Here is a 57,671-nt window from a genome sequence, read left to right on the forward strand (position 1 = left end):
CCAATCGTACAAGCCCGGCGGCGTGTCTCCCTCTGTTATGGTGCCAGTCAGGGAACGATTGCAGGAAAATTTCAACGTCTTTTTCATGGCTTCAATGTATGGGAAAAATTTCTCCGGAATCGCAAACTCAACAAAAAGCCTGTGATAGAAATCTTTATGCTCCTGGAAAAAAGCCTCGGTACGGTTCAGCCATCTTTCATTTAACGGATGGCCGTATACCTCGAGTGATGGCGGAAAAAAATCGAGCAATCCGACATGATCGGGATGGTGGTGGGTCAAAACCACTTGTTCAATATCTTGCGGACTCAGCTTTAGCTCCTTCAACTGGCTTTTGAAGCTTTCCCAGGCCGCTTCTGTTTTTGGCCCGACATCAACAAGGGTCAACCGGTCCCCTTTAATTAAAAAAATGTTTACATCCCCTACCGCAAAAGGGGTAGGCAGCGCAAGCACGGCAATTCCGTTTTTCCATTCAATCATCCTTCAAACTCCTCAGGTCTTATTATACTCAAATAAAAATCTGTTTCTCTTTTATATACGAAACACAAAAAGAGCGCATACATGTTTGGTCGCCACATCTAGTTTAGCGCTCTTTTTGAAAATTGTCATTATTTTCGCATAATTATTTCTTAAATCAATAGAGTAATAATCACAACAAGCACGAATGAAACCGAGCCAGCCAGCTTGAGTGGATGACTGAATTTGTATTCGTGATAAGGTGCCACTCTATCTGAAATTGCCCCGAATAACATCACGCCTGCCAACATCAGTGACCCGCCCGTGAAAAAATTATTCATTGCATTGGCAAGCTTAGTAAGATGATTCATGAATACTACAAATAAGTAACCTAAAAATCCATGCAAAATGATTGATAAACAAATATCTTTTACTTTCATGCTGTTCCTCCCCCAGAGATAAACTGCCAATAATTTCATATTAACAAATTTAAAGAGAACAATATACAAAAAATTCAATCTTTTCGATCCGTTAGTTTCCTGACAACAAGAGGATTTTTAGCAAATCAGACATATCCCCCTTGACAAACAAGCTTGTTACGTTGCATAATCACTTATAAATTTATTATTTAAACGGGCAATGAATAAGGCCAGTAAATGGAAAACGGCAAAAGAGAGTGAAGCCCGCCGGCTGAAAGGCTTCACCGCCCTCTTGACCATTGAAACCTACCTTATGAGCTGTTAGGCAAAACCTAAACGCATTCCGGCGTTAGCGGAATTGAGTTGCACTTGTTCAAACGGTAAAATCCGTGTGGAACTGGTGAATGAAGGTGGTACCACGGAAGCTAGACCTTTCGTCCTTTTCGGATGAAAGGTCTTTTTGTATTTATATTTGCAAAAAGGAGGAGGCCGCAAATGAAAAAGCTTGTATTCATTGGAGCAGGCTCGATGGCTGAGGCGATGATTTCCGGCATTGTCGAAAAAGAGTTGCTGGAAAAAGAAAAAATTTGGGTCACAAATAGAAGCGATCAAAAAAAGCTGGCAAAGCTGCACCAGCGGTACGGCGTCAGTATATCCGGGAGCGGGGCGGAATTGTTTGACGGTGCCGATGCGGTCATATTAGCGGTGAAACCGAAGGATGCGGCCGTTGCCGTTTCAGCAATCAGGCCATTTTTAACGGCAAAAACGCTGATCATCTCCGTGCTTGCCGGAGTCTCGATAGAAAGCATTCAAAAGCTGGCAGGAAAAGAGCTGGCGGTGGTCCGGGCGATGCCGAACACGTCTGCGGCGATCGGAAAATCAGCAACGGCGCTTGCTGTCAACAGCCGGGTTTCCTTAAGACAGAAGAAAATGGCAGAAACAATCTTCAATACAATCGGTTTAACCGCGGCTGTTGCCGAAAACCAGCTTGATGCCGTCACCGGCCTTTCCGGCAGTGGTCCTGCTTACATTTATTATCTCGTGGAAGCGATGGAAAAAAGCGCGGCTGAAATCGGCCTTGAGAAAGGATTGGCGAAAGAGCTTATTATCCAGACCTTGCTGGGTGCTGCCGGGATGCTGGATAGCTCCAACAAGGCACCAAAACAGCTCAGGCAGGATGTTACAAGCCCGGGCGGAACAACCGAGGCCGGCATAAAAGTATTGGAAGCACATGGGGTTCAGGATGCTTTTATTTCGTGCATTAAAGAAGCAACCGCGCAGTCGAAAAAGCTTGGCAGCATGCTGAGCAGCGAGATCGATTCTGTCAAACAGCACGTTTAACTTATCGAAAATGGAGAAAAATAAAACACCAAATACCGGTTTAGCGTTTTTGCGGAAAAAACGCTTGAGCCGGTTTTTTTCATTTTGAAAACCAGACTGGTATAATATAGATATATTTACATAAGCGAAATAAGGGAGGCTTTACATATGGAACGAAAGTTATTTTCACCGTATACAGTTAAAGATGTAACCTTTAAAAATCGTATTGTGATGGCGCCAATGTGCATGTATTCATGTTTTAACGAAGATGGCCTCGTTACGAACTGGCATCGCACCCATTATGCAAGCCGGGCAGTTGGACAGGTAGGTTTGATTATTTTAGAAGCAACCGCTGTGACGGCGCAAGGAAGGATTAGCCCGCAAGATCTCGGGATATGGAGTGACGATCATATCGAAGGGCTGAAAGAGTTAACCGGCCTAATCAAGGAACATGGCGCAAAAGCCGGAATCCAGATTGCCCATGCCGGCCGGAAAGCTACGATCGATGGTGAAATTATTGCCCCTTCAGCGATCCCGTTTAATGAAAAGTCGAAAACGCCAAAAGAAATGACGAAGGGTGAAATTGCCGGGACCATTGAAGCCTTTAGGTTAGGAGCCGAACGAGCTAAAAAGGCCGGCTTTGATGTCATCGAAATTCACGGAGCCCACGGCTATTTAATCAATGAATTTTTGTCGCCGCTTTCCAATCAGCGCAATGATGAATATGGTGGCAGCGCTGAAAACCGCTACCGTTTCCTTCGCGAGGTCATTGACGCAGTCAAAACTGTCTGGGATGGCCCGTTGTTTGTGCGGGTTTCTGCCAGTGACTATCATGAAGAAGGATTAAATGTCGACGACTATGTAATGTTTAGCAAATGGATGAAGGAACAGGGCATTGATCTTATTGACGTCAGCTCCGGTGCACTTGTTCCCGCCTCGATCAAAGCATTCCCTGGCTATCAAGTGCCATTTGCGGATAAAATTAAACATGAAGCGGATATTCCAACCGGTGCCGTCGGCCTGATCACCACCGGAATTCAGGCAGAAGAAATTTTGCAGAACAACCGGGCTGATCTTATCATCCTGGCCCGCGCACTGCTCCGCGATCCGTATTGGCCAAGAACGGCGGCAAGAGAACTTGGCGTTGACATCGAAGCACCAAAGCAATATGAGCGCGGCTGGTCGTTATAATTTTTTCTGTTCTTTTTGCGATAGTGTTATAGTTTTTTAGCATCAATCAGTTTGCTTTTAATCAGCTGTTGGGTATAATAAAAATAGAAAGCAGCGTATATTAAAAAAGACCGCCGGTGCTGGTAACACCAAACGGTCTTGCAATAGGCGGTTCCCTTTAAGGGGGATCGGCTGTTAAGCGGAGTAATCCACCTGAGCCGTTAACTCAAGGGTGGATTATTTTTTTTGGTCGTGTGACAGGATCGCGACGATCAAGCCTGCAAAAGTTACTGCAAACATCAACGCTTCGAATACCGTCACCAGCACCACCCCCTTTCTGTTCGGGGATGAGTGCCGACCACCCTTGAGAAACCTATTCTATTGCTCTATTATTATATCATGCTCAGGCTTCTGACGCGTCCTAGTTTATGAGATACATCGTATCTAGCTCTGTTTCAATTATTTTGCCGATAAATTTTTTTACTGTATACTCTTTTGCTTCCCCGACTGCTTTAAAACATACTTATCCAGCAAAAGGTTTTCGGGTTCCATTGAAAAACCGCCGCCGCCCATTGCAATAATTTGTTTCATAGAAATCCCCCCTTCGATTATCATTTTCAGCATAACAATCCTACTGTTATTGCAGGCAGCCTTACAATTTCCTTCTTTAATCAGCCTCATTAGTGAAGCAGCACTTCACATAATATTATTCTCTAAGCAATTATACTTAAATTATGTTTCCCATATCCGAGTAACCACGTTATTTCCACCTGAAATACACACTTCAAACACATCCGGATTAGTCATCTCCAGCCAATGTGTAAAACCAAACCGATCGTCAAAATAGCGGAGCAGCAACGTTGATAAATTGCCATGGCTGACGAGCACGATATTTTCTGCCGGCGATGCGATCGCTTCTTCCAAAATCGAAGCAGCCCGCTTCATTCCTGATGCCTGCGATTCACCACCTTCAAAAACAAGTTCAAAATCGGCGAAGCTTTGCTTTACCTTATCGAGCCAATCCGGATAATATTCCGAGCTTAATACCCGCTCGCCAAGGCGGCTATCCTCGATAATTTCCAATCCTTTTAAATCGGACAGAGGCTTTATTGTCGCTATTGCCCTGATAAATGGGCTTGAATAGATTACATCAATTTGCTTATCTGCAAACAAGCAGGCCAGTGCAGCAGCCTGTCTGACTCCGATTTCGGTCAGGGGGGAATCAAACGGCTGTCCCTCAGCCTGCGCATGCCGGACAATGTAAATCGTCTTCATCAAAAACGCCCCCGCTTCATCGGGATTGATATTTCCATAAAATCAGCAGCAATCACGGTGTCTTTGAACAGCTCCTGCGCTTCCTGTTCGAGCTCTTTCCAGGCAGGACGGTCATATCTTGAGCTAATATGGGTGATGACCAGCTTGCTGGCATTTGCCTTTAAAGCAACCTGTGCAGCCTGATGGGTTGTCGAATGAAAGTAATCAAATGCCATCTGTTCTTCGTCCTTTGATAAAGTTGCTTCATGGACAAGCACGTCAGCTTCTCTGGCAAGCTCAACAGCGTTATTGCATACTCTCGTATCACCAAGGATCGCCACGATCCGGCCTTTCTTTGGCGGATCCAAAAACTCGGCCGCATGAATCACCGTTCCATCCTCAAGCACAACATCTTCACCGTTTTTTATTTTTTTATAAAGAGGGCCAGGTTTTAATCCAGCTTCAGCAAGCTTGTCGGCAAGCAGGGTGCCGGGCCGGTCCTTTTCAACAACGCGGTACCCGTAGGAAGGAATTCCATGGTCAAGCAACTGCGCTTCAACATAAAACTGGTCGTCCTCGAATACAATCCCTTCGTCGATTTCAACAATCTTTAGCGGGTATCTCAAATGCGAATGGCTGATTGACAAGCTCATCACGATATATTCTTTCAACCCTTTCGGCCCGTACAAAGTCACTTCCGATTCGCCGGCCTGAAAAGACCTGCTGGACAGTAGCCCGGGAAGCCCGTATATATGGTCACCGTGAAGGTGGGTGACAAAAATTTTTTCAATCCGTCGCGGTTTAATTGAAGTATGCAGAATTTGATGCTGGGTTGCTTCTCCACAATCAAACAGCCAGATCGATCCCCGCTCTTCCAATAGCTTCAAAGCTATTGACGTAACATTGCGCATCTTGGCCGGAACACCCGCTCCTGTGCCCAGAAAAAAAACATCCATCCGATCACTCCTTTCTAAACAGGCTGTTCTGAAACCCGTGGTTAACACGCCAATCCTGTAACAGTAAATTCGCCCGTGGCCATCCATAAATTTACTATACGCTATGCCTTCTGGTTCATCAACATTTCCCGCATGAGCTCTTAATCGTTTTTTGTTTATAACCGGGCAAGTCCGGGCAAAATAAACGCTTGCATAAGCAGATTCGTTGAAAAAATAACGGCCTTCATAATACTCTATAAGCTAACGTTAAAAAATCTTTAACGCGTGCACTTTTTCGAGTGGATAGCATCGCATGATTGGAATAGAATAACTATAGCACTAATAATTTGCTAAATAGTTGAGAAACCGATAAAATTTTATACTTGTATAGGTCACTTGTTTCAAAAATGAATATGTACATAAATTTTTCAGGTAAAGAGAGGTCCTTGAATCGTGAAACAGAACGAAAAACCAACTGCACTCATCATGATATTTGGTGCGACAGGAGATTTGGCAAAACGGAAATTATTCCCGTCTTTATATAATCTTTATAAAAAAGGCAAGCTGGAACGATTCGCCGTAATTGGCGTTGCAAGACGTCCTCTTACGAATGAAGATTTTCAAAAAAGCGTTGCGGACTCACTGCAGGCATCCAGCGACGGCACGGAAAATCTTGACGACTTCACGTCCCGCTTTTATTACCACTCCCACGACGTGACCGATTCAAGCTCCTACCAGGCATTAAATAATATGGCAGGAGAATTGGATCAGCATTATTCGCTCGAAGGAAACCGGATTTTTTATCTGGCAATGGCTCCTGAATTTTTCGGAACAATTGCCGAGCATTTAAAGCACGATGGGTTGACCGATGTTCCGGGCTTTAAGCGGCTTGTCATTGAAAAGCCGTTCGGGCATGATCTTGAATCCGCAAAAGAGCTGAACAACCGGATTCGTACTGCCTTTAATGAGGACGAAGTGTATCGGATCGATCATTATCTCGGCAAGGAAATGGTGCAAAATATTGAAGTGATTCGCTTTGCCAACGCGATTTTCGAACCGCTATGGAACAACCGTTTCATCTCCAACATTCAAGTAACTTCAAGCGAGACGCTCGGTGTCGAGGAACGGGGACGCTATTACGAAAAGAGCGGTGCACTGCGCGATATGGTTCAGAACCATATGCTGCAAATGGTTGCTTTGCTTGCGATGGAACCGCCGATCCGGTTAACGACAGATGAGATTCGCTCTGAAAAGGTCAAGGTTTTGCGGGCGTTGCGTCCTTTAGAAAGAGAAGAGGTCAACAACGCTTTTGTCCGCGGCCAGTATGGTGCAGGCCAAATCAATGGCACACCAGTCCCTGCTTACCGGCAGGAGCCGATGGTTGATGAGAACTCAAATACAGAAACATTCGTGGCCGGAAAACTGTTAATCGATAATTTCCGCTGGGCCGGCGTTCCAATCTACATTCGGACAGGAAAACGGATGAAAGCAAAATCAACGAAGATTGTCATTCAATTCCAGGATGTGCCGATGAATTTATATTATCATACGGAACAAACATTACATCCGAACCTGCTTGTTATTCACATCCAGCCGGAGGAAGGCATCACCATGCATTTAAATGCGAAAAAGTCAGGAAAGAACATGGAGGCGACCCAGGTTAAATTAAATTTCGCCAATAAGGACATTGACGGAATCAACACACCTGAAGCCTACGAAAAACTTCTTTATGATTGCATGCGCGGGGATGCAACAAACTTTACGCATTGGGATGAGGTTGCCCTGTCCTGGAATTTTGTTGATAAAATTTCCGAAGTATGGGAAAGCACAAAGGAAGAAAACTTCCCGAATTACGAATCTGGATCGATGGGTCCCGAAGCAGCAGACGAATTGCTTGCAAAAGATGGATTCTTCTGGTGGCCGGTTACGGATTTGGAAGTAGAAAATTGCTGACAAATACCCCCTGCAAAATATTGCAGGGGGCATTTTATATCCCGATTCCTCTCAATCCTTATGAAAACAAGCCCTTAATGCTTTCGATCAATTCTTTAAAGAAATTTGAAACTGATTGGAGAAAGCCTTCGTCACCAACTGCTTCATCTATCCTTTTTTGAATGTCACCCGTTAAATCCTCAAGCTGGTTGCGGACATTGTCAAAGTTAATATTCAAGTCGCGCATTCTATCAAACAGATCAATCAAAAGCTGCCTGTCTTCCGGACTTAAATTGATTTCAAGTGCCTTCAGCTTCTCATCAACAATTTGTTCAATTTCTTCTTTCGTTGCCGGATTTTGTTCGGCAATTTCCTTCTTGATCTCTGTCAGCAGCTCACTGACCTTGTCCTGGTCAAGTCCTTCCTTTTTGGCCAGGTCGGTAGCCAGATTTAATTCATCATTTGCAACCTCGGTGCGCTCCTGATCCAGTGGCGCACCCTCTCCCTGATCATAAGCTTTATAAATGCCGACCAGGGCAGAATGGCCGCTCACCTTTACCGGTGAAGCAACATCGACAACCGCATCCTCAATCCCCGCGGTTAACAGAGCATTTGAATACATTTCATCGGTTACTTCGGTAATGTTCTCCGGCGTCACCTGATTGATCACCAGGCCTTCCCCTGCATCTTTTCGCGTGATTTTAGCCGAAGAGTACATATTTGAATGGGGATCACCTTTTATATAATGGACAAGATCCTCACCGGTCACGGTGATTTCCTTCACTTTGCCCGGATCTGTCACTTCCAGCAACTCGCGGACTTTTTCTTTTTGTGCTTCTGATAAGGCTTCACCGTAAACGACAACCGGCAGCCCGAATTTTTCATTAATGCTCTCTTCTTCTTTCGCGCTGTCAGCAAAGGCAGTACCGTTTACAGTAAACACTACTGATAATACAGCAGCAATCGCAAACCATTTTAAAAATCGTTTCAACATGGATTGTTCTCCTTTTCTTTTTAAAAGAATTCTATTGTTATTGACTGTTTTTATCGGGGAAAAGTTTCATTTTTAATCAAAATGATCATTTCAGACCTATTATCCTTTCGCAACATTTCACAATAACCGTATACCCTGCTCCCGGCAATTGAAACCGCTGCTTGGCATTGGGCTTGTGTCAATACGTTACCAGCTGTCAGGTTTGGCATAAAATGATTATGTCTGGTGCTGCGGATAGAAAAAAACAGTGCTCCCCATATAGAGGTGCACTGTTTTTGTTTTATTCCATCCACTCAGTGTGAAAAATTCCTTCTTTGTCAATTCTCTGGTACGTATGGGCACCGAAGTAATCGCGTTGCGCTTGAAGCAGGTTCGCCGGGAGCGTCTCCGTGCGGTAGCTGTCGTAGTAGGAAAGGGCAGCTGCGAATGACGGTACCGGAATTCCGTTTTGCACGGCCGAGCCGATGATTTCACGCAATGCCTTTTGGTAGCTTTCAACAATTTCCTTAAAATATGGGTCAAGAAGCAGGTTTTTCAGACCTGGATCGCGGTCATACGCTTCTTTGATTTTTTGCAGGAATTGGGCACGAATAATACATCCGCCGCGGAAAATCATCGCGATATCACCGTACTGAAGGTCCCAGCCATATTCTTCGGAAGCGGCACGCATTTGCGCAAAACCTTGGGCGTAAGAACAGATTTTGCTCATGTACAGCGCTTTGCGGACTGATTCAATAAAGGCTTCTTTGTCGCCGCTAAAAGCTTGAACCTCTGGCCCGTTTAAAATTTTGCTTGCATGAACGCGTTCTTCCTTCATTGCCGAAATAAACCGGGCAAATACGGACTCAGTAATGATCGGAAGCGGCACTCCCAAATCAAGCGCGCTTTGGCTCGTCCATTTGCCTGTGCCTTTTTGGCCTGCCGTATCGAGAATCACATCAACGAGCGGTTTGCCTGTTTCTTCATCGACTTTTGTGAAGATGTCCGCGGTAATTTCGATTAAATAGCTGTCAAGTTCACCCTTATTCCAGTCGGCAAACACTTCATGCAGCTCGCGGGCATTTAAACCGAGCACATTTTTTAACAGGAAGTAGGATTCGGCGATTAATTGCATATCGCCATACTCGATTCCGTTGTGAACCATTTTGACGTAATGGCCGGCACCATCAGGACCAATATAGGTTGTACAAGGCTCGCCGTTTACTTTTGCAGAAATGTCTTCAAAGATCGGTGCGACGAGATCATACGCTTCCTTCTGGCCGCCAGGCATAATCGAAGGGCCCTTCAATGCACCTTCTTCGCCGCCGGAGACACCTGTTCCGATAAAATGGATGCCAAGCTCGCTCAGCTCTTTATTGCGGCGCTGTGTATCAGCGAAAAATGTATTTCCGCCATCGATGACAATATCGCCTTTTTCAAGGAGCGGCTTTAATTGCTCAATCGTTGCGTCGGTTGGTCCGCCCGCTTTCACCATCAGCAAAATTTTACGGGGAGTCTCAAGGGATTGAACGAATTCTTCCATTGAATATGTACCAACAATGTTTCTTCCCTTTGTTTCCTCGAGCATCTCGTCTGTTTTTTCACGGGAGCGGTTATAAACGGAGACTGTATAGCCCCTGCTCTCGATATTCATGGCGAGGTTTTTTCCCATTACCGCCAAACCGATGACACCGATTTGTTGTTTTGTCATATGAAAAACGTCCCTTCTACACCTAAATATGTATTGAATCACACATTAACTGCCAGTAACTGCAGTGTGCTTCATATAGAATAACCCACTTAACTTTAGCAAGTTTCAATTTGAGATGCAACTAAACAACCCTGCAATCTTAATTTAAACGTTTACAGGCAAATTCATCCGAGCTGCGGCTGTATTATTCAGGTTTTTTATCCGGAAATGTCTGCAAAAAATCTTTATTGAAGCTTGTATCCGTGCCGACTTTCGGGTTTTGCCGGTCCTTTTCTGCCAGTGAACCTGCATGTTCGATGATATGTTTGCCGTACTTCTCCCTCAGCTTTTCGACTGTTTGAAAAAGGGGCTCTTTTTTCGCATCTTCCTCAAACGAGAACAGGTCGAGCTGCTTGATGGCCTGTCCCTTTTCCTGAAGGTCTGTCCCGGTTACTCCCAAAAGCCTGACCGGGTCACCGTTCCAATGCTTTAAAAAAAGCTGCGCGGCAGCAGAATGGATTTCCTCTTTGCGGCTGACCGGATTATCGAGCTTTTTGCTTCGCGTAATCGTTTTTCTGTCCTTATACCGGATTGTCACGGCAATGTTGGTCGCGACAACCTGCTTTCTATTGAGCCTGATTGCCACTTTTTCGGAAAGGCCTTCAAGAACATGAAGAAGAGCCTGTTGATTGGCGACATCCTTTGGAAGGGTCGTTGAATTGCCGACGCTTTTAAAATCGGACACAGCTTCAGGATCAACGGGCCTGCGGTCTTCGCCGTTGGCACGTTCTTTTAGCCTGGCTCCGTTAATGCCGAGGTGCTTCTTCAAAGTGATATTATCAGCGCCCGCGAGATCGCCGATTGTGTGAATGCCAATCGCCGCCAGTTTTTCAGCCGTCTTTTTGCCGATCCCATACATTTGTCCGGCAGGCAGCGGCCAGAGGATTTTAGGAACATCACGCTTTCTTAAAATCGTGATCCCCATCGGTTTTTTCATGTCAGAGGCCATTTTGGCAAGAAATTTATTTGGCGCAATCCCGATGCTGCAGGGCAAGTCAAGCTGTTCGTAAATCCTGTTTTGGATCGTTTTGGCGATCTCGGGCGGTTCGCCATATTCATAGCTTTCTGTTATATCCATATATCCTTCATCGATCGAAACCGGCTCGACAAGGTCGGAAAATTGCCCCAGGATCTCAAACATTCCGATTGAAGCGGCCCGATATCTTTCAAAGTTGGGCTTTTTTACAATCAGCTGGGGACAAAGCTTGCGGGCTTCCCATAAGGTCATCGTTGTTTTAACGCCGAATTTCCTTGCCTCATAGCTGCAAGTGACAATAATGCCGCGCCGTTCTTCCACATTGCCGGCAATCGCAAGCGGCTTCCCCTTCAATGATGGATCGTAGGCCATCTCGACAGAAGCATAGAAACTGTTCATATCTACGTGCAAAATGACTCGGCCCTTTTTTGGATACATCTCTTTCATGCCGGCACTTCCCTGATTTTCGGATTCTGTCTTTATTTTACCAGAAATCATTCACAAACACACGTTCCCGGCCAGGGTTTTTTACACCAGAAAAAAACAGCCCTATTGCGAGCTGTTTCCTGCCTTAATTTGTTTGCACTTGATCCTCCATATGTTCGCGAATCTCTTTTATCCCTTCAAGTGACTGGACAAGAATGGACGGATCGATAACCGTAATCAGGCGCTGATCAAGATTGGCGACACCGGTAAAGTAAGTTGTCTTTTGGCAGGCGATTAAACCGATCTGCTTGAGAGCATCGGACGGGATATCGAGAATTTCTTTCGCGTCTTTTACAAGCACGCCAAGAGCCAGATCATCCGTTTGCAGGACAATTAATCTTGTTTGCTCATTGATCTCCAAAAAGCGGTTATACAAAATATTTTCAAAGTCTATGACAGGAATTAATTCTCCTCTTACCTTCACAATCCCTTTCACATATTCCGGAAGGTGGGGAATCGGCGTTGCCCCCTCCATTTTTTCGATGGAGATCACATTTTCGATTGGAATCGCATAATCTTCACTTCCCACCTGGAACACTACTACTTTTTTGATCTCACTCACGGTCATTCCCCCTTTATGTAAACACACCAATTTTTACCTACTTTCATATTACAAATTTCCTGGGTCATTTGTCTATAGGGAAATAGGATTTTTAATATGAAAAAGGGAACCATAATGGCTCCCTCATTAACCTAAGCTTCAGTTACTTCCACGATAATGGCAATCACCATTTCCGCAAGCCTGTTTAACTCTTCAATCGGCATCCGCTCGTTTGTGGTATGGATTTCCTCATAGCCGACAGCAAGATTGACCGTTGGAATGCCGAAACCGGCGATCACGTTGGCATCGCTGCCGCCCCCGCTTTTTTGGAGTTCACAGCTGCGGCCGATTTTGGCGGCTGCTTTTTTGGCTATTTCAACAACATGGTCTCCTTCACCATACTTGAAGCCGGGATACATCACCTGGATATCAACATCCGCTTTTCCGCCGAGTTCTTCGGCTGCTGCTTCAAAAGCTTCCTTCATCTTGCCGACCTGGACTTCCATTTTTTCCGGGATAAGCGAGCGGGCTTCCGCTAATATATCGACCCTGTCGCAAACAATATTTGTCTGGGTCCCGCCTTCAAAGCGGCCGATATTGGCCGTTGTTTCTTCATCAATTCTGCCAAGCGGCATTCTTGAGACCGCTTTGGCCGCAATCGTGATCGCGGAGACACCCTTCTCGGGGGCAACACCGGCATGGGCCGTTTTGCCGTGGATAACCGCTGCCACTTTCGCCTGGGTAGGAGCTGCAACAACAACGTTTCCAACCTTGCCGTCGCTGTCCAGCGCAAAGCCGTATTTCGCTTTTAGCAAGGAAGCATCAAGCGCTTTGGCACCAACGAGGCCAGATTCTTCCCCAACGGTAATAATAAATTGAATCGTCCCATGGGGAAGGTTTTGCTCTTTCAAGACACGGACCGTTTCAAGCATCACTGCGAGCCCCGCTTTATCATCGGCCCCGAGAATCGTCGTTCCGTCGGTCACGACATAACCGTCTTTAATGGCAGGCTTTACTCCTTTGGCAGGGACAACGGTGTCCATATGGGATGTAAAATAAATCGTGTCAACACCATCTTTAGTGCCGCCCAGGGTACAAATAAGATTTCCGGCACCATGACCTGTTTGAGCGGTTGTATCGTCTTCGTAAACTTCTACGCCCAAATCTGTGAATTTCTGCTTTAAAACTTTAGCAATTTCAGTTTCATATTTTGTTTCTGAATCGATTTGCACTAACTCAAGAAATTCGTTTAATAGACGCTCCTGATTGATCATTTGATTACCCCCTGTTATGTACTCACTATGCTAGTATACCTTTTACCATATTCATCTAGCAATTAAAGAGGGATGTTGCCGTGCTTTTTCAGAGGACGGGTTTCTTTCTTATTCCGCATCATTTCAAGAGCCTCGACGAGCTTAATTCTCGTTTCTCTAGGGTCGATCACATCATCGACCATGCCCCTGCTTGCGGCGACATATGGGTTGGCAAATTTCTCCCGGTATTCTTCGATTTTTTGCGCCCTTGTCGCTTCAGGGTCGGCACTGTTTTGGATTTCGCGGGCAAAGATGATATTGGCTGCCCCCTGCGGACCCATCACGGCAATTTCTGCATTTGGCCAGGCAAAAACAAGATCGGCACCGATCGATTTGCTGTTTAAGGCAACATACGCCCCTCCGTATGCTTTTCTCAAAATTACCGTCAGCTTCGGAACCGTCGCTTCTGAATAAGCGTATAAAATTTTTGCCCCGTGGCGGATAATACCGCCATGCTCCTGCTTAATGCCCGGGAAAAAACCGGTTACGTCTTCAAAAGTGATAATCGGTATATTGAACGAATCGCAAAAACGGATAAACCTTGCCGCTTTATCTGAACTATCAATATCAAGGCCGCCTGCCATTACTTTTGGCTGGTTGCAAACAAGCCCGACGACTTCCCCTTTGATTCGGGCAAGCCCGACGACAATATTTTTCGCAAAGTCCTTATGTACTTCCAAAAATGAATCCTGATCAACAACTTGTTCAACCACAAGCCTGACATCGTACGGCCTGACCGCATCAAAAGGAATCAGATCGGTTAAATCAGGGCGATAATCATCGCGATCATCCACTTCCGTACGAGGCGGTTTTTCTTCATTATTTTGTGGCAAGTAGCTTAACAGCTCACGAACTTGCTCAATCACTTCCTGCTCTGTCCTGCCCCGAAAATGCGCATTTCCGCTAATCGCATTATGCACTTTGGCACCGCCAAGATCTTCGGAGGAAATCCTTTCTCCCGTAACCGTTTCAATGACTTTCGGTCCGGTGATGAACATTTGGCTCGTTTGCTCGACCATAAATACAAAGTCGGTAATCGCCGGGGAATAAACCGCCCCGCCGGCACATGGACCGAGGATCACCGATATTTGCGGAATCACCCCGGAGTAAATGGCATTTCGGTAAAATATCTGGCCATAGCCATCCAGTGAGACAACGCCTTCCTGGATTCTCGCGCCTCCGGAATCATTTAAGCCGATAAAAGGCGCTCCATTTTTCGCAGCCAAATCCATCACGCTGGCGATTTTATTGGCATGCATTTCTCCCAGGGCGCCGCCAAAAACGGTAAAATCCTGAGAAAATAAATAAATCGGGCGGCCATTGACCTTGCCGTACCCTGTCACCACTCCGTCTCCCGGTCCTTTTTGTTTATCGAGCCCAAAATCTGTCGAGCGGTGTTCAATAAATGGATTTAGTTCAACAAACGTTCCGGGATCAACGAGCAATTCAATTCTCTCTCTTGCCGTCAGCTTCCCTTTCTCATGCTGTTTTTCAATCCGTTCGTCTCCCCCGCCCATTTCTACCTCACGGCGGCGGTCATACAGCTCATTTATCTTGTCATAAATGTCCGCCATTCTGTTCGTTCAGTCCTTTCTTTTCACATAATTCAAACAGGACACTGCCTGTTGATTTCGGATGCATAAAAGCAACGAGTGCATCGCCAGCACCAGTTTTCGGCATATCGTGAATCATCCTGATTCCTTTCGTTTTGATCTCTTCGATCCGCTCTTGAATCGATTCGACGCCAAAAGCAACATGATGGATTCCTTCCCCGCGTTTCTCTATAAATTTGGCAACTGCACTGTCGGCTGAGATTGGCTCCAGCAGCTCCAGCTTGATATTCCCGGCATCCAAAAACGCCACTTTAACCTGCTCGCTTGCCACTTCTTCGATGCCTAGCAACGGAAGTTTCAGAACATCCGTATAAAAAGGCAGCGCTTCCAAAAGTGATTTTACGGCAATGCCGATATGATCGACCTTTTTAATCATCATTTCCCCTCCTAATGAACACCGGCGACTTGTCCTGGAGCCCCGTACAAACTGATAATCCGGATCTGGCAATATAATTTTAGCAGAAAATATATAATACTTTTAATTATTCGACGAAATTATCGGAAATCCTTCATCGATTGAGCGGTTGTTCAGGACCACTTTTCCTAGTAAAATAATAGATAAGGACCAGATTTCAGTTTAGGAGGAGATATGATTGTCAAATCGAAAAGCAAGAAAAATAGTAGTTTACTTAATGATTTTTATCATGCTCGCATCGACATTGATGATGGGATTAACGATGTTTTTATAGAAGACGGAAAAGGACTGTTCAAAAATTGAACAGTCCTTTTTATTCCAGCGCGCCATATTCGGTCCCTAATTGTTCAAAGCTTTTTCCCGTCGAAGTTACGAGAATGCGTGTGCCGACAGGTATATAATCGTAAAGTGATTCGACTGCCTCGTTTTGCAGACGGATACACCCTTGTGAAATATATTTTCCGATTGAGGAAGGATCATTTGTTCCGTGGATTCCGTATATGCGCCCATCCGTATCTTCGGCATCAAAGCCGATCCATCTTGTTCCGAGCGGGTTTTCAGGATGCCCGCCTGGTATGTCTTTTTTCCGGTAATAAGGGTTAACCGCTTTAACAGTAACCGTAAAAAAGCCTTCCGGAGTCTGATCTTCATTTTTCCCGGTAGCCGCACTGATCACTGTCTGGACCCGGTTATCATCGATTAAAGCAACCTGGTTCGTTTTTTTGTTAACGATGACAAATGGCTCGCCGGGAAGCGGATTGGGGCCAAGCGGCCAGAGCGGGGAAATCGACAGCAAAACCAGCAATGCAGATAACAGCCTCAGCATTTCATCACCTGCCCATTTATTTCCCCTAGTTTGCTTCTGCTTCCGCCTTTTCATGCACCTTTCGCTTCGATTTTATTCCTGTAAATGAACTTTTTAAAATTAAATATCGTTCCATTTCTTTAAAAAAGTGCCAGAGGGCAGCCCGTGCTTCGAACTCTTCCCTCGTCGTCGGCAGTTCCATCTGCTCAAATTCTACCCTCATCCGCATCAGCTTTTCAATAAAAAAGAGTGCGGTATTTCCCGGATGAATGTTCTCTGACAATTCTTCAACAAAGTCTGCGATCATTTTCCCCTGTTTCACAGGCAGCGAAATCGACGTTACCGTCGGAAGAACCGTTTCGAGAATCTCAAATTGCTTTTCTCTCATTTTAAAATACTGATAGTAAAAGTTCTCATCCCGCAAAAAATGGTTTTCAACATCGCGAAAGGCGAGCGCTTTTCCTTCATCGATCAATCTCGCCGTTTCCGTAATTTCACGCCCGTCCCAATCACTTTCATTTGTGCGCAAATAACGGACAATTTCTTTAAAAATCGTTTTAAAATGTGCTTCGATTTGGCGCTGATAATCTTTGAGCCTGCCTTCGACACTTGGCATATAAAGATTCATTAATAATGCAATGCCGATTCCGATGACGATGAGCCCCAGTTCATTCAGCAGTACCTCGCGCGTAGCATTGCCTGCTGCATAAATATGTAAAATAATGACGCTGCTCGTAACAATCCCGTCGCTGACTCTCAGCATCACGGCTGTCGGAATAAAAACGAGCAGCAGCAAACCAATCACAAGCGGGTGATAAACGAGTCCCTCAAACAATATCACCGAATAAAGCATCGCCACCAGACATGCCAATAATCGATCCCATGACGCCCTTAACGATTTTTTCTTCGTGACTTGAATGCATAAAATCGTTAATATTCCGGCAGAAGCAAAATTATGCAGCCCAACGTATTGTGCTAAAATAATGGCCAGAGCCGTTCCCAATGCGGTTTTGAGCGTACGGTAGCCAATTCTGAATTTCTTCATCAAAATTTTCTCCTAAATATCTTATGAGAAAAAGATGATCAAAGCTGACCATCTTTTTCTTAAGGATAAACCTTTTATAGCATTTTTTGCAAGAAATCCTGGGCACGCTGGCTTTTGGCCGCACTGAAAAAATCAGCCGGAGGCGCATCCTCAACAAGAATGCCGCCGTCAAGAAACAGAACGCGGTCGGCCACCTCCCGGGCAAAGCCCATTTCATGGGTAACGATCGACATTGTCATTCCCGTGTGGGCAAGCGACTTCATGACCTCCAATACTTCCTTTACCATCTCGGGATCAAGCGCTGATGTCGGCTCATCAAACAGCATCACTTCAGGATCCATGGCAAGAGCGCGGGCAATGGCAACACGCTGTTTTTGCCCGCCTGATAATCTGTTTGGATATTCGTGGGCTTTATCGGACAATCCAACTTTGGCGAGCAGTTCAAGCCCCTTCTGTTCAGCTTCCTGCTTCGATGATCCTTTTACCTTCATCGGGGCGTAAGTTAAATTTCCCAGGGCTGTTTTATGGGGAAAAAGATGAAAATGCTGAAAGACCATCCCGACGCTTTCACGCACTTTCATGATATTTGTTTTCGGATCGGTTATTTCATGCTCGCCAATCCAAATTCTGCCCGCGGTTGGATCCTCAAGCCTGTTCATGCAGCGCAGGAAGGTCGACTTGCCCGAACCTGATGGCCCGATAATCGCAACAACTTCCCCATCATGAATCGTTGTCGAAATTCCCTTTAAAACTTCGAGCTTGCCAAACGATTTATGCAAATTTTCAATTTTAATCACTGCGCCTCATCCTCCTTTCCATCGCTTTTCCGATAATCGTTAACGTCATGACCATAACATAATAAATCATCCCGGCAATTAACAGCGGTTCGAAAAACGAGAATTTTTCGGCGCCAACCTGGTATGAACGCCTCATAATATCCAATACCCCAATCGTCGTCACAATCGCCGATTCCTTCGTTAAAGTGATAAATTCGTTCATTAAGGCCGGCAAAATGTTTTTTAACGCCTGTGGCAAAATGATATCCCACATCATCCGCTTGTACGGAACGCCGAGGGCCATCGCCGCTTCCCGCTGACCCTTGTCCACTGCCAAAATGCCGGCGCGGATGATTTCGGAAATGTATGCAGCCGAATTCAATCCAAAAGCCAGTACCGCTGCGACATAAGCGTCAATTTGATAGCCGAGCAGCTGCGGTGAACCGAAGTAGATAATCATCAACTGGAGAACAAGCGGTGTACCGCGAAAGACCGAAGTATATGCATCGGCAATCCAGCCAAGAATTCTTATTGAACCAATTTTAAATAAGGCTAAAATAATTCCAAATGCAAAGCCTAAAATCCCTGCCATGATGACGATTTGAAGGGTAACGCCAATCCCTTTAAATATATAGGGCAGGGAGGGGATAAATTGTGCAAAATCTAAATTCATTTTGTTACTCAATCCTCTCACTTATAAATACCATATCTTGAAGGCAAAAACGTTCAGAAGGGTGATCCTTCTGAACGCTGTAGTTGTTCAAAAACTATTCTTCACTGCGGAACCATTTGCCGACCAACTTATCAAGCTCACCATTTTCTTTCATTTCGTTCAAAACTCTGTTAAATTCTTCTTTTAATTCGCTTTCTTTCGGGAAGGCAATCGCGGAACCTGCTTCTTCAGGATCATCTTTCAACGTAAATCCTGTCAAATCCGGATTGTTTTTGAAATATCCTTGTGCAACTACATCTTCAATAACGGCTGCATCAAAGCGCCCCGCTTTTATTTCCTGGATTAATTCGGGAATACGATTGCGATTTTCAATTTTAATATCAACCTGCTCAGCAATTTCTTTGGCTTTTCCTTCCTGGATTGAACCAAGCTGTACCCCGACCGTCTTTCCTTTTAAATCTTCAATTGTTTCAATGCCGCTATCCTTTTTTGAAACAATCATATGCTCTGCCGTAAAGTAAATATCGCTAAAGTCAACATTCTTCTTGCGCTCTTCTGTTGGCGTCATCCCGGCCATGACGAAATCGACCTGGCCACCCTCCAATGCCTCAATCAGCCCGGCAAAATCCATATCCTTCACTTCGATTTCATAGCCAAGCTCTTCGCCGATGGCATTGGCAAGATCAATGTCAAAGCCGATATAATCATCGCCTTTCGCCGTGTCAACATATTCGAATGGCGGATAATCAGCCGATGTTCCCATTGTCAATACTTTTTTATCCCCACTGGTTTCGCCGCCGCTTGAACTTTTTTCACTTGTTCCACATGCGGCAAGCAGACCGATTAATAATACGCTTGTTAAAAATAATCCGATTGCTTTTTTCATTTGTTTTCCTCCTATAATGTTGTCTGAAAATTACTATTTTTCGTAATTAACTTTTATTTTATAGTGAATATCTATTAATTTTCAAGTATAATCTATGAGATTATATAAATTCACTAAGATGAATTTTAACACATTTTTATATTTATGCAATAACATTTTTAAATATAAATTATCGGTTAAACATGGAAAATTATTATTCTGGAAAAATAGTGGCTCGGAGAGGCTATGACGGGGGTTTTTGTAAAAAAATAAAGCCCCGGTGCCCCGGAGCTCATTCATCATACTTCATCGCAATGCTGTTCGAAGGCTTGCTGCAGCTTAGTGACAACAGCCATCGGCTCATGTCCTTCTATTTCATGGCGTTCAATCATCGTCACCAGTTTTCCATCTTTTAATAAGGCAAAGGACGGAGAGGATGGCGGGAATCCTGTAAAATAGCTTCTTGCTTTTTCAGTGGCTTCCTTGTCCTGGCCGGCAAACACTGTGACAAGCCGGTCAGGGCGCTTATCATAATGAAGCGCGTGGGCAGCAGCCGGACGGGCGATTCCTCCGGCACATCCGCACACGGAATTTACCATTACCAGCGTTGTGCCATCCTTTGTAAGCGTCTGCTCCACTTCTTCAGGTGTAGTTAATTCTGTATATCCAGCCGCAACGATTTCCTGGCGGGCCTGGCGGACAACGTCATTCATAAATAAATTGAAATCGATGTTCATGATTATCGCTCCCTTTCTAGAAGTAATTTTAGCAGAGAAAGAATTGGAACGGTTATAATTTGCTTAACTCTGCCCTGATTGTTTCATGTTACTATCATAACAAGTTCGCGACCTTGTTTTCAATTAAGGAGAAAAAGATTCATAAAAAAGTTTAACCCTGATTGTAACGGGAATACAAATAATACAGCTAGATCCATACCCCTAAACTCCCTAGATGATGGATAGTGCCATAATGGCGCTATCCGCTTTTTTTTTTACTATTGGCCGTGCCGATAAAATAGTTTAAATAAGCTGTCGACCGCCGACGTAACCGTTGTCTGGCCGGAGACCACTTCGTTTTCGAGCTTGGGCAACTCGGCTTTAATTGCCGGATGGTGAAAAAAAAGGGCTTGCAGCTGGTCAACGATCATGGCATGCAGCCATTCTCTCGTTTGGCTTCTCCTTCTATCTTCAAAAGAGCCGTTCTGTTCTGTTTTTTCTTTAAATGTCTCAATCGTCTCCCACATTTCCCTGATTCCTTCCTGATGAAGAGCGGAGCAAGTATGCGCCTCTGTTGCCCATCCTTTTGTGGCAGGCTGGAGAAAGTGCAAAATGCGGTTGTACTCTTGCCTTGTTTTTTCAGCGATTGGTTTATTTGCCCCATCCGCTTTATTGACAACGACTGCATCTGCGAGCTCCATAATTCCCTTTTTCATTCCCTGCAATTCGTCACCTGCGCCAGTTAACACAAGCAGCATAAAGAAATCGACCATGTCCCTGACGATTACTTCGCTTTGGCCGACGCCGACCGTTTCCACTAAAATGACATCAAAGCCGGCAGCTTCACATAACAGGATCGTTTCCCTTGTTTTTCTGTGAACCCCGCCGAGCTTTCCCCCGGATGGTGAAGGGCGGATAAATGCGCGCGGGTTCCGGGAAAGCAGCTCCATTCTCGTCTTATCACCGAGAATACTGCCTCCGCTTAAGCTTGAACTCGGGTCGACAGCAAGAACAGCAACATGAAGCCCTTGATCGCACAAATAACTGCCAAACGCTTCAATAAAAGTGCTTTTTCCTGCGCCGGGCACACCGGTAATGCCAATCCGGATCGAATTTCCAGAATGGGGAAGCAATCGCTGCAGGAGCTGCTGCGCTTTGGCAAAATGGTGTTCCGCATTGCTTTCAATCAGCGTAATCGATCTTGCGAGATAGCTCCGCTCACCTTCCAATACACCTTTAGCAAGCGTTTCAACATCAAGATCAGCTGAAATTTTTTTTTGAAAACGGCCGCTTTTTTTCATGGAGACTCCGGGTGATCCTGCTTCGACACCTTTGCTGATCACACCGGCAAAATCATCGGGCCGTTTCGGGTCGTTCCATTCGGGTTTTTGTCCGTCCTTCATTTAGTTTGCCACTTCCTCATACCCGAGTCGTTCATAAATCGATCTGATTACTTTTTGGGCAGCGACAGGAATCACCGTTCCCGGGCCAAAAATGGCCGCAGCACCATGATCGTATAAATACTGGTAGTCCTGGGCAGGTATGACTCCGCCAATGACAACCAAAATATCTTCCCTGCCAAGCTTCCTGAGTTCTTCCACAAGCTGTGGAAGCAAAGTTTTATGGCCAGCTGCCAATGAGCTGATCCCGATCACATGGACATCATTTTCGACCGCCTGAAGCGCCGTTTCTGCCGGCGTCTGGAATAACGGGCCGATATCAACGTCAAAGCCGAGATCGGCAAACGCAGTCGAAATGACTTTCGCCCCCCGGTCATGGCCATCCTGGCCCATCTTTGCAATCAAAATCCGCGGCCTTCTGCCCTCGTTTTCGAGAAATTCATCGGTCATTTTTTTCACTTCGGCAATTTCTTCTTCGTTGGAGAAATGGCTGCTGTATACACCGCTGATTGACCGGATCACCGCCTTATGGCGGCTTGCAACCGCTTCAATTGCATCCGAGATTTCGCCCAGCGTTGCTCTCACCCTTGCCGCCTTGACGGCCATTTCAAGCAAATTCGCGTCTCCCGTTTCCGCCGCTTTCGTGAGCGCTGTTAAAGCTTCCTTCACTTCATGGTCATCTCTTGATGCTTTTAGCTGCTTCAATTTTTCAATCTGCCTTAAACGGACGGCGGTATTATCAATATCCAGTATGTCAATCGGTTCCTCTTGCTCAAGGCGGTAACGGTTTACGCCGATGATCGCCTCTTTGCCTGAATCGATTCGGGCCTGGCGGCGGGCGGCTGCTTCCTCGATTTTCATCTTCGGCAGCCCGGTTTCAATCGCTTTCGCCATTCCTCCGAGATTCTCAATCTCCTCAATATGGACCCAGGCCCGCTCAATCAGCTCGTTTGTCAGAGCTTCAACGTAGTAAGAGCCCGCCCATGGATCAATCACTTTCGTAATTCCTGTTTCCTCTTGCAAATATAGCTGGGTGTTGCGGGCAATTCTCGCTGAAAAATCAGTCGGCAGGGCAATCGCTTCATCAAGGGCATTCGTGTGCAATGACTGCGTATGGCCCATTGCCGCCGCATGCGCTTCGATCAACGTCCGCGTGACATTATTAAAAGGATCCTGCTCGGTGAGACTCCATCCCGATGTTTGCGAATGGGTGCGGAGCGCCATTGATTTAGCATTTCCCGGTTCAAAGCTCTTCATCATTTTTGCCCAAATGAAACGGGCGGCCCGCATTTTCGCGACTTCCATAAAGTAATTCATGCCAACGGCCCAAAAAAATGATAACCTTGGCGCAAATGAATCAATATCGATTCCGGCCTTTAATCCAGTTCTTACGTACTCGAGACCGTCTGCCAGTGTGTAGGCCAGTTCAATATCGGCAGGCGCTCCAGCTTCCTGCATATGATAGCCCGAGATACTGATGCTATTGAATTTCGGCATGTATTTCGCGGTGTATTCAAAAATATCGGCAATGATTTTCATCGACATTTCCGGCGGGTAAATATACGTGTTGCGGACCATATACTCTTTGAGAATATCGTTTTGTATTGTACCCGACAGCTTCTCCTGGCTGACTCCCTGCTCCTCTGCCGTAACGATAAAGAATGCAAGAATCGGCAGGACGGCCCCGTTCATCGTCATTGATACCGACATTTGGTCAAGCGGTATTCCATCAAAAAGCGTCTTCATATCAACAATTGAATCGACCGCAACACCCGCTTTCCCAACGTCTCCGACGACGCGGGCATGGTCGGAATCATAGCCGCGGTGGGTGGCAAGATCAAAAGCAACAGACAGTCCCTTTTGACCCATTTCCAAATTGCGGCGATAAAAGGCATTGCTTTCCTCCGCAGTGGAAAACCCGGCATACTGGCGCACTGTCCAGGGCCTGTTCACATACATCGTCGGATATGGCCCTCTTGTGTACGGGGGAAATCCGGGTTTGTCATCGAGATGTTCCATGTTTTTCAGATCTTCAGAAGTATAGAGCGGCTTAAGTTTTATCTGCTCGTTCGTCTCAAATAAAAGGTCATCTATGGAGCCGCGAATCTCCGCCCCGGCTGCTTTTTTCCAGGCATCCGGATCAAGGGCAGGCTGATCGCCAAAAAGCTTCACACTTTTGAAATCAGGCTTATGCTTCATTAGTCATTGGCCTCCATTTCTTCCAGCATCGAAGAAAGCGTAGCATAGCAGTTGCTTCGCATATGAATAAATTCATCGATGCCGGCTCTTCGCCATCCGTCTTGTTCTGTCCCGTCGGGCAAACCCGCTAGATAAAGCTTTATTTTCGGATATCTGCTTTTCAGAAGCCGGGCTGTCTCGATTCCTTCAGAGCTGTATCTTTCATTGCTGCCGCACAGGCAATAATGGCCTAAACCCGTTTCTTCTATGAATGAAAAAACATCATCAATGGAATCGATCGGTTTGCTCCTGTTCGAATCGACCCCTGCCGCTGCTGCAAATCCGGCGGCAAAATCGGCTCTTCCCTTATATTCCTTCAGCGCTCCAAGGCAGATCAATCCTACTGCAGGCTTTATGCCTTTTTCTGCTTCTATTTTTCCTGCTCTCATTCGCAACTCTTCATATGGCACTGCTAAACGCGACTTCTTTATCGGGGTAATCGTATCGGCTGCCCGGTTGCCTTCGCGGCTTGGCAATTCATCCTCATGTTTGGGGCGAAGGGGAACGTCCTGCAAATTGGCGTACACATTGGTGCCGATGATGCTCTGCTTTCGTGTGAAGATATCTTCGTTCCTCTGCCGGTTCACCTCAGCGACTTTTTCCTGGAGCCAGCCGGAGCGGAGAACGTCGGCAATCCCGTTTTTCTCGTCAATTTCTAAAAACATTTCCCACGCTTTTTTGGCCAGCTCGTCTGTCAATTGTTCAATATACCATGATCCGCCGGCAGGATCGGCGACTTTATTCAAATATGCTTCTTCTTTCAAGAGGAGCTGGGTATTGCGGGCAATCCTTTCTGCAAGCGGATTTGGGCTTCCTTCAGGGTCATTATATGGACTGACATGAAGGTACTGGACACCGCCCAGCACAGCAGCGAATGCCTCATTTCCGCTCCTCAGCATATTCACATGCGGATCATATACTGTTTTGGTAAACGCGGACGTTTCCGCCGCGATAACCGCTTTTCCCGATCCAGGCCCTGCCCCAAACGCTTCGGCGACTTTCAACCAGAGCAGCCTCGCTGCCCGCAGCTTGGCCACCTCCATAAAAAAGTTGGCGCCAACCGCCACTTTAAACACGATCTTCTCCAATATTTTCTCCAGATCCATGCCGTTTTCCAGGAGCTGCTGAATATGATAGCTGCCGGTTGCGAGCGCAACTGCCAGTTCTTGAACCGCATTTCCGCCGCCATTGTGGACAGGGATGGTATCAACTAATACGGTTTTCAAATTTGGCAGCTTTTCATCGGTTTTTTCGATCAGTTCAGCCCAGTTTTTATAAACGATTTCCAGTTTGACCGGCAATCCCCCTCTTTCCAACAGAACGGCGACCGGATCCATGCCAACAAAACCGGTGACGCTATCATTTCGGCTGTCGGACAAATGGAGCAGTGCATTTAGAAAATGGCTTTGTCTGTCTTTAGCATCAATACTGAAAGGATATCGGTCATAGATCCCTTCCAAAATGAAGGGAAGATTTTTGTCAAGATGTTCACTGATGTCAAATGAAACAGCCGACTGGCCTTTTTTCAGTGAATCCTCCAGCTTTTTTCTTAAATCGGTTTCATCTGTATAAGTGATTTTTTGTGCAATATGCCAGCCATTTGCGACAATTGCAAGCGGATTGATCCCCCTGCGGAAGTCCGGCTGGCCGGGATACTGTGATTCGCTTCCGCTCCCTTCCTCCCGTGAGTAAAGCGGTTTCAAAACAATCGATTCATATGTATTCGTTGCCAGGGAATCGACCGTTTTCCCTTTTAGTGATTGTTCAGCTTTTCGTTGCCATTCTTCCATTGTAACGCCGGAAAAACGCTTATTTTTCATTTCATTAATCATCACTGTGCTGTCCAAGCTGGACAGCTTTCCCCTCCTTCCCGGTAGCAGGGCAAATTGTATTAAAATTCTAAAATTATAAGCGGTTCATCATTATTTTAGTATACATATGAAAAACTGGCAATCGAAGCAGCCCTTTAAACTGACACTATTTTTCCAATAGCCCCCCCATAAAATGGGTTTGACACGGCAATCAAGCGGGGATAATACCATTAAAGGAGTGACGTTTGTGCAAACACATATGGAGCTTTCTGACTATCACAAATGGATGTGCAAACAAATTAAAGAAAAGTTGGCCGAAAGAGCTTATTCTTTTGGGTACACCTCCACAGAAATCATTGATTACGGCGAGCGTGAGGTCATTACATTGGCGCTCAGCGAAATGCTCGTTCGGCTGGACAGCCGTATAAAGTAAATCGATTGTTTATGGTTCGATATAATATGAAAACCGCTGCGTGGGCAGCGGCTTTATTTTTTAAAATATAGCTGTGTTTTCCTTTGATGTATTTTCGATGATTTCCTTGACGCGCTGCAGGAAGCGGCCGCAAATCAATCCGTCGAGAACGCGGTGGTCAAGCGACATACAGAGATTTACGATATCGCGAACAGCTATCATGCTGTTGTTCATTATAACCGGGCGCTTGACAATCGATTCAACCTGCAGGATCGCAGCCTGGGGATAGTTGATGATCCCCATCGATTGAACGGAACCGAACGAACCGCTATTGTTTACTGTAAACGTGCCGCCTTGCATGTCAGCTGTTGTTAGTTTACCGGCCCGGGCTTTCCCGGCAAGCTCGGAAATTTCGCGGGCAATGCCTTTAATTGTTTTTTCATCGGCATGTTTGATTACCGGAACGAATAAAGCATCATCGGTTGCTACCGCAATCGAAATATTAATATCCTTTTTTTGGATGATCTTGTCGCCGGCCCACATCGAATTAATTTGCGGAAATTCTTTCAGGGCCTGGGCTGCAGCTTTGACAAAGAAAGCGAAAAAGGTTAAGTTGAAGCCTTCTTTTTTCTTAAAATCATCTTTGACAGCATTGCGGAATTCAACAAGATTCGTTGCATCTACTTCGATCATCGTCCATGCATGCGGAGCTTCATGCTTGCTGCGCAGCATATTAGCCGCTATCGCTTTCCGCACTCCTGTAACCGGGATCTCGATATCGCCACTGGAAACAGGCGGCTTCATGCTTGTTGCCAGGGCATCGGCTCGTTCATTTCCTGCCGGCGCGGCGGTTTCGTTCATACGTGCAGAAGAAGCAGAGGCCGCTGTTTCCTGCTCTTTTGCTTGCTGAACAGGAGCTCCTGCTGTTGGAATGTTTCCGGATTCAATGATTTTCATTAAATCCTTCCGGGTAATCCTTCCTCCTGCACCTGTTCCATGTACCTGCGAAAGGTCAATGTTATGCTCCTGGGATAACTTCAGGACAGCAGGTGAATAACGCGCTTTATTGCCTTCGGCTGCTGGAGCGGTGATCGCCTCTGCCTGCGTCCCTGCTTGTTCCTGTACTACATCTATTTTCCCGCCGTCGACCTCGATCGTACAAATGATCTCGCCGACCGAGAGTGTATCTCCTTCTTCAGCAATCAGCTCCTTGATCACACCGCTAAAAGAGGATGGCACTTCCGCATTTACTTTATCGGTCATGACTTCGGCAAGCGGATCGTACTTATTCACTTTATCCCCTGCGGAAACAAGCCATTTGCTGATCGTACCTTCCGTCACACTTTCTCCAAGCTGGGGCATTTTAATTTGTTCAATAGCCAAAGGTAACCCTCCTTTTAACTTTAGAATTCTGCCAGCTCACGCATTGCTTTTTCAACTTTATCAGGGTTGACCATAAAATATTTTTCCATTGTTGGAGAATAAGGCATCGCTGGAACATCCGGACCTGCCAACCGCATAATCGGGGCATCAAGGTCAAACAAACAATTTTCGGCAATAATCGCCGATACTTCACTGATGATGCTGCCTTCTTTGTTGTCCTCCGTTAACAGCAATACTTTGCCTGTTTTTGAAGCAGCCTCGATAATCGCTTCTTTATCTAATGGATAGACGGTTCTCAAGTCTAAAATATGGGCGGAAATGCCGTCTTTCGCGAGCCTTTCCGCAGCCTGAAGGGCAAAATGGACACATAAACCATAAGTGATTACGGTAATATCTTCACCTTCACGCTTGACATCTGCTTTGCCGATCGGCAATGTGTAATCATCTTCCGGTACTTCGCCTTTAATCAACCGGTAAGCGCGTTTATGCTCAAAGAACAGGACAGGATCTTCGTCACGGATTGCTGCCTTCAGCAAACCCTTCACATCATATGGAGTGGAAGGCATGACAATTTTCAGGCCTGGCTGGTTGGCAAAAACGGCTTCAACTGATTGCGAATGGTAGAGTGCGCCATGGACACCGCCGCCATAAGGAGCCCGTATCACGATTGGGCAGCTCCAATCATTGTTGGACCGGTAGCGGATTTTCGCTGCTTCGGAAATGATTTGATTGACAGCGGGCAAAATAAAATCAGCGAATTGCATTTCCGCAACCGGCCTCATTCCGTACATCGCTGCACCAATTCCGACCCCGGCGATCGCTGATTCAGCCAGGGGTGTGTCAATGACACGCTCTTCGCCAAATTGATCATAAAGCCCCTGGGTCGCTTTAAAGACGCCGCCTTTTTTCCCAACGTCCTCACCAAGGACAAATACTTTCGAATCCCGCTCCATTTCTTCACGAATCGCCATTGTAACTGCATCTATATAAGAAATTACTGCCATGTTCGTTCCCCCCTTACTGCTCAGCATAAACATATCTTAAAGCCTGTTCCGGCTCTGGATATGGTGCATTTTCGGCATAGTCGGTTGCTTCATTTACGAGCTTCATCACCCGCTCATTGATTTCCAGTTCAAGCTCGTCATTTAAAACGCCTGTTTCCTTTAAATAAACACCAAACGTGATGATTGGGTCCTTTGATTTCGCTTCAGCCACTTCATCAGGAGCCCGGTAACTGCGGTCATCATCATCTGAGGAGTGCGGTGTAAGGCGGTAGGAAATCGTTTCAACAAGGGTAGGCCCTTCACCGCGTCGTCCCCGGTCCGCAGCTTCTTTTACAGCCTTGTAAACTTCAAGCGGATCATTTCCGTCAACGGTAACTCCCGGCATGCCATAACCGATGGCCCGATCAGAAACATTTTCGCAAGCGAGCTGCTTTTCAATCGGTACGGAAATGGCATACTTGTTGTTTTCGCACATAAAGATAACGGGAAGCTTATGAACGCCGGCAAAGTTCGCACCTTCATGGAAATCTCCCTGGTTGGACGATCCTTCTCCAAAGGTGACAAAGGTGACAAGATTTTCTCCTGACATCCTGCCGGCCAGCGCGACACCGACGGCATGGGGAACTTGCGTTGTCACCGGAGAGGATCCAGTCACAATCCGGTTTTTCTTTTGCCCGAAATGCCCCGGCATTTGCCGGCCGCCCGAGTTTGGATCCTCCGCTTTCGCAAATCCTGACAGCATCAGTTCTTTTGCAGTCATTCCGAACGTTAACACAACACCCATATCGCGATAATACGGCAAAACATAATCCTTCTCGCGATCAAGGGCAAATGCAGCTCCTACTTGGGCTGCCTCCTGGCCCTGACACGAAATCACGAATGGAATTTTTCCCGCGCGGTTCAGAAGCCACATGCGCTCGTCGATTCGGCGTGCCAAAAGCATCGTTTCATACATTTCCAATACTTTCTCATCGCTTAAGCCCAAGTCTTTATGACGATTTTCAGCCATTTTTTTACCTCCTGAAATTTATATGTAACAAAATCCAACTATTATCAGCCATGAATTGCTTTGCCATCAACAGCAAGCGCAGCTTCTCCGATTGCTTCGGAAAGGGTCGGGTGTGGATGAATCGTATGCCCGATCTCCCACGGGGTTGCATCAAGCACACGGGCAAGGCCTGCTTCGGAAATCATATCTGTCACATGGGGGCCAATCATATGAACGCCAAGAATATCGTTTGATACTTGATCGGCAACAATTTTGACAAACCCGTCAGCTTCACCAAACACCAACGCCTTGCCGATTGCCCGAAACAAGAATTTACCAACTTTGACAGTGTGCCCTTTTTCGATTGCCTCTTCTTCTGTAAAACCGACGCTTGCAACCTCCGGATTACTGTAAATACATTTAGAGATGAGGCTGTAATCGATCGGTGCCGGATTTTCGCCAGCGATATGCTCAACAGCAACAATACCTTCATGTGAGGCTACATGGGCGAGCTGGAGGCCGCCAATGACATCACCGATTGCATAAATATGAGATTCCTTCGTTTGGAAATACTCGTTTACCGAAATAAAACCTTTTTCCAATTGGATATCTGTATTCTCCAAGCCGATTCCTTCTACATTTGCCTGGCGGCCGACAGAAACAAGCAGTTTATCTGCAGTGAATTCTTTTTGCCCGCCTTTCACTTCTGCGGAAATCGTAACATTTTCACCTTTTTGGATCGTTTCCGGAAGAACTTTCGCACTTGTAACAATCTTGACGCCCTTCTTCTTCATCAAACGCTGCATCTCTTTTGAGATTTCTTTGTCTTCCGTCGGGATAATCCGGTCTGCATACTCAATCACCGTTACTTCTGTGCCAAAGTCGGAAAGCATCGAAGCCCATTCAATCCCGATCACTCCGCCGCCAACAATGATGATCGATTCCGGAAGCGACTCCATCACAAGTGCTTCATCCGAAGTCAGGACCAACTTGCCGTCAGCTTCCAGCCCCGGAAGCGTTCGGGGACGGGAACCTGTCGCAACAATGACGTTTTTCGGGATAAGCATTTCGTTTTCACTGCCGTTATTCAATTCTACCGAAATCGTTCCAGGCATCGGTGAAAAGATCGACGGTCCCAAAATCCGGCCGATCCCTTCATACACATCAATTTTCCCTTTTTTCATTAACTGCTGGACACCTTTATGGAGAGTATCGACGATTTTGTTTTTTCGTTCCTGAACCTTCGCAAAATTGACGGTCACTTCACTGGTCATGACGCCGAATTCTTCCCCGCGCCTGGCTGTCGCAAAAACCTCTGCGCTTCTGAGTAAAGCCTTGCTCGGGATGCAGCCTTTATGCAGGCATGTCCCGCCCAACTTCCCTTTTTCAACTATCGCCGTTTTCAAACCGAGCTGCGAAGCGCGTATCGCTGCTACATAGCCACCAGTTCCGCCGCCGAGAATCACTAAATCGTACTCTTGAGCCAAATTGCTCTCCTCCTTATTGGACGCTCGCTTTATTTTTCGTACCGCCAGGATATGCTTTTACATCCTCTTCACCGCGAAGCACACGCAATGCTCCTTCAGCCAATGCTTGAAGTTCATTTTCACCTGGATGGACGATGACATCTGCGATCCAGTTGATTCTGTCGCTGATTTGTTTGACAAAGCCTTTTCCATAAGCAAGACCGCCGGTTAAAATAACCGCATCGACTTTTCCGGCAAGGACTGCGCTTGCTGAACCGATTTCTTTTGCCACCTGGTAGGCCATCGCCGAGTATACCAGCTCTGCCTGTTTATTGCCTTTTTCGATCATTTGCTCCACTTTGACTGCATCACTGGTTCCGAGATAACCGACAAGCCCTCCCTGGCCGACTATTTTTTTCATCATTTCCTCACGATAATAATCACCTGAGTAGCAAAGTGCCACTAAATCTCCAGCCGGAACGGTTCCGGCCCGTTCAGGACTGAATGGCCCGTCTCCATGGAGGCCATTGTTAACGTCGATAACCCTTCCCTGTCTGTGGACACCAACGGTAATGCCGCCGCCCATATGGGCAACAACTAAATTCAAAGTTTCGTATGTTCTGCCCAATTCTTTCGCCACCCGGCGGGCAACGGCTTTCTGGTTAAGCGCATGAAAAATGCTTTTTCTCTCGATTAAAGACATGCCTGAGATTCGCGCGATCGGTTCAAGCTCATCGACGACTACCGGATCGACAATATAGGAAGGGATATTGAGCCCGCCCGCAATTTCAAAAGCGAGAATACCGCCCAAATTTGAGGCATGCTGCCCGGCATACCCTGCCCTTAAATCGGAAAGCATCTGTTCATTTACAGCGTATGTACCACCTTCAATCGGCCTGAGCAAGCCCCCGCGCCCGCAAACGGCACTCAGCTTCGAAATGTTAATTCCCTCGATATCAAGTGTTTCCAGGATCGTATTTTTGCGAAACTGATATTGATCAATCGTGCTATCGTATAAATTAATCACGTCTGCTTCATGGCGAATCGTTTTTTCGAAAACCGATATTTCATTATCGAAAACACCAATCTTTGTGGATGTCGAGCCCGGGTTGATTACGAGAATTCGGTATTCCTTTTCTTGCAACATCTAAACCTCCCATTATAAGAATAGGCAGCCTTCTGTCATTACTCTTATTCTTATTTAAGGTGCGTCCGCAAAAAGGGAAAGACGCTGAATGAAATATTCAGCGTTCAATCTCCTTTTTCTTAAATGGCCGAGACCGGCCGGGCTTCAAAAAATTGCCTCCGCGCGGCGCTTCCGCTTTTCTTTGTCTAGCTTCTGCGGCTCAGGATGTGGTGGCCGTTTTGCAGGAATTGGCTGCGGGAATTCTGCATTCTGCTGATGCGTTCTTCCGCCATCCGATCCGCCGCTTTATAGGTTGGAATTCCATCCCGTTTCGCAATTTCGATCACTTTCTCGATATTATTATAGATCATTTCCACTTTTTTCATGGCTCTTTCATGGTTATATCCGTAAAGCTCATCAGCGACATTTATGACGCCGCCGGCATTAATCACATAATCAGGCGCATAGACGATTCCCATTTCGTGAATAATATCGCCGTGGCGGGTATCCTTGAGTTGGTTGTTTGCTGCCCCGGCAATTACTTTTGCTTTAATTTTCGGGATCGTATCATCATTAATTACTGCACCTAAAGCGCAAGGAGCATAAATATCGCATTCCACACTGTAAATATCATTAATATCAACCGCTTTGGCGCCGAATTCCTCAACGGCACGCTGAACTGCTTCTTTATTGATATCGGTGACAATTAATTGGGCGCCTTCTTCATGAAGGTGGCGGCAAAGAGTATAGGCAACATTTCCAACTCCCTGGACAGCGACAACTTTCCCCTCCAAAGAATCCGTCCCGAAAGCTTCTTTGGCGGCTGCCTTCATTCCGCGGTATACTCCGTAAGCTGTAACCGGTGAAGGGTTCCCTGATGAACCAAAAGCAGGCGAAATTCCCGTTACATAATCCGTTTCTTCATGAATCAAGTCCATGTCGGCCACGGTTGTGCCAACATCCTCCGCTGTAATGTAGCGCCCATTTAAGCCCTGGATATAGCGGCCAAAGGCCCGGAACATTTCTTCATTTTTATCTTTGCGGGGGTCACCAATAATAACCGTTTTCCCGCCGCCAAGATTTAATCCTGCAGCTGCATTTTTATAGGTCATGCCGCGGGCAAGGCGGAGTGCATCCTCGATCGCCGCTTCCTCCGAATCATAAGTCCACATTCTTGTTCCGCCTAAAGCAGGGCCTAACGTCGTATCGTGGATGGCGATGATTGCTTTTAACCCGGACTGCTTATCCTGGCAGAATACCAGTTGCTCGTAATCATATTGTTCCAAGTACTTGAAAATTTCCATTAATACTTCCTCCCTCAGGTCAAAAAATCTATTTAGAAGCAGAACAGAGAGCGAGAGCAAGAGAATAAAGCTTGCTTTCAGCTGAATCAGTTCTTGAGGTTAAAACAATTGGAGCTTTGGCGCCCGCAATAACAGCACCGACTTTTGCTTTTGCGAAATAAATAAGCGATTTGTACAGGATATTTCCAGCTTCAATTGTCGGGACCAACAAAATATCGGCTTGTCCGGCAACCTGCCCGCTTATTCCTTTGTGCTCTGCAGCAAACATGGAAATGGCGTTATCCAAAGCCAGCGGCCCATCAACAATACAGCCGGCAATTTGGCCACGCTTGTTCATCACCGTTAAAGCAGCCGCATCCAGCGTCGCTTGCATGGCAGGATTAACTGTCTCCAGTGCAGCAAGCGGAGCAACCTTCGGTGTGTCAATCCCGATTTGCCTGGCGATTTCAACGGCATTTTTGATGATGTCCGCTTTTTGCTGAAGATCAGGCGCGATATTCATTCCGGTGTCGGTAATAATGGCAAATCGTTCATAGCCCGGCACTTCAAAGACAGCGACATGTGAGAGAACACTTCCCGTCGTCAAACCATATTCCTTATTCAAAACCGCTTTGAGGATCGTTGCTGTCGGCACATTGCCTTTCATTAGTACATTGGCTTCATTAAGCTTTACGGCTTTAACCGCATTTTCGGCGGCAATTGCTTTTGAACGCGCATGAACGATCTTTATTTTACTACTTTTGACTGCACCGGGGTCTATTTTATGCAAAATCGACACAATTTCTTCTTTATCCCCAAACAACAGAAAACTGGCGAGATTTCGTTCAATTGCTCCCACAACCGCTTCAATCACCTGTTCATCTTCTGCCGCAGCAACTGCGACCGTTTGATCTTCAATCCGGCTTGCTTTTGTGAGAAGTGAATCCAACTCCATCTACTATCTCAACCCCTTCATTCCTAAAGCTGTACCCTTACTCATTTTAATGCAAGAAGTGTGCCAACTTTAAAAGCTTATAAAACATTTTATCCGCTAAAATAAAGTGCGAAAAAAATTTCATGGTATGAAAATTATTGCGTGCTATCAATTGCAAGATCGTACCGATCCAGCTTGTAATACAAATTCCTTACGGATATTCCGAGCGTCTTTGCCGCCAGCGTTTTATTGCCATTGGCAAGCTCCAATGCTTGTTCAATAAGCTTCTTTTCATACTGCTCCATGCGTTCATTTAAAGTTCCTGCTTGTAGAAAAGAATCTTTTAAGACAGGGAGCTCATTTGTTTCATTGAATTTTCCCTTTAACTCCGGCAGATGGGATATATCTATTTCTTGTTCTGTATAATGCATAAATATGATTGCCCGCCCGAGAATGTTTTCAAGCTCCCTGACATTTCCGGGCCAGTCATAGCTCATTAAACAGTTCATCGCGTCAACAGAAATCGATTCTACATTTCGTCCGTAATCCTGATTGATTTTATGAATCAGCCGTTCGCATAAGGAAGGAATGTCACCCTTCCTCCGCCTTAATGGCGGAATATGAATCGGCATCCGGTTCAGGCGGTAGTATAAGTCTTCCCGAAAAGTTCCGTTCGCAATGCCTTTTTCCAAATTTACGTTTGTGGCGGCGATAATTCTTACATTAATGGGAATCGACTTTGTGCCGCCGACCCGCGTGATCTCTTTCTCTTGCAAAACCCTTAATAGCTTTGCCTGGGTATTGGCCGATAGCTCGCCGATTTCATCGAGGAAAATGCTGCCGTTATTCGCGTCTTCAAAAAAACCTCGTTTACCTCCCCTTTTCGCACCTGAAAAGGCACCCTCTTCGTACCCAAACAGTTCACTTTCAAGAAGGGATTCAGATAATGCGGCACAATTTACGCGAATAAATTTATTATATTTTCGATCACTGGCGTTATGGATGGCGTGGGCAAACAGTTCCTTCCCTGTTCCCGACTCGCCGCGCAACAGAACAGTGGCAGGTGTTTTTGCACCGAGCTTTGCCTGTTCTACAGCCAGCTTCATTTCATCTGACTCACCAATGATATCCGCAAAAGAATATTTTGCCTCAAGCGTCCGAATGATCTGCCTCGCCCGATTCAGCTCGCGGTTCAAGCTTTGGATTTCGGACATATCGTGAATGACACCGACACTCCCTTTCAGCTTTCCGTTTACAATAATCGGCGCTACATTGACTACTACTTCCTTCTTGTTCGGACCGACCCGCATTGAAGCGCCCCTGACGGCTCTGCGGGTTTGCAGGACTTTCATATGGATGCTTTCACCTTCAGAAATATCTGCGGTTGCAGGCTGGCCGATTACCTCATCCTCGCTCAGGCCGGTGATCCTTGTATACGCCGGATTAATGAGTATGCCCCTGCCTGCTTCATCAACAACTGATATGGCATCATCACTGGAATGAATGATCGCTTCGAGCATCGTCTGAATCTCTTTTAAATTCGTAATCTCTTCAGCGAGGTTTACGACTTCGGTAATATCCTGAAAAACAGAAAATGCGCCGATCAGCTGCTCTTTTTCATCGATGATTGGAATCCGTGTCGCGATAATTTTTGCACCGTTTTTTAAGAGAAGCTTCCGGTTTGCTTCGATTCTTCTTGTATGTAAAACCCTCGGCAGCTCACTTGAGGCAATCACTTCATGGATATGCCTGCCGAGAGCAAATTCACGGCTGACCCCGGTAATTTTCTCAGCACTTTTGTTAAAAAGGATGACATTTTCGTCTGTATCGATGACAACCATGCCATCTTCGGTTGAATTAAAAATAAGATCATGTTTATAAGTCTCATTTCGGAATGTCTCGACAAGCTGTTCTTTTTCTTCGAGCAGCCTTGCCAGCAAGAAGGCTACACTGCCGGGAATCAATAACGTATTCTTGCCGCGGGCATCGCGGAGCGCCGTAAACACTTGATCACTTCCGGTCACTTCGATAATCACATCAATATTTTCGGAAATATACGGTTTCCAATCAGAATCAGTGATGATGCCTTCCTCTTTTGCAAAGCGAAGTCCAGGTGCAGCCGGATCTATATCAATTACAGCCTTTACATCGAGAATAGCCGTTTCCTTTAAAATTTTTAAAATGGCTGTACCGCCTTTTCCCGCGCCGACAATCATCGCAGTCTGCATATGTACCCCTTTCTTCACGACGAAATCAAGAAATAATTTTCAGGCTTGGTTTGCAACTTTTTTCATATTCATTGTACCTTGAACAGTTTACCTTGACAAATTCGATGGATGATTTATGATTTTCGTTAGAGGACAAGAAGTGAAGGGATGTCTATGAGCAGGATCATCGCGTTAATCATTATGTTGATTCCCGGCGTCATTGCGGCGGTTGGAATAAAGCTAATGAGGGATATGGTATTTGGGATTTTGCAGGAGCCATTTCCGTTTTTGTGGCTGCAATTTTTGGCAGGATTGCTGTTTTTTCTGGCAGGTCTTGGCTTTGTTGCAGGTTTTATTTTACATAGGGACCGAAAAAGAAATAAAGTGCAGCAAAAATTTCGAAAAGAAAATTCGCGAATAAAAGCAAGCGCCGAACACAATCGAAAGAAATAAGAAAGAGCTTTGTTTAAAATGTGACAAAGCTCTTTTCTGTTTATAACATGCTATTTTTAAAGGTCATTATTTTTCTGCAACTCATCTTTAATTTTGCATGCCTTGACAGGTTCATCGGTAAAAAACGCCGAGCATCCTGCCTTGAAAAGCCGTTTCATATCTGCTTCTTTATTGACGGTATATGGCCTTACAGCGATTCCATTTTCAATGCTTTCCTTTATGATTGCGTCAGGAGCGGCTGCCAGTTTGGGGTGAATTCCCTTAGCCTTGATCGACTGCGCATAAACCCAGGGCATATATAATCCGGCAGAATAAAGAGGTGCAATCTCTATTTCCGGGGCGAGCCGATAACTGTGAACAATGCTATAATGATTAAAAGAAGAAATAATCATCCGGCTTGACAGCCCGAAGCTGTGGACGAGCTCAATCACCTTCTCTTCCATACCTGGATATGGGATAAGGCCGTTTTTCAATTCGATGTTGCAAATAAGCTGATTCGCAGTCAACCATTCCAGCAGTTCTCGCAAAGAAGGAATCCTTTCTTTGCCTGAGAATTTTTTTTGTGAAAAAGCGGCATTGAGCTTGCGGATCTCAGCATAGGTGAAGTCCTTTACGAAGCCTTGCCCATCCGTATGCCCGTCAACCCGTTCATCGTGGATGATCACTGCTTCCCCGTCTTTTGTGAGCTGCACGTCAATTTCAATTCCGTCCGCACCGGCTTTGTCTGCTTCATAAAATGCGGTCATCGTGTTTTCCGGAAACAATGCCGAATAGCCGCGATGGGCAAAAATCTGTGTCATACATTCACTCACCTTTCATGATTGGAGGATATATTAATGAAACCCCTGCAAATCAGCGCCGAAACGGCTGTAAAAATTGCCGGGAAGCTGAATATCCCGTTAGAACAGGTTATGCATATGCCACAGCATATTTTTAATCCAAAAGCTGATCGAAATCGAGAAGGAAACTAATGAATAGTCCTGCGAAAAAGATGCTGAAACAAACTTCAGCATCTTTTTCTTTACTCATGGTGGAGTTGATTACCCATTGCATAAAAAGTGCCGTGGGTAGAAGAATGGATCCTTTTAATCATGACCTTAATCTGGATCACTGTTTCAGGATAGGCAATAACCCCCACTGTAACCTCGCCTTCCCCCTTTGCTTCAAGCAGTGATGTCAATGATTTGCGCTTCTGATCCAACCCGTTGAGCTTCTCAAGTTCTTCTTCATAATTCGATTTTGTCAGTTCATATTGATTTTTTTGCTGTTCATTTAGCTGATCCAATAAACCTTCATTTACAGAAAGCTGTTGTGCATAACGTTCAACATGGAGGGTTGCCATATCATATTCTGAAAACAGTCCCTCCAATTCCATCTGGATTAACTCTCTGTTAAATCCTTCAACATGAATATTCGTTTTCCTCTCGAGATGGTTGCCGACAATGCCGGCAACCACCTTCCCCTTTGCCTCAATCACACCGCCAATTAGCTTCCCCTTTTTTTCATGGGCCAAAACATTTCTGGCCTTTAAAAGGCTGCCGACTGAGTAATAGCCGATCGTAATATTTTCGCCAGCCTCGAGCGTACACTCATTGGCATGCTTTATAAAAATATTCTTCGCCGCTCTGATCTTTGTTTTCCCTTTACCAAAGGCCCCGCCCTTAATAAAAATATCACCGTTTCGCGAAGTGACAGACTCGACTCCGCTTAAGCCCATTGACCCGAGAATTGAGATATCCTTGTCCGCTGAGACGGAAAAGCCCTCCATTATGATGCCTTTAATCGTGATATTCCCGTTAAAATCAATATTTCCCGTTTCTATGCCAACATCGCCATTTACGATTAGATGATCCCCGACGGCGATGCGGTTTCCCTTTTTCTCGACAACTCCTTTTACAAGTGCGCGGAGAACAATTTTCCCGTCCTCTTCATGTTCCATGACCGTTTTTGCGTCATATAAAAGCTTCCTGTCTTTTCCCTTTTTCGGAAGCAGTATGTCACCATATATATTTTTTCCAGGTACTCCATCTGTCGGATGATGCTTTTCCCCGAGCCAATCCCCTTTTTCTACTTCGTCTAAAAAATGCATATCAAAATAGTCAGCTTTACCGTCTTCTTTGATCGTTGGTTTTCGTTCAGTCGGTTGAAAATAGGTAATTTGTGCATCTTGTCCGTCCACCGCTTCGGTGCCAGCTGCAATAGTAATATCCTTCTGGACTTTCAGCTCATGATCAATAACATAATAAAGAATTCCTTCACAAATCCCCCTTGATTCAAGCATGTTTTTAATTTCAGCTTTCATACGATTTAGATTTTCTTTCAAATGCTGTTCTGTACAATTTAACCTGATCTTTGCTGTCATGCTGTCTCTCGAGATTTCCAGGTCGACCGGCGGTTTTATATTGCCAATCTCAAGCTTTTCACAAAAACCCGCGTTCAAGGCGTCCTTTAAAGGCAGAAACTTTGTGATCGATATTTGCGGCAGCGTTTGCAAGGTTCGATCCAGTTTCACAAATGTCATTCCGCTTTTAAAAACCGTTAAAAAAACGGAACCGCTTTCTTCTTCAAGCAATATAGTTTCATCTCTATATAGTTCCATAGCACTCCCTACCAACTAGTCCTTTTTCTTCAAGTATATACGAACAGGAAAATTTTGCAGTAAAATGTTGATAAAATTCATAAAAATTGCTTCTTTGGGACATTATTTATCCACATTAATGGTTAAAATTTGCTGAAAATCCCCGTTATATCTTTAAAACCATTAGTAAAAGCCGCCATTTGGCGGCTTTATTCAAAACTTGTTCAATTAAATATGACTATGCAGGTTGTTTCTTCTCAGGAACTCCTTCCGCTGTTTCTTGAAGACGCTTCGTCTTTTTGATTTTTGGTACCGGGATAATAAAGCCGCTAAGCGGGATAAACTGCAGAATTCGAATGAAAATGACCGCTGTAAGCATAACTGCCATAAACATAAAGACAACATAATTTGCATTCCAATAATGTTCCGGGAGATGCCGTGCAAACAGATATAAGATCATTGGATGGATCAAATAAATTCCCATCGAATATTGGCCAATTAAGTATAGAGGCTTTTTGATCACATTCCATCTGGCCAGAAGCGGATAAATTCCAATCGTTGCAATACAAAGCAAAGGGATATTTGCCAGATTTGAAAGTCTTCTATTGGAAACAAAGCCATTCATCGTATATTCCACAACTGCACCTGCTGAAACGATCAATGCCAAAGCCAGCATTTGCCACGGCCGTTTCGTTGCAAAGTTCACAATTTCATCCCAGAAGTAGGCAAGAAATCCGCCAAAGGCAAAGTAAAAAATCCAGACAGGCATAAATGACTTACTGGCCAGGAATTCCCCAATTGCCCCTTCTATGCCAGGATTAAATCCATAAAGATTATAGCTGATTAACAATGAAATAAACGCAAACACCAGCAATAGAGTTTGGGTACGAAATAACTTTTGAATGAATGGAAAGATCAAATAAAATTGAACCACTATTGCAACAAAATATAGGTGATAGAAGGAATCCCCCAATAAAATTTTCTTGACTTCCGCTCCGTAGCCGTCCAATGCCTGATTGTCGTAATAGTAAAGAAGATAACGATAAGCCAGGCTCCAGATAAGAAATGGAATAACAATCTTGGACAGACGTGATTTCAGGAACCTGCCTAGTTCAAATCCTCTTCTTTTCACCTGATAAAAAAGAAGAAAGCCGCTAATAACAGCGAAAATAGGGGTGCCAAATCGTCCGATTTGATTAAGAAAATAGGTGAACCAGGTCCATGTCTCTTGATTCATTCCATAGTTCGCAGCAGAAACATGGACCCCAACAACCGACAGACATGCAAATGCACGCAAAAAATGAATCTCGTAAATATACTTCTTGCCCTCTTTGCCGGGACGCTTTGATTCAGCAGACATTGATGTTCTTCCTCCCTTATTCTCAAATCAACCCCATTTTAGTTCAAAAATATACAAAGATGTTGACGTTTATAAAAGTCTGGTCTTTTGTCCTGGATTCAAAAAAGGACCAAACGATGCATATAATTATTATGTAAACGCTATATTAGTATAAAGAGTTAGTAAGCATTTTTTCCTAATAAAATTCGTAAAGGAAAACTCGGTTAAAAGGTCATAGTTTATTCCAAATTATTCATTTCTACATTTTTTCAGGGACATACGTTTTGGAATAGAAGTCTTAGCAACAGGAATTTCTTTCATTATTTCTTTACCTATTAACATTGTGTAGAGTGAAGAAATAGATCTTTACTCCCAACTGATTGGGATGAAATATTCGTTAAAACCCCAATGTAATATTTTTGTTAGTTCCTTGTTATTGCCTTTGAATTTTTAACCCTTACAATAAAGAGCAAAGCAAAGAAGCATTTCAAATAAGCCTGTTAAAGAATCAGTTAAATTTTTCATCTTATTTGTTCCATAAAAAGGGAGTATTAATAGTGGTTAAGAAATTAGCTGTTTATGTTTTTATAATAGGATTATCCTTCTTCCTGTTTCCGCTCTTCTCACAAGATGAGACGGTTTTATTGAACGTAAAGGATTATGGAGCTGTCGGGGATGGAGTTTCCGATGATACAAAAGCGTTACAAAAAGCGTTACAAGATGGCGCTGGCCAGATCATTTATTTTCCTGACGGTGAATATAAAATAACGAAAGAATTACATATTAAGGGTCAAACAGAGATGTATGGCACCAATGCTATAATAAAAGCCTCTTCTGCCCTGAAAACCGTTATGAGGGTTAAAGGCTCAAATATTCGCATTCGCAACCTGACAGTTGACGGAAATGATACATCTTTGCGGGGAATTACTATTGAAGAAGGTTCCAGCAATGTATCGATTGTCAAAAGTACCATTAAAAATTTTACGCAGCCAAATCACCGCTCATTATTTCGGTTAACGGTAAGTGCGATTAGAATTCAAGGTGGAACTAGAAATATCATATTGGATCATAACAAAATCGAAAATGTGATGGCCAGAAACCCCGTAAAAGGCTGGGGGCATTTTGTTGCCAGAGGAATTCTAATCAGCCCGGCTTATAAGAAACAAGCCGCAAGTAAGAATATAAAAATCAGCAACTCAACCTTCAAAGAAATCGGCCCAAAAGATGATGGAGATGCAATTGTCATACAGGGCTTTAACGATAGAGTGAATCTGCAAATCTTAAATAATTCTTTTTCTTATATTTATAAAAGAGCGATTAAAATACAATCACCCGGAGTGCTCATCAAAGGAAATAAAATATTTAACAGCTTTTTTCAAAATAACTTCTATAGTACATATTCAGAGGAAAAAGAGTATGACATGTGGGCGGGTATATCCGTTTATGCGAACGACGTGACCATCTCGCATAACAAAATCGCTGGAGTAGGGAACTACGCAAGAATTATTGATGTAGCTAACGCAAGTGATGTACACATCATTAAAAATTATCTGAAAAATGGAGGCAAGGGATCCTGCAATCATTCGTCTATCATTGCTATTACCTCTAATAATTCAAAGCGGGCAATAAAAAACTTCACTATCCTGCACAATGTATTGATGAACGGCCGATATGGAGTGTATGCGAACAGTAAAATACCCGGGCTAAAGGCCTTGAACAATGAAATCATCAATGTAAAATACCACTAATATCTACCGGACTCAGGCAGTATAATAACAAAACAGGATAATATCTGATGAGTTTAGCGAAAGAAAATTATTGACTTTCTTTAAAAATCTTTTAATGCCATATTGCTAAAAAAATCAGGAAGACCAATGACAAAAAAGGCATTGGTCTTTAATTGTTGCAATCGGATAAAATTAAATTGGATTGTAAATTTAAAGCTAACGACCTTTATCCTAACCCTTTCAAGAAGCTTTATGTTCAAGTCTAAGCTTGTCAGCGACCATTGCAATGAATTCGGAATTGGTTGGTTTTGCTTTCGTCATGCTGACGGTGTAGCCGAAAAGAGATGAAATCGATTCGATATTGCCCCTGCTCCAGGCGACTTCAATCGCATGGCGGATCGCCCGTTCTACACGGCTTGCTGTTGTGTTGTATTTCTTCGCGATATCGGGATATAGCACTTTCGTAATCGAGCCAAGGAGTTCGATATCATTGTAAACCATGGAAATGGCTTCACGCAGGTACATGTAGCCTTTGATATGGGCCGGTACACCGATTTCATGGATAATGCTTGTGATGCTTGCGTCAAGATTTTTCGGTTTTTGTTCAGCAGGCGACCGATAATTTGAGGAAAACGGCTTTCTAACCATATTGGTTGATTTCCCGCTTACCTGGCGAATATGGTTTGCCAAATTTTCCATATCAAAAGGCTTCAAAATAAAATAAGAGGCACCAAGTTCAACAGCTTTCTTTGTGACATCTTCCTGTCCGAACGCGGTGAGCATGATGACATTAAGAGCTGGATTCGTCTTCATCTCACGGACCTGTTCCAAGACGGCAAGACCGTCCAAATGAGGCATAATAATATCTAAAACCAAAACGTCCGGATTGGTTTCCTCCACAATTTCAAGGCACTCCTGGCCGTTATGGGCAACGCCGACTACTTCCATATCCTCTTGGGAAGAAATATATTCCTCTAATAATTCAACAAGCTCCCTGTTGTCGTCTACAACACAAACTTTAATTTTCTTCACTTCTTGTTCCTCCTTGACTCCATTATGGTCTCTTTTCTTACCCATCTAAATTCTATTCTAAATGACAAATTCGACAATGCAACCTAAATTCCTTTTGTTTTTTAATATTTTCTGAAAAAGGGCATAAAATCACATTTTTCCTTTAAATTTCTTTGTCTTTCGACGAATTTCGCCTGTTTTAAAATTTGAAGTCAACACTTTGTCGAAAAATCTTCATTTTTTTTTGCCATCGGGCGCACATAATAAAAGATAGGCAGGATAACCTGCCTATTTAAGGAGCCAAACGGATCACTATCATTTTGTATTTAGCTTGCTTTTTGCTTTGGCTGCTCATATATATCGATGCCCGCTTCGGTTAGCATCCATTCAATGTGAACACCGTAGCCGGATGCTGGATCATTAACGAAAACGTGTGTGACAGCGCCAACTAGCTTTCCATCCTGGATGATCGGGCTTCCGCTCATTCCCTGGACGATTCCGCCCGTTTTTTCGAGCAGCTTCGGATCTGTTACTTTAATAACCATTCCTTTCGTCGCCGGAAACTTTTGCGGAATCGTGCTGACAATTTCGATGTCAAACAAGTTTACTTCGTCATTGTCGACTACCGTTAAAATTTTCGCGGGACCTTCTTTAACCTGATGCGATAATGCAATCGGCAATGGCTCATCATAGACGCCATTTTCAATATCTTTATTCAACTTGCCAAAAATCCCAAATGGACTGTTTTTGTTTATGTTTCCGATTACTTCCCGATCGGTTGAAAATCGCGCCAGCTTTTCGCCGGGATCTCCGTTGCTTCCTTTTTCAATCGAAGTAACAGTTGACCGGACAATTTGCCCATCTTCAACGACAATCGGTTTCTTTGTATCCATGTCGGAAATGACATGCCCCAATGCACCATACTTTTTTGATTGCGGGTGATAAAAAGTCATCGTGCCGATACCAGCTGCTGAATCCCGGATGTAAAGGCCAAGCTTATAGGAATTTTCGCCTTTTTCTTGCGTCGGCTTTAATTGTGCGCTGATCTTTTCATTCTCGCGGTTAATCGTGATATTAAGGGGTTCACCTTTGTTTCCCGCTTTTTGAACGACCGGGCCAACGTCCGTCATTTTCTCTATTGGCGTTCCGTTTATTTCAGTAATAATATCGCCGACCTTTATTCCGGCGGCTTCTCCCGGCGATACTTTCCCTTCCGGGGTTTCAACCTGGTGATGGCCTACAACTAACACACCTATCGTATTCAACTTCACTCCGATCGACTGGCCGCCCGGGTAAACTTTAAAATCCTTTAAAACATCAACATCAACTTTCTTGATGGGAAAACCCGCCAGCTCGAGGATCATCTCATTTTTTCCATATTCCTTTGCTTCGAGTGAGATTGACTCCCGGTCTTGAACAAGGTTAAGATTTGAATTATCTGAAGACAAACCAGCCGATACTGTCACAGCCTTGGGCAGATCGATCTGTTGTCCTTCAAAAATGGTAAGTTGTTTTGGAATTGACAAATATTCGTGAAAGGGCTTTAAAAATCCGATGGCAATTAATGAAACAAGGAGAATTCCACCAATTATCTTTCTGAGATGCTCATATATCAAATTTTTCACTCTCCTCGCTTCTAGTCCACACACTCGTTAAAAATGGCTACATCTATAATTTTGCCTGCTTCAGAGGCATTTATAACCGCTGGAAACTAAAGTTTTTATCCATTTGCCAGGAATGATTTTTGCAAAAGAGAAAAAGCTACCCATATGGATAGCTTTAATTTGCTGTTTTCAGTTCGTTCGCCAGCTGGAGAAGCTCTTCGGCATGCTTTTTGGTTAAATCGGTAATTTCGACGCCGGAAATCATTCGGCCGATTTCTTTAATTTTCTCAGGAGCGGTGAGCGGGGTAACTGTTGTTTTTGTCCGTCCCGCTTTCGTTTTCTTCGCAATAAACAAATGCGTATCGGCCATCGCAGCAACTTGCGGCAAGTGTGATATGCAAAGCACTTGCGAGTTCACCGATACTTTATAAATTTTTTCAGCTATCGCCTGGGCGACTCTTCCGCTTACACCGGTATCTACTTCATCAAATATGATCGAAGTAACTCCCTGATGTTTGGAAAAAATGCTTTTCAAAGCAAGCATGATTCGTGAAAGCTCTCCACCTGAGGCAATTTTTGAAAGGGGTTTGAGCGGTTCACCCGGATTTGTCGAAATGAAAAATTCGGCCTTATCTGAACCGTTTTTCGTGAATCCATCTCCTGCTGTGCCGAATTTTACCTCGAACACCGTTTTTTCCATGTACAGCTCTTTCAATTCTTTCATGATCAGCTTGGTCAGCTTTTTTGCCCAGCTCTTGCGAAGATCGGTCAGCTGTTTCGCTTCCAATGTCAAATCCTTCCGCAGTGATGAAAGCTGTTGTTCCAATTGGCCGATATGCGTTTCCTTGTTTTGCAGCGTTTCGATTTCTTCTTCAATCCTTGCTGCATATTCAAGAATTTCAGCAATCGTGCTTCCGTATTTACGTTTTAAAGCATTGATTTCCGTCAATCTTTCTTCAATTTCGTTTAAGCGGCCCGGATCAAACTCGAGGAGATCCAGTTCATTGCGAAGCGACCTTGAAACATCTTCAAGGGCATAAAAGCTGTTCGATACTGTTTCATACATTTCCTTATAAGCCGGGTCAAGATCTGCTGCATCCTGCAAATGCCCCATCACAAGCCCAATCCAGTCAAGCCCATTTTGTTCGCCTTGCAGGGCTGTATATGCTGATTGGACGGCTGCAAAGATCCGTTCGAAGTTCGCAAGCTTTTGTTTTTCTTCGAAAAGCTCTTCATCTTCATTAACCTTCAAATTGGCAGCCTGGATTTCCTCAAACTGAAATTGGAGTAAATCGAGGCGGTGGGCCATTTGCTGTTCATTTTCACTTAAATTTTTCAGTTTTCCTTGTGCCGTTTGATAAGCGCGGTATACTTGCCGGTAATCTTCAAGAGCAACAGAAATCTCCTCTGCACCGAACTGGTCAAGCAACGAAATATGCATCGTGTCATCCATTAGCTCCTGATGCTCGTGCTGCCCATGAATATCAATCAGCGTGCTGCCAATTTCCCTCAACGTCGAAATCGTAACGAGCTTGCCGTTTATGCGGCAGACACTTTTACCGTTTTTGGCTATATCGCGGCGAAGGATCACCATTCCTTCTTCAATCTCTATTCCAAATGCTTTTGCCTTTTCGCAGCATGGGTGCCTGTCATCATCGAGAACAAACAGCCCTTCAATCTCGGCCTTTTCTTCGCCGTGACGGACAAATTCTGATGAGCCCCTGCCGCCGACAAGCATATGGACGGCATCGATAATGATCGATTTCCCTGCGCCCGTTTCTCCCGTTAACACAGTCAAACCCTTTTGAAACGGTATCGACAGGGCTTCGATGATTGCGAAATTTTTTATGGACAGTTCATTTAACAAAAGACGTCACCTCGGTTAGAGCATTTCAAGAAAACGGTCTGAAATTACGTTTGTGTCTTCAGGTGTCCTGCAGATGATCAAGATTGTATCATCACCGCAGATCGTTCCAAGTATTTCTTCCCAGTCAAGATTGTCAATTAATGCCCCGATCGCCATCGCATTGCCCGGCAGTGTTTTCATCACCAGTAAATGCCCGGCATTATCGATCTTCACAAATGCATCCATTAGTGATCTTTTTAGCTTTTGCAATGGATTGAACCTTTGATCGGCCGGCAAGCTGTATTTATACCTGCCATCCATTAAAGGCACTTTCACTAAGTGAAGCTCTTTAATATCGCGGGAAACGGTAGCCTGGGTTACGTTAAAACCTGCACGTTTCAGCCGGTCAACGAGATCATCCTGGGTTTCTATATCATTGTTTGTAATTAAGTCACGTATCTTAATATGGCGCTGTCCTTTATTCATTCCTATCACCTCAAAAGCGAATCGTAACAGTTTTCTATTATTTATGTTAGCCCATTTCTGTTATCTTGTACATTTTTTCTTAAAAAACGACACGGATTATTCACTGCAGGGGATTAAATGCGTTTTTCATGTTTAGTTTGATACTTTTAACCGGAACTGAAACATAACCTTATCGACAAAAAAAGGAATAAGCATTTCGCTCATTCCTCTGCAGCTTGTTTTGACTTTAATTCAGCATGGGCCTCCTCTACCACTTGCGCCGGTGGAATTGCGAGCTCATTCTGCCCTCTTTCCTGTTCACCTTCCCAATCAAGATGGAGCAGAAATTCAATATTGCCATCGCCGCCGGTGATTGGCGAGTAAGAAAGGTTTTTTACATTAAAGCCGATGCTTAGTGAAAAATCTATGATTTTTTCAAGGACGCTCTCATGGACTTTTTTATCCCGGACAATTCCCTTTTTGCCAACCTGGTCTTTTCCTGCCTCAAATTGCGGTTTGACAAGGGCTATGACATCGCTGCCTTGCACAAGCAATGTTTTTAGCACAGGTAAAATTAATGTCAGGGAAATAAATGAAACATCGATCGTTGCAAAGCTCGGCATTTCCCCTTGCAAATCTGCAGGCGTAACATAACGGAAGTTTGTCCGTTCCATAACGACGACCCGCTCATCCTGGCGCAATTTCCAGGCGAGCTGGTTATAGCCGACGTCCAGTGCGTACGAGAGCCTGGCCCCATTTTGCAGGGCGCAATCCGTAAAGCCCCCGGTCGACGAGCCGATATCAAGCATCACTCGGTCACGGACATCGACATCGAATATCTTCAAAGCTTTTTCAAGCTTTAATCCGCCTCTGCTGACATAAGGCATAACGTTGCCTTTTACCGTAAGCGGCAGGTTTGCATTCACTTTTTCGCCCGGCTTATCAAGCCGTTCCTCATTGCTGTACACAAGGCCGGCCATCACAGCCCGTTTTGCTTTCTCCCTCGTGTCGAACAAGCCTTTTTCTACAAGCAGTACATCTAAGCGTTCTTTTTTGCTTTTCATCCTTTAAGCCCTTTTTTGTTTTTTTCTGGCGAGGATTTTCATTTTCTGCACGACATTCTCTACGGTCATCCCAATTTCTTCGAGGAGCTCAGTCACACTTCCATGCTCAATAAATTGGTCTGGAATACCCATCCGTTCAATCCGGGCGTTATGGTAGCCGTGATTATGGGCAAATTCAAGTACGGCGCTGCCAAAGCCCCCCTGTAAAACAGCTTCCTCGATGGTAAAGACCGGCATCGCTTCATTGAGAATGCCTTTAAGCATGTTTTCATCAAGAGGCTTGATAAACCTCGCGTTGACCACTTTAACGGAGATCCCTTGTTTCTCAAGAATCGCAGCTGCTTCCATTGCCATTGGGATCGTTGTCCCGAATGTCAGGATCGCCGCATCTTCCCCGTCTCTTAAAATCTCCCAGCTGCCGATTGGAATTGTTTTTAATTGTTCATCCATCGGAACGCCAATTCCGTTGCCGCGCGGGAAGCGCATAGCAATTGGTCCGTCATCATATTTTAACGCGGTGTTTACCATATGACGGCCTTCGTTTTCATCCTTCGGCATCATCAATACCATATTTGGCAGATGCCTTAAGAAGGCGATATCGAATACACCCTGGTGGGTTTCGCCGTCCGCACCGACCAGTCCGGCCCGGTCAATGCCGATAAACACATTTAAGTTCTGCCGGCAAATGTCGTGGACAACCTGGTCATATGCTCTCTGCAAAAAAGTTGAATAGATCGCCAAAAACGGTTTCATATTCTGGGTTGCAAGCCCTGCCGCAAGTGTCGCAGCATGCTGCTCGGCAATGCCGACATCATACATCCGATCGGGAAACTCACTTGCAAACCCTTCCAGTTTGGAACCGACAGGCATCGCCGGTGTGATCGCGACAATCCGCTCATCTTCACGGGCCAACTGCCGGACCGTCTCACTGACAAGCTTGCTCCAGGCTGGAGGCGGATTAATCGGCTTGACAAAATCACCCGTTTCAATTTTATAAGAGCCCGTACCATGCCACGTACCGATTTTATCGTTTTCAGCTGGTTGGTATCCTTTACCCTTTTTCGTAATAACATGAAGCAGGACCGGTCCTTCAGTCTTTTTCGCATAGCTTAAATTCTCAAACAAATCTTCATAACTATGCCCATCGACAGGCCCGAGATACGTAAAACCCAATTCTTCAAAAAATATTCCGGAAACAAGCAAATATTTCAAGCTGTCTTTTACTCTTTCCGCGGTCGAGGCAAGGCGCCCGCCGACAGCCGGAATTTTCTTGAGAAGCATTTCAAGCTCGTCTTTTGCCCATCGGTATTTGCCTGCTGTCCTTAATCGGCCCAGAATATTGTGGAGCGCTCCGACATTAGGGGCAATCGACATTTCATTATCATTCAGGATCACGATCATATCCTTTTTTTCATGGCCGATATGGTTGAGCGCTTCGAGTGCCATCCCGCCTGTTAAAGCACCGTCTCCAATCACCGGAACAATAAACGAATCCTCTTTTTTCAAGTCTCTGGCGATGGCCATCCCCATTGCTGCTGAAAGAGAGGTTGAGCTATGGCCTGTTTCCCATACATCGTGATCGCTTTCGATTCTTTTCGGAAATCCGCAAAGTCCTTTGAACTGGCGCAAGGTATCAAATTGCGAAGCCCGTCCCGTTAAAATTTTATGAACATAGGACTGGTGCCCTACATCCCAGATGATTTTGTCCTTCGGGCTGTCAAAGCATTTATGCAACGCAATCGTTAACTCAACAACGCCCAGATTGGGGCCGATATGCCCTCCGGTTATTGAAAGCTTTTCTATTAAAAATTGGCGGATATCATCGCTGAGCGCTTCCAATTCTTTTATTGATAAATCTTTTAAGAATTCCGGGTCTTTAATGTTCAATAGATCCATATTCGGATCACTCGCTTTCATCCCTATTTCGTTTGTAATTAATTAATTTCAACAAATGCCGGTGCCCATACTGGTATGCGCGGCACAAATTCCTGTTGCGGGGAGAATCTGATTCCGGTGATTATCGTTTTCCCTGCAAACAGAAATACAGTTTTAAAAATAGCCGCTAACACCGAAGTGTAACGGCATATTGGCACTTGTTCAAAAATATGCTTTCCTCATAAACTTAGCTTTTGTTAACGGTTAATAAAGTAACCCAATTATATCATATGCCCAACACTGCCTCAAATTTACTAATGGTTCCGGTCTGCAATCAAATCAGCAATCTCTTCCAAAAGGACGGTATATAACCCGGTTTCCATTAGAGTCAGTTTTGCTTTGTGAATATGCCCGGCTAATTCTTGTTTTGCCCCTTCCATCGTCAGCAAAGAAGGATATGTACTTTTTTGGTTGTTCATATCACTGCCAATCGGTTTGCCAATCAGTTCTTCACTTCCTTCGAGGTCTAATATATCATCCCTGATCTGGAATGCAAGGCCTAAATGGTAGGCATACTTGGTCAGCTTGTCGATTGTGGCTTTGTCAGCACCGGCCAGCAGCGCTCCGGCCAGCACGCTGTACATCAACAGCTTTCCAGTTTTGTGAACATGAATATATTCTAATTCTTGTTTAGACAGTGCCTTTCCTTCGCCTTCAAGATCGGCCGCCTGGCCGCCAACCATGCCTTCCGCCCCTGCCGCCTTTGCGAATTCAATGATCAGCTCAAGCTTTGTCGCAGACGAAGCGAATTGTTCCGGGGTTTCAGCAATCAGTTGAAAGCTGTATGTTAAAAGTGCGTCCCCTGCCAAAATCGCAAATGCTTCCCCGAACACTTTGTGGCTGGTCGGTTTTCCCCTGCGCAAGTCATCATTGTCCATGCTCGGCAGATCATCGTGGATCAGCGAATAGGTATGAAGCATTTCAATTGCCGCAGCAGTGTTCAGCCCCTTTTGGCTCGTTTGCCCGAAGGCATGGAGCGTCGCAAACAGTAAAAGCGGACGAATCCGCTTCCCACCTGCTTCGAGAGAGTAAAGCATGGCTTCCTTCATAATCGCCGGACCTTCGATATCATTTATCGATTTCCGCAGCTGTTCTTCAAGGAGCTGTTTATGTTCGTTTGCAAAAGAAGCAAAAGATTGATTGTTCAAAAGGCTATTCCTCCTCTTTGATGGAGAATGGCTCCGTCTTTCCTTCCTCAGTTAAAACCTGGGTCAGCTGTTCCTCCACGCTTTTCAATTTATCATGGCAAAGCTTTGAAAGCTCCATCCCTTCTTTATAGATCGAAATCGCCTCTTCAAGAGGGACATCGCCCTCCTCCAACCGGTCAACGATCACTTCCAGTTTCTCCATCGCTTCCTCAAATGTTAGTTGTTTTTCAGATGCCACTGTTCTCGCTCTCCTTTATATCTATTACTCTGCACTGCATATTGCCATCTGCCATTTTGACTTCAATTGATTCGTCCTTTTTTACCGCAGAGATGCTTTTCACCAGTTGGCCGTCATCTTTATAAACGAGACTATAGCCCCGGTTCATTATTTTCAGGGGACTTAATGCTTCAAGCGTTGTTAGCATGCTGTGAAGATCCTTTTGCTTATTTGTATGAATGTTCCCCAATGCTTTGTTTAATGCCCGGTTTGTTCTTTTATAGCTGGCAGCGGCTTCGCTTAAAAGCTCGCGCGGATGGACACGGTTCAGCCGCCCGAGCGCGAGCCGGTGCTGTTCCGTTTTTAAGGCGAAAAGCTTTTGCGCTCCTTTGACAAGCTGTTCCGTCCGCTTATCGACCTGTTCGATTTTCTGCTCGTACAGTCTTTGCGGATAGCGAAAGGCGTAAGATTTTTGCAAACGGTTCAAGCGCTGATTTTGCGCGGCGATTTTTTCCTTCATCGCGCGCAGCAGCCTCGTCCGCCGATTCATAATCCTTTCCATTAAATCGTCTATATGCGGGACCGCAAGCTCTGCGGCGGCCGTCGGTGTGGGTGCTCGCATGTCGGCGACGAAATCGGCAATCGTATAATCCGTTTCATGCCCGACGGCTGAAATGATTGGAACGCGCGATTCAAAAATTGTTCTTGCGACAATTTCTTCATTAAAAGCCCATAGTTCTTCAATCGAACCTCCGCCACGGCCGACGATCAGCACATCGATTTCGCTGTTGCCATTCGCCGTTGCAATCGCCTTTGCGATCGACGGAGCTGCCTGCTCTCCCTGCACTAACGCAGGAATGATGATGACTCTCGCAATCGGATAACGGCGCTTCAGTGTTGTCAGGACGTCACGAATCGCCGCTCCGGTTGGCGAGGTGATGACCCCTACTGTCTGCGGGTATTTTGGGATGCTTTTTTTATACTGGGGTGAAAACAGCCCTTCCTTCTGCAGCTTTTCTTTCAGCTGCTGATAAGCCAAATACAGCTCGCCGATTCCATCCGGGCGCATTTCCTTAATGTAGATTTGATACTGGCCGCTCGATTCATAGACGGTTATATCTCCTTTCACCAGCACCTTCATTCCGTTTTCCGGTGAAAACTTCATCGCACGGTTCGAGCTCGAAAACATGACGGCAAGAATCCGGGCTTTTTCATCCTTTAACGTAAAGTACATATGGCCGCTCGAATGCTGCTTAAAATTGGAGATTTCCCCCTTCACGAAAACGTCCTGCAAATGGGGATCAGCATCAAATTTTCTTTTTATATATCTGGTTAAAGCGTTGACGGTTAAAAAACGCTGTTCCATAAGCAAACTCCTTTAAATTCTGCCTATATATCCTGGCAAAAAAACTGTCCCCATCTATTATAAGGTTTGAATCTCTAGCCGTCACCTCTCCGGGGTTTCGAATATTAAGATCCATCCTGATAATAGACAGGGACTAAACTGGGTCAATCGGTTTTTTGCTGCCTTTTTTGGAAGTTACCGGCTGATTTCAATGTATTGTGCATAAGCATGGTGATTGTCATCGGTCCCACTCCGCCAGGAACAGGCGTAATGAAGGCTGCTTTTTTGCTTACTTCTTCAAATGCAACATCACCGCAAAGCTTGCCTTGATCATTGCGGTTCATCCCTACATCAATGACAGCAGCCCCTTCCTTCACATGGTCTGCTGTGATTAAATTGGCTCTGCCGACAGCCGCAACAAGTATATCTGCCGTTTTTGTAAAAGCTTTTAAATCCTTTGTCTTTGAGTGACAATATGTAACAGTAGCATTTTCATTTAGAAACAGCTGCCCTGACGGCTTTCCGACGATGTTGCTCCGCCCGACGACAACAACATGCTTGCCGGAGATTTCAATATTCATTTCTTTAAGCATTACCATAATGCCTGAAGGTGTACAAGGCACAAATGCATCCTGGCCGGTCATCATTCTCCCGATGTTAACGGGATGAAAGCCGTCGACATCCTTTTCAGGCGAGATTGCTTCGATCACATTCGTTTCATTGATATGTTTTGGGAGCGGAAGCTGAACTAAAATGCCATGGATCGAGTCGTCATTATTCAGTTCTGCAATTTTGGACAACAGCTCTTGTTCTGTAAGCGACTCGGGATATTTGACTACGACAGAGTGCATCCCCAGCTCTTTGCTTGCTTTCTCCTTGTTTTTCACATATGTACTTGATGCCTGGTCATTTCCGACCAATATGACGGCAAGGCCCGGATGTACATTTAATTTCTTTAATCTGGCCACATCATCGGCAATTTCCGCGCGCTTTTTTCGGGAAATTTCTTTTCCATCAATCAATTGGGCTGACATACATTTCCTCCTGTTTTCATATTCCATACCGCTTTACTGCTTCAGACAGCTGTTATGTTAATTGCTGTTTAATCCTGGACAATACTCCGTTGATAAACCGGCTTGATTGTTCATCTCCATACAGCTTGGCAATTTCGATTGCTTCATCAAGAACGACATTAGGCGGAACTTCTTCTTTACAATAGGCCAGCTCAAAAGCGGCCATTCGCAGTAAATTCCGGTCAACATTTGCCAGCCTTTCAAGCGTCCAATTCTCAAGATGAACTTTAATCATGTCATCGAGTTCTTCTTTATGCTGGACAACACCTGACACCAGCCTTGTTAAATACTCATCGTTTGGGGCGTCCTCCAAAACGTGTTTGATGGCCGCTTCCGGCTCAGCCTGACTAACGTCAATTTGAAAAAGAGCCTGGAGTGCCTTTTCTCTTGCTGTTCTTCTTTTCATTTGAATTATGTGCTCCTTTTTAAGGAAAAATTGTTTTTTGTGTGTCAAATTTCATTAAAAAAATGACTTTTTCGCTGTACCTCTCGATTCATAACAAGATAATAGCACAAGTCGTCTCGCTCTGCACGGTCTCTTTCGTTATTATTGCAGATTATTGTCTGTTGGTTGGATCAATCTTGTTTTTCTTATCAAAAAACCAAAGACAGCGAATGTCTTTGGTTTTTTTGTATCAAATCTCTTCAGCTTCTTCAGCTTCCTGCTTTTGGTTTTCAAACTGGATGCCGACAACATGAATGTTTACTTCTTCTGCGTTCAGAGCCGTCATATTCAGCAATGCCTGACGTATGTTGTCCTGGATTTTCTGGGCAACGTGCGGGATTGAGACGCCGAATTTCATCAAGCAATAAACATCAACCTTGATTCCTTGTTCGGTAAGCTCGACTTTCACGCCTTTGCCATGGTTTTTTTTGCCGAGCCTCTCAACTACACCGGTTGCGAAGTTTCCGCGCATTTGCGAAACTCCTTCCACCTCTGATGCGGCAATTCCGGCAATCACCTCGATTACTTCCGGGGCAATTTCAACTTTGCCGAGCCCAGTATTCTCTTTGCTCACTTCAAGAATGTTATTTTCGCTCATTCCATGCACCTCCAATTATTTATCCGATTTCATCACATCATACAGTTCCAGAAATTTCGTATTGAATTGGCCATCCACAAATTGTTCATGGTCCAGCAGCCTTAAGTGAAAAGGAATTGTTGTATGGATGCCTTCAACCACAAATTCATTCAGGGCTCTTTTCATTCTGGCAATCGCTTCTTCACGGCTGCTTCCGTATGTGATGACCTTCGCAATCATTGAATCGTAGTAGGGCGGGATTGTATATCCGGGATATGCAGCCGAATCAATCCGGACTCCGAGTCCGCCTGGCGGTAAGTACGTGTTGATTTTTCCGGCTGACGGCATAAAGTTCTTTTCAGGATTTTCGGCGTTAATTCTGCATTCGATCGCCCAGCCGGTAAAGGTGACTTCATCCTGTTTTAAGCGAAGCTTTTCTCCGGACGCCACCCTGATTTGTTCCTTAATTAAGTCGACGCCTGTGACCATTTCGGTTACCGGGTGTTCAACTTGAATCCTTGTGTTCATTTCCATAAAATAAAATTTCCGATTGCGGTAATCATATATAAATTCTACCGTGCCAGCGCCTGAATAATCAACTGCTTTGGCCGCTTTTACTGCTGCATTTCCCATTTCTTCACGAATTTCCCCGTCGAGGGCCGGTGAAGGGGTTTCTTCGAGCAGTTTTTGCAGGCGTCTTTGGATCGTGCAATCGCGTTCGCCGAGGTGGATAACATTCCCATGCGTATCAGCGAGGACTTGAATCTCAACATGGCGAAAATCTTCGATAAATTTTTCAAGATAAACGCCCGGATTTCCAAAAGCAGTCAAAGCTTCCTGCTGGGTAATATTAATGCCTTTGATGAGCTCCTGCTCTGTTTTGGCGATGCGGATTCCCTTTCCGCCGCCGCCGGCTGTTGCTTTAATAATAACCGGGTAGCCGATCTTATTGGCCAGCTTCACACCATCATCGACCGATTTAAGTATTCCTTGCGAGCCCGGAACAATCGGAACGCCGGCTTCGCGCATCGTTTCCCGTGCAATATCCTTCGTGCCCATTTTTGTGATGGCTTCGGGACTTGGGCCCACGAAAGTGATATTCACTTCCCGGCACAGTTCAGCAAAGTCGGCATTTTCGGCAAGGAATCCATAGCCTGGATGGATCGCGTCACAGTCGGTCAATTTGGCAACGCTGATGATATTTGTAAAGTTCAAGTAGCTGTCCTTTGAAGCTGTCGGTCCAATACAGTATGCTTCATCAGCAAGCTGGACATGAAGGGCTTCCCTGTCAGCTTCCGAGTATACGGCGACCGATTCGATGTTCATCTCGCGGCATGCACGGATGATCCGAACGGCTATTTCTCCTCTGTTTGCAATTAACAGTTTTTTTATCATGATAAAATTTGCCCCCCCTTATTCAGGCTTAACCAGAAATAAAGGCTGGCCATATTCTACGAGCTGCCCATCACTCACTAAAATTTCAACAATTTCGCCATTCACTTCAGCCTCGATTTCATTGAACAGCTTCATCGCTTCGACAATACATACGATCGAGTCATTGGTAACCTTGGATCCCACTTTTACATATGGAGGAGAATCTGGTGATGACGATTGATAAAAAGTCCCAACCATTGGGGACGTGATCTTATGTAAGTTCGCAGCTTCAGCAGCTTCTTCTTCCCTTGCTGCCGGTTTTTCAGCTGCAGGAGTTTCCTGTTTAACTTCAAATACGGCAGGTTGCTGTGATGTTACAGTGGTTTCCGCAACAGGGATTTGATTGATTGGCTGAGCAACCACAGTTGTTTCTGCTTTGTTCTTCTTCATTTTAATTTTTGAACCATCTTGTTCAAAAACAAATTCGTCAATGCTTGATTGATCAACAAGCTTTATCAGTTCACGTATTTCTTGTACCTTCAACATGATTACACCTCTGTCCTTTATAATTAAGACTAACTTCTAATATCATACGATAAGACCTGCTCAAAGTTCAACATTGTATTCGGCAGGCAAAAAATAAAAAAGCCTCTCGTCTCTATTCTAATATTTTTTTTAATAGTTGTGAATTTTTCCGAAAGGGTTTTCATTACAATTTATCGAATAATGGTTGCACACCAGGGGAGAGGAGCAAATACGAAGCAAGGTATGTATTTTAACAATACCTG

At 44.9% G+C, this 57,671-nt stretch carries 51 protein-coding genes and 3 pseudogenes (1 of these 54 only partly in view); 8 read left to right on the forward strand and 46 right to left on the reverse strand.

What is annotated here, in order from left to right; genetic code table 11:
- Together CU633_RS15665 and CU633_RS15670 are read right to left on the reverse strand one after the other, a co-directional pair.
- On the reverse strand, positions 1-477 hold the 5' portion of the coding sequence (locus CU633_RS15665; RefSeq protein ID WP_101661529.1) for an MBL fold metallo-hydrolase. 483 nt of this gene lie to the left of the window's left edge; the window shows 477 of its 960 coding nt (coding positions 1-477); the start codon lies at positions 475-477; the stop codon falls past the left edge of the window.
- 149 nt (positions 478-626) lie between these two features.
- The gene (locus CU633_RS15670) at positions 627-893 is read right to left on the reverse strand and encodes a hypothetical protein (protein ID WP_101661530.1); all 267 of its coding nucleotides are present in this window, start codon (positions 891-893) and stop codon (positions 627-629) included.
- Positions 894-1,367: 474 nt separating this feature from the next.
- On the opposite strand from CU633_RS15670, the gene proC reads away from it, so the two are divergent.
- Both proC and namA read left to right on the forward strand, forming a co-directional pair.
- A complete protein-coding gene (gene proC / locus CU633_RS15675) occupies positions 1,368-2,213 on the forward strand; it encodes a pyrroline-5-carboxylate reductase (RefSeq protein ID WP_101661531.1) in 846 nt (281 codons plus the stop codon).
- Between the two features lie 147 nt (positions 2,214-2,360).
- On the forward strand, positions 2,361-3,383 hold the full coding sequence (namA, locus tag CU633_RS15680) for an NADPH dehydrogenase NamA (protein ID WP_101661532.1): 1,023 nt from the start codon (positions 2,361-2,363) through the stop codon (positions 3,381-3,383).
- Positions 3,384-3,857: 474 nt separating this feature from the next.
- Here namA and CU633_RS15685 read toward each other — a convergent pair.
- The 3 genes and pseudogenes from CU633_RS15685 to rnz form a co-directional block, all read right to left on the reverse strand.
- Positions 3,858-3,953 (reverse strand): annotated as a pseudogene (locus CU633_RS15685) (peptidase E); the annotation flags it as partial.
- Between the two features lie 141 nt (positions 3,954-4,094).
- Positions 4,095-4,637 (reverse strand): histidine phosphatase family protein, encoded by a 543-nt coding sequence (locus tag CU633_RS15690; protein ID WP_101661533.1) that lies wholly within the window; start codon positions 4,635-4,637, stop codon positions 4,095-4,097.
- Complete coding sequence (gene rnz / locus CU633_RS15695) at positions 4,637-5,572, reverse strand: ribonuclease Z (RefSeq protein ID WP_101661534.1); 936 nt, start codon at positions 5,570-5,572, stop codon at positions 4,637-4,639. The genes CU633_RS15690 and rnz overlap by 1 nt, the downstream gene beginning before the upstream one ends.
- Before the next feature lie 432 nt (positions 5,573-6,004).
- Here rnz and zwf point away from each other — a divergent pair, with 432 nt between their 5' ends.
- Positions 6,005-7,504 (forward strand): glucose-6-phosphate dehydrogenase, encoded by a 1,500-nt coding sequence (gene zwf / locus CU633_RS15700; protein WP_101661535.1) that lies wholly within the window; start codon positions 6,005-6,007, stop codon positions 7,502-7,504.
- A 58-nt stretch (positions 7,505-7,562) separates the two neighbouring features.
- Here the strand turns inward: zwf and CU633_RS15705 are convergent, their stop codons facing one another.
- The 7 genes from CU633_RS15705 to mce form a co-directional block, all read right to left on the reverse strand.
- Positions 7,563-8,477, reverse strand: a complete 915-nt coding sequence (locus CU633_RS15705; RefSeq protein WP_101661536.1) for a DUF1002 domain-containing protein — start codon at positions 8,475-8,477, stop codon at positions 7,563-7,565.
- 280 nt (positions 8,478-8,757) lie between these two features.
- Positions 8,758-10,167 carry an NADP-dependent phosphogluconate dehydrogenase gene (gene gndA, locus CU633_RS15710; RefSeq protein WP_101661537.1) on the reverse strand — a complete coding sequence of 470 codons (1,410 nt, stop codon included), beginning with the start codon at positions 10,165-10,167 and terminating at the stop codon, positions 8,758-8,760.
- A 184-nt stretch (positions 10,168-10,351) separates the two neighbouring features.
- Positions 10,352-11,629 (reverse strand): DNA polymerase IV, encoded by a 1,278-nt coding sequence (locus tag CU633_RS15715; protein WP_101661626.1) that lies wholly within the window; start codon positions 11,627-11,629, stop codon positions 10,352-10,354.
- A 124-nt stretch (positions 11,630-11,753) separates the two neighbouring features.
- Positions 11,754-12,230, reverse strand: a complete 477-nt coding sequence (locus tag CU633_RS15720; RefSeq protein WP_101661538.1) for a chemotaxis protein CheW — start codon at positions 12,228-12,230, stop codon at positions 11,754-11,756.
- 131 nt (positions 12,231-12,361) lie between these two features.
- Positions 12,362-13,483: a M20/M25/M40 family metallo-hydrolase gene (locus CU633_RS15725; protein WP_101661539.1), complete on the reverse strand. Its 1,122-nt coding sequence runs from the start codon at positions 13,481-13,483 to the stop codon at positions 12,362-12,364.
- 62 nt (positions 13,484-13,545) lie between these two features.
- Positions 13,546-15,096, reverse strand: a complete 1,551-nt coding sequence (locus CU633_RS15730) for an acyl-CoA carboxylase subunit beta (RefSeq protein ID WP_101661540.1) — start codon at positions 15,094-15,096, stop codon at positions 13,546-13,548.
- Positions 15,080-15,514: a methylmalonyl-CoA epimerase gene (gene mce / locus CU633_RS15735; protein ID WP_101661541.1), complete on the reverse strand. Its 435-nt coding sequence runs from the start codon at positions 15,512-15,514 to the stop codon at positions 15,080-15,082. Before mce ends, CU633_RS15730 begins: the two co-directional genes overlap by 17 nt.
- Positions 15,515-15,728: 214 nt before the next feature.
- Between mce and prli42 the strand changes: the two genes are divergently transcribed.
- The gene (gene prli42 / locus CU633_RS22930; protein WP_180954994.1) at positions 15,729-15,824 is read left to right on the forward strand and encodes a stressosome-associated protein Prli42; all 96 of its coding nucleotides are present in this window, start codon (positions 15,729-15,731) and stop codon (positions 15,822-15,824) included.
- 39 nt (positions 15,825-15,863) lie between these two features.
- Here prli42 and CU633_RS15740 read toward each other — a convergent pair whose 3' ends face one another.
- The 9 genes from CU633_RS15740 to CU633_RS15780 form a co-directional block, all read right to left on the reverse strand.
- Positions 15,864-16,376 carry a L,D-transpeptidase gene (locus tag CU633_RS15740; protein WP_101661542.1) on the reverse strand — a complete coding sequence of 171 codons (513 nt, stop codon included), beginning with the start codon at positions 16,374-16,376 and terminating at the stop codon, positions 15,864-15,866.
- 25 nt (positions 16,377-16,401) lie between these two features.
- Entirely contained in the window at positions 16,402-17,400 is a 999-nt protein-coding gene (locus CU633_RS15745; RefSeq protein WP_101661543.1) for an aromatic acid exporter family protein, read from the reverse strand.
- Between the two features lie 74 nt (positions 17,401-17,474).
- On the reverse strand, positions 17,475-18,197 hold the full coding sequence (locus tag CU633_RS15750) for an amino acid ABC transporter ATP-binding protein (RefSeq protein WP_101661544.1): 723 nt from the start codon (positions 18,195-18,197) through the stop codon (positions 17,475-17,477).
- Positions 18,190-18,849 carry an amino acid ABC transporter permease gene (locus CU633_RS15755; RefSeq protein WP_101661545.1) on the reverse strand — a complete coding sequence of 220 codons (660 nt, stop codon included), beginning with the start codon at positions 18,847-18,849 and terminating at the stop codon, positions 18,190-18,192. Before CU633_RS15755 ends, CU633_RS15750 begins: the two co-directional genes overlap by 8 nt.
- Before the next feature lie 94 nt (positions 18,850-18,943).
- Complete coding sequence (locus tag CU633_RS15760; RefSeq protein WP_101661546.1) at positions 18,944-19,735, reverse strand: transporter substrate-binding domain-containing protein; 792 nt, start codon at positions 19,733-19,735, stop codon at positions 18,944-18,946.
- Positions 19,736-20,013: 278 nt separating this feature from the next.
- Positions 20,014-20,451, reverse strand: a complete 438-nt coding sequence (locus CU633_RS15765) for a BrxA/BrxB family bacilliredoxin (RefSeq protein WP_101661547.1) — start codon at positions 20,449-20,451, stop codon at positions 20,014-20,016.
- Between the two features lie 257 nt (positions 20,452-20,708).
- The gene (gene meaB / locus CU633_RS15770; protein WP_101661548.1) at positions 20,709-21,833 is read right to left on the reverse strand and encodes a methylmalonyl Co-A mutase-associated GTPase MeaB; all 1,125 of its coding nucleotides are present in this window, start codon (positions 21,831-21,833) and stop codon (positions 20,709-20,711) included.
- Positions 21,834-24,029 (reverse strand): methylmalonyl-CoA mutase, encoded by a 2,196-nt coding sequence (scpA, locus tag CU633_RS15775; protein ID WP_101661549.1) that lies wholly within the window; start codon positions 24,027-24,029, stop codon positions 21,834-21,836. It abuts the gene before it with no gap.
- Entirely contained in the window at positions 24,029-25,915 is a 1,887-nt protein-coding gene (locus CU633_RS15780; RefSeq protein ID WP_257958877.1) for a methylmalonyl-CoA mutase subunit beta, read from the reverse strand. Before CU633_RS15780 ends, scpA begins: the two co-directional genes overlap by 1 nt.
- 211 nt (positions 25,916-26,126) lie before the next feature.
- On the opposite strand from CU633_RS15780, the gene CU633_RS15785 reads away from it, so the two are divergent.
- A complete protein-coding gene (locus CU633_RS15785) occupies positions 26,127-26,312 on the forward strand; it encodes a hypothetical protein (protein WP_101661550.1) in 186 nt (61 codons plus the stop codon).
- Positions 26,313-26,372: 60 nt separating this feature from the next.
- On the opposite strand, the gene CU633_RS15790 is transcribed toward CU633_RS15785, so the two are convergent.
- From CU633_RS15790 to CU633_RS15825, 8 genes are all read right to left on the reverse strand, one after another.
- Positions 26,373-27,674 carry a dihydrolipoamide acetyltransferase family protein gene (locus CU633_RS15790; protein WP_101661551.1) on the reverse strand — a complete coding sequence of 434 codons (1,302 nt, stop codon included), beginning with the start codon at positions 27,672-27,674 and terminating at the stop codon, positions 26,373-26,375.
- Positions 27,675-27,694: 20 nt separating this feature from the next.
- The gene (locus CU633_RS15795; RefSeq protein WP_101661552.1) at positions 27,695-28,678 is read right to left on the reverse strand and encodes an alpha-ketoacid dehydrogenase subunit beta; all 984 of its coding nucleotides are present in this window, start codon (positions 28,676-28,678) and stop codon (positions 27,695-27,697) included.
- A 13-nt stretch (positions 28,679-28,691) separates the two neighbouring features.
- Entirely contained in the window at positions 28,692-29,687 is a 996-nt protein-coding gene (locus CU633_RS15800; RefSeq protein WP_101661553.1) for a thiamine pyrophosphate-dependent dehydrogenase E1 component subunit alpha, read from the reverse strand.
- Between the two features lie 44 nt (positions 29,688-29,731).
- A complete protein-coding gene (gene lpdA, locus CU633_RS15805) occupies positions 29,732-31,153 on the reverse strand; it encodes a dihydrolipoyl dehydrogenase (RefSeq protein ID WP_101661554.1) in 1,422 nt (473 codons plus the stop codon).
- A gap of 13 nt (positions 31,154-31,166) precedes the next feature.
- Positions 31,167-32,276 carry a butyrate kinase gene (gene buk, locus CU633_RS15810; RefSeq protein WP_101661628.1) on the reverse strand — a complete coding sequence of 370 codons (1,110 nt, stop codon included), beginning with the start codon at positions 32,274-32,276 and terminating at the stop codon, positions 31,167-31,169.
- Between the two features lie 188 nt (positions 32,277-32,464).
- Positions 32,465-33,562 carry a branched-chain amino acid dehydrogenase gene (bcd, locus tag CU633_RS15815; RefSeq protein ID WP_101661555.1) on the reverse strand — a complete coding sequence of 366 codons (1,098 nt, stop codon included), beginning with the start codon at positions 33,560-33,562 and terminating at the stop codon, positions 32,465-32,467.
- Positions 33,563-33,590: 28 nt separating this feature from the next.
- Positions 33,591-34,496, reverse strand: a complete 906-nt coding sequence (yqiS, locus tag CU633_RS15820) for a phosphate butyryltransferase (protein WP_101661556.1) — start codon at positions 34,494-34,496, stop codon at positions 33,591-33,593.
- A gap of 134 nt (positions 34,497-34,630) precedes the next feature.
- On the reverse strand, positions 34,631-36,703 hold the full coding sequence (locus CU633_RS15825) for a sigma-54 interaction domain-containing protein (RefSeq protein WP_101661557.1): 2,073 nt from the start codon (positions 36,701-36,703) through the stop codon (positions 34,631-34,633).
- A gap of 153 nt (positions 36,704-36,856) precedes the next feature.
- Here CU633_RS15825 and CU633_RS15830 point away from each other — a divergent pair, with 153 nt between their 5' ends.
- Positions 36,857-37,135, forward strand: a complete 279-nt coding sequence (locus tag CU633_RS15830) for a DUF2627 domain-containing protein (protein ID WP_101661558.1) — start codon at positions 36,857-36,859, stop codon at positions 37,133-37,135.
- A 56-nt stretch (positions 37,136-37,191) separates the two neighbouring features.
- Here CU633_RS15830 and CU633_RS15835 read toward each other — a convergent pair whose 3' ends face one another.
- On the reverse strand, positions 37,192-37,935 hold the full coding sequence (locus CU633_RS15835; protein WP_101661559.1) for a glycerophosphodiester phosphodiesterase: 744 nt from the start codon (positions 37,933-37,935) through the stop codon (positions 37,192-37,194).
- 36 nt (positions 37,936-37,971) lie between these two features.
- Between CU633_RS15835 and CU633_RS15840 the strand changes: the two are divergent.
- Positions 37,972-38,113 (forward strand): annotated as a pseudogene (locus tag CU633_RS15840) (YycC family protein).
- A 43-nt stretch (positions 38,114-38,156) separates the two neighbouring features.
- On the opposite strand, the gene CU633_RS15845 reads toward CU633_RS15840, so the two are convergent.
- Both CU633_RS15845 and CU633_RS15850 read right to left on the reverse strand, forming a co-directional pair.
- The gene (locus tag CU633_RS15845) at positions 38,157-39,734 is read right to left on the reverse strand and encodes a DUF342 domain-containing protein (protein WP_101661561.1); all 1,578 of its coding nucleotides are present in this window, start codon (positions 39,732-39,734) and stop codon (positions 38,157-38,159) included.
- 217 nt (positions 39,735-39,951) lie between these two features.
- Positions 39,952-41,073, reverse strand: coding sequence for an acyltransferase (locus CU633_RS15850; RefSeq protein ID WP_101661562.1), 1,122 nt, complete (start codon positions 41,071-41,073; stop codon positions 39,952-39,954).
- A gap of 536 nt (positions 41,074-41,609) precedes the next feature.
- On the opposite strand from CU633_RS15850, the gene CU633_RS15855 reads away from it, so the two are divergent.
- Positions 41,610-42,800, forward strand: coding sequence for a glycosyl hydrolase family 28-related protein (locus CU633_RS15855; RefSeq protein ID WP_180954995.1), 1,191 nt, complete (start codon positions 41,610-41,612; stop codon positions 42,798-42,800).
- 219 nt (positions 42,801-43,019) lie between these two features.
- Here the strand turns inward: CU633_RS15855 and spo0A are convergent, their stop codons facing one another.
- The 14 genes and pseudogenes from spo0A to accB form a co-directional block, all read right to left on the reverse strand.
- Positions 43,020-43,811, reverse strand: coding sequence for a sporulation transcription factor Spo0A (spo0A, locus tag CU633_RS15860; protein WP_101661564.1), 792 nt, complete (start codon positions 43,809-43,811; stop codon positions 43,020-43,022).
- Positions 43,812-44,116: 305 nt separating this feature from the next.
- Entirely contained in the window at positions 44,117-45,415 is a 1,299-nt protein-coding gene (gene spoIVB, locus CU633_RS15865) for a SpoIVB peptidase (protein WP_374703381.1), read from the reverse strand.
- A 154-nt stretch (positions 45,416-45,569) separates the two neighbouring features.
- Positions 45,570-47,261, reverse strand: a complete 1,692-nt coding sequence (recN, locus tag CU633_RS15870; protein WP_101661566.1) for a DNA repair protein RecN — start codon at positions 47,259-47,261, stop codon at positions 45,570-45,572.
- Positions 47,262-47,276: 15 nt separating this feature from the next.
- Positions 47,277-47,726, reverse strand: a complete 450-nt coding sequence (ahrC, locus tag CU633_RS15875; RefSeq protein ID WP_101661567.1) for a transcriptional regulator AhrC/ArgR — start codon at positions 47,724-47,726, stop codon at positions 47,277-47,279.
- Positions 47,727-47,926: 200 nt separating this feature from the next.
- Positions 47,927-48,769 (reverse strand): TlyA family RNA methyltransferase, encoded by an 843-nt coding sequence (locus tag CU633_RS15880; RefSeq protein WP_101661568.1) that lies wholly within the window; start codon positions 48,767-48,769, stop codon positions 47,927-47,929.
- Positions 48,766-50,665 (reverse strand): annotated as a pseudogene (gene dxs / locus CU633_RS15885) (1-deoxy-D-xylulose-5-phosphate synthase). Before dxs ends, CU633_RS15880 begins: the two are co-directional and overlap by 4 nt.
- A 293-nt stretch (positions 50,666-50,958) precedes the next feature.
- The gene (locus tag CU633_RS15890) at positions 50,959-51,852 is read right to left on the reverse strand and encodes a polyprenyl synthetase family protein (protein WP_101661570.1); all 894 of its coding nucleotides are present in this window, start codon (positions 51,850-51,852) and stop codon (positions 50,959-50,961) included.
- Positions 51,853-51,856: 4 nt separating this feature from the next.
- Complete coding sequence (locus tag CU633_RS15895) at positions 51,857-52,090, reverse strand: exodeoxyribonuclease VII small subunit (protein ID WP_101661571.1); 234 nt, start codon at positions 52,088-52,090, stop codon at positions 51,857-51,859.
- Complete coding sequence (gene xseA, locus CU633_RS15900) at positions 52,080-53,435, reverse strand: exodeoxyribonuclease VII large subunit (protein WP_101661572.1); 1,356 nt, start codon at positions 53,433-53,435, stop codon at positions 52,080-52,082. Before xseA ends, CU633_RS15895 begins: the two co-directional genes overlap by 11 nt.
- A gap of 143 nt (positions 53,436-53,578) precedes the next feature.
- The gene (folD, locus tag CU633_RS15905) at positions 53,579-54,448 is read right to left on the reverse strand and encodes a bifunctional methylenetetrahydrofolate dehydrogenase/methenyltetrahydrofolate cyclohydrolase FolD (RefSeq protein WP_101661573.1); all 870 of its coding nucleotides are present in this window, start codon (positions 54,446-54,448) and stop codon (positions 53,579-53,581) included.
- Positions 54,449-54,500: 52 nt separating this feature from the next.
- Positions 54,501-54,893, reverse strand: coding sequence for a transcription antitermination factor NusB (gene nusB / locus CU633_RS15910; RefSeq protein ID WP_101661574.1), 393 nt, complete (start codon positions 54,891-54,893; stop codon positions 54,501-54,503).
- 229 nt (positions 54,894-55,122) lie between these two features.
- A complete protein-coding gene (locus tag CU633_RS15915) occupies positions 55,123-55,530 on the reverse strand; it encodes an Asp23/Gls24 family envelope stress response protein (RefSeq protein ID WP_101661575.1) in 408 nt (135 codons plus the stop codon).
- A gap of 15 nt (positions 55,531-55,545) precedes the next feature.
- Positions 55,546-56,904: an acetyl-CoA carboxylase biotin carboxylase subunit gene (gene accC, locus CU633_RS15920; RefSeq protein WP_101661576.1), complete on the reverse strand. Its 1,359-nt coding sequence runs from the start codon at positions 56,902-56,904 to the stop codon at positions 55,546-55,548.
- Between the two features lie 18 nt (positions 56,905-56,922).
- Positions 56,923-57,429: an acetyl-CoA carboxylase biotin carboxyl carrier protein gene (gene accB, locus CU633_RS15925; RefSeq protein ID WP_101661577.1), complete on the reverse strand. Its 507-nt coding sequence runs from the start codon at positions 57,427-57,429 to the stop codon at positions 56,923-56,925.
- Positions 57,430-57,671: the final 242 nt, after the last annotated feature.

Origin of the sequence: Bacillus sp. V3-13, from assembly GCF_002860165.1 — a bacterium.
Lineage (GTDB): Bacteria > Bacillota > Bacilli > Bacillales > Cytobacillaceae > Bacillus_BJ.

What these genes read in the sequence shown, in the direction of transcription:
- CU633_RS15670 (WP_101661530.1), bottom strand. Translation starts at nt 893, where the DNA reads ATGAAAGTAAAAGATATTTGTTTATCAATCATTTTGCATGGATTTTTA.
- proC (WP_101661531.1), top strand. Translation starts at nt 1,368, where the DNA reads ATGAAAAAGCTTGTATTCATTGGAGCAGGCTCGATGGCTGAGGCGATG.
- namA (WP_101661532.1), top strand. Translation starts at nt 2,361, where the DNA reads ATGGAACGAAAGTTATTTTCACCGTATACAGTTAAAGATGTAACCTTT.
- CU633_RS15690 (WP_101661533.1), bottom strand. Translation starts at nt 4,637, where the DNA reads ATGAAGACGATTTACATTGTCCGGCATGCGCAGGCTGAGGGACAGCCG.
- rnz (WP_101661534.1), bottom strand. Translation starts at nt 5,572, where the DNA reads ATGGATGTTTTTTTTCTGGGCACAGGAGCGGGTGTTCCGGCCAAGATG.
- CU633_RS15705 (WP_101661536.1), bottom strand. Translation starts at nt 8,477, where the DNA reads ATGTTGAAACGATTTTTAAAATGGTTTGCGATTGCTGCTGTATTATCA.
- gndA (WP_101661537.1), bottom strand. Translation starts at nt 10,167, where the DNA reads ATGACAAAACAACAAATCGGTGTCATCGGTTTGGCGGTAATGGGAAAA.
- CU633_RS15715 (WP_101661626.1), bottom strand. Translation starts at nt 11,629, where the DNA reads ATGAAAGAGATGTATCCAAAAAAGGGCCGAGTCATTTTGCACGTAGAT.
- CU633_RS15725 (WP_101661539.1), bottom strand. Translation starts at nt 13,483, where the DNA reads ATGATCAATCAGGAGCGTCTATTAAACGAATTTCTTGAGTTAGTGCAA.
- CU633_RS15730 (WP_101661540.1), bottom strand. Translation starts at nt 15,096, where the DNA reads ATGGCGGACATTTATGACAAGATAAATGAGCTGTATGACCGCCGCCGT.
- mce (WP_101661541.1), bottom strand. Translation starts at nt 15,514, where the DNA reads ATGATGATTAAAAAGGTCGATCATATCGGCATTGCCGTAAAATCACTT.
- CU633_RS15740 (WP_101661542.1), bottom strand. Translation starts at nt 16,376, where the DNA reads ATGCTGAGGCTGTTATCTGCATTGCTGGTTTTGCTGTCGATTTCCCCG.
- CU633_RS15745 (WP_101661543.1), bottom strand. Translation starts at nt 17,400, where the DNA reads ATGAAGAAATTCAGAATTGGCTACCGTACGCTCAAAACCGCATTGGGA.
- CU633_RS15755 (WP_101661545.1), bottom strand. Translation starts at nt 18,849, where the DNA reads ATGAATTTAGATTTTGCACAATTTATCCCCTCCCTGCCCTATATATTT.
- CU633_RS15760 (WP_101661546.1), bottom strand. Translation starts at nt 19,735, where the DNA reads ATGAAAAAAGCAATCGGATTATTTTTAACAAGCGTATTATTAATCGGT.
- CU633_RS15765 (WP_101661547.1), bottom strand. Translation starts at nt 20,451, where the DNA reads ATGAACATCGATTTCAATTTATTTATGAATGACGTTGTCCGCCAGGCC.
- meaB (WP_101661548.1), bottom strand. Translation starts at nt 21,833, where the DNA reads ATGAAGGACGGACAAAAACCCGAATGGAACGACCCGAAACGGCCCGAT.
- scpA (WP_101661549.1), bottom strand. Translation starts at nt 24,029, where the DNA reads ATGAAGCATAAGCCTGATTTCAAAAGTGTGAAGCTTTTTGGCGATCAG.
- CU633_RS15795 (WP_101661552.1), bottom strand. Translation starts at nt 28,678, where the DNA reads ATGGCAGTAATTTCTTATATAGATGCAGTTACAATGGCGATTCGTGAA.
- CU633_RS15800 (WP_101661553.1), bottom strand. Translation starts at nt 29,687, where the DNA reads ATGGCTGAAAATCGTCATAAAGACTTGGGCTTAAGCGATGAGAAAGTA.
- bcd (WP_101661555.1), bottom strand. Translation starts at nt 33,562, where the DNA reads ATGGAAATTTTCAAGTACTTGGAACAATATGATTACGAGCAACTGGTA.
- yqiS (WP_101661556.1), bottom strand. Translation starts at nt 34,496, where the DNA reads ATGGAGTTGGATTCACTTCTCACAAAAGCAAGCCGGATTGAAGATCAA.
- CU633_RS15825 (WP_101661557.1), bottom strand. Translation starts at nt 36,703, where the DNA reads ATGCAGACTGCGATGATTGTCGGCGCGGGAAAAGGCGGTACAGCCATT.
- CU633_RS15830 (WP_101661558.1), top strand. Translation starts at nt 36,857, where the DNA reads ATGAGCAGGATCATCGCGTTAATCATTATGTTGATTCCCGGCGTCATT.
- CU633_RS15835 (WP_101661559.1), bottom strand. Translation starts at nt 37,935, where the DNA reads ATGACACAGATTTTTGCCCATCGCGGCTATTCGGCATTGTTTCCGGAA.
- CU633_RS15845 (WP_101661561.1), bottom strand. Translation starts at nt 39,734, where the DNA reads ATGGAACTATATAGAGATGAAACTATATTGCTTGAAGAAGAAAGCGGT.
- CU633_RS15850 (WP_101661562.1), bottom strand. Translation starts at nt 41,073, where the DNA reads ATGTCTGCTGAATCAAAGCGTCCCGGCAAAGAGGGCAAGAAGTATATT.
- ahrC (WP_101661567.1), bottom strand. Translation starts at nt 47,726, where the DNA reads ATGAATAAAGGACAGCGCCATATTAAGATACGTGACTTAATTACAAAC.
- CU633_RS15880 (WP_101661568.1), bottom strand. Translation starts at nt 48,769, where the DNA reads ATGAAAAGCAAAAAAGAACGCTTAGATGTACTGCTTGTAGAAAAAGGC.
- xseA (WP_101661572.1), bottom strand. Translation starts at nt 53,435, where the DNA reads ATGGAACAGCGTTTTTTAACCGTCAACGCTTTAACCAGATATATAAAA.
- folD (WP_101661573.1), bottom strand. Translation starts at nt 54,448, where the DNA reads ATGTCAGCCCAATTGATTGATGGAAAAGAAATTTCCCGAAAAAAGCGC.
- nusB (WP_101661574.1), bottom strand. Translation starts at nt 54,893, where the DNA reads ATGAAAAGAAGAACAGCAAGAGAAAAGGCACTCCAGGCTCTTTTTCAA.
- CU633_RS15915 (WP_101661575.1), bottom strand. Translation starts at nt 55,530, where the DNA reads ATGAGCGAAAATAACATTCTTGAAGTGAGCAAAGAGAATACTGGGCTC.
- accC (WP_101661576.1), bottom strand. Translation starts at nt 56,904, where the DNA reads ATGATAAAAAAACTGTTAATTGCAAACAGAGGAGAAATAGCCGTTCGG.
- accB (WP_101661577.1), bottom strand. Translation starts at nt 57,429, where the DNA reads ATGTTGAAGGTACAAGAAATACGTGAACTGATAAAGCTTGTTGATCAA.